The sequence below is a fragment of the Ruegeria sp. CDSC068 genome, assembly GCF_059610545.1.
In genome coordinates this window covers 1-57,671 of sequence record NZ_JBXWNV010000003.1, presented here as the reverse complement: position 1 = coordinate 57,671, position 57,671 = coordinate 1, and the positions used below count along the sequence as shown (strand labels likewise).

The window sequence follows — 57,671 nt, the reverse complement described above, 5'->3', positions numbered from 1 at the left end:
GATCGCCAGGCCTTGTGTGCCCGTCGTCGCAAATGGCCCGGATAGCGGATCAATGAAGGCGATCCGTACTTTTTCCTGTGCCGCAGCGGCCCCTGCAACAAGACCAGCAGCAAGTGCGGTCGCCATCATCAAATTGAACTTGTTCATTTCTTCCTCCCTATTGACACCAGGCGGTAGGTTTCAGCCCGTTGTAAGATCCACATCTGGGTGAGTGATCGATCACTATATTCATGACTGTTTGTTAGTGTGTCAACGAATTACTGACCGAATTTGGAACTTCTGGACATTCGTGAAACAAAATCGGCATTGCGCCGTCACATCGCCCAATTTTATCGCGACTAGAGTGACTGCTCCTCAATTAGCTTTGAAAATAAGGGGAATGATCAATCGACTGAATATCCGTGATCCAATCTTCTGCCCGCGCTCATGATAAACAAAATTGGCCCAAACAAATCGTTGACATTTTTTTTGTTCGCGTAATATCATTTGTGTACTAACGAGAAATTTCTCATCAGGATAGACACTTTGCGGTATCTCTCTCCCAACACGCTCGATGATGCATTTGACTTGCTGACCAGCAATGATCTGACGGTTGTCGCTGGCGGCACTGACTTTTTCCCATCCCGGCAGCGTCATGAGCTGCACACCGACATATTGGACGTCACACGCATCAATGGTCTTTCGGGCATCCAACTTGTGGATGACCGTTGGAGAATCGGAGCCACAACAAGCTGGACAGACATTGCCGGGGCCAATTTGCCCGTAGCATTTAGGGGCCTGCAAATGGCAGCGCGGGAAGTCGGTAGCCTGCAGATCCAGAACAGCGGCACGATTGCAGGGAACCTGTGCAATGCCTCGCCTGCCGCTGACGGCGTGCCACCGCTGCTGACGCTGGAGGCTAGCGTTGAGCTTGGCTCGGCCCGTGGCTTTCGCGAGGTTCCGCTGTCAAAGTTCATCACTGGCGTGCGCAAAACGGCGCTGTCCGGCGATGAGATTGTGACGGCGATCTACCTGCCCGATCCGCCCAAAGGGACTGTTGGACATTTCGAAAAACTCGGCGCGCGACGATACCTTGTGATCTCGATCACGATGACTTCTGTCATCATCGGCCTCGATGAAAACCGCCGGATCAACTATGCGCGCGTCGCCGTGGGGGCTGCGTCAGCCGTGGCACAAAGGCTGGTACAGCTCGAAGCCGATTTGATCGGGAAATCCCCTGAAACGGTTGAAGTTTCATCAGAGCATTTGGCACCGCTTAGCCCCATTGATGACGTCCGCGGGGACGCCGCATTCCGACTGGACTCTGTGACAGAACAATGTGTCCGGGCAATCGCAGAGGCGGGACAACATCATGGATAAACGCGCTGATGAAATCACGACCGAATTCACCCTGAATGGCCACCCCGTCAGCGCGGTGCCGCGCGTGGGTGAGCGCCTGTCGGAAATGCTGCGCGAGCGGCTGTCAGCACGCGACGTCAAGATCGGATGCAATGCCGGCGACTGCGGTGCTTGCACCGTTCTGGTCGATGGTGATCCGGTCTGTGCCTGCCTGGTTCCGGCGCAACAGGCTGCTGGGCGGTCTGTGGAAACGGTGTCCGGGCTGACGCAAGATGACCAGACTGCCAAACGTCTGGCAGAAAGCTTTCAAAACCACGGTGCGGCGCAGTGCGGTATCTGCACGCCGGGCATGATGACTGCTGCCGTCGCATTGCTGCGCGAGACACCTGAGCCAAACAATGAGCAGGTCCAGGATGCCCTAGGCGGCGTTTTGTGCCGCTGCACCGGGTATCGCAAGATTATCGATGCCGTTGTTGCCGCCGGTGCGCCTGCTTTGCCAGAAGCAACACTGGGACATGCGGGCGACGCCATCTGGCGCGTAGATGGGCACGACAAGGTTACAGGCACAGAACTTTTTGGCGATGATGTTGCCCCGGCAGGTACGTTAGAAATCTGTGTCATCCGTTCCCCCTATCACCGTGCCGGATTTACACTTGGCGATCTGGACACTTGGGCCAATAAGACCCCTGGGATCGAAGCAGTCCTGACTGCGGCCGACATTCCCGGGCGCAACAACTTTGGCGTTATTCCCGACTTTGCCGACCAACCTGTATTCGCGGAATCCGAGGCTCGGTTCCGTGGTGAGGCTGTCGCCGCCATCATTGGCCTGCCCGAGGTTCTGGCAACCTTCGACCCAGCGGATTTTCCGGTAACGTGGGAAGAAAGACCCCCCGCGTTGGATTCACTGGACGCCATGACGCCCCAAGCCGCGCAGCTGCACCCAGATCGCGACGGAAACGTTATGTGCGCCGGTTTCGTGAAATGCGGAACCCCAGAAACCGCGTTGGCCAACGCAGATGTTGTGGTCGAAGGCCATTTCCGCTCGGGCTTTGTCGAACATGGTTATATTGAGCCTGAGGCCGGGTTCGCCGAGATCGTGAACGGGCGGGTCGAAGTCCATGCCTGCACGCAAGCTCCGGTGATGGACCTAGACGCGCTGGAGATCATCCTGGGGATGCCGCGCGGTCAGATCCGTATTGCCCCGACCGGGGTCGGCGGCGGGTTCGGTTCAAAACTCGATATCTCGGTGCAGCCTTATCTGGCTCTTGCCGCGCTCAAAACCGGCAAACCGGTGCGACTGACGTACTCGCGGACCGAGTCCATGCAGTCCACCACCAAACGCCACCCTTCCGACCTGCGGGTCAAGATCGGGGCAACTAAAGACGGTCGTATCAGTGGGATGACTTTTGATGGGCTGTTCAACACAGGCGCCTATGCCAGCTGGGGTCCGACCGTGGCCAATCGGGTTCCTGTTCATGCCTCGGGGCCGTACAAAATCACCGACTACTGCGCCGAAGCCAAAGGCATCCATACGCATTGCCCGCCATCGGGCGCATTCCGCGGCTTTGGCGTTCCACAATCAGCCATCGCGCAGGAATGCCTGTTCGACGAGTTGGCGGACAAGCTAGGCATCGACGCGCTTGATTTCCGCATCAACAATGCGCTGGAAAATGGGGTCCCCACCGTTTGCGGGCAGGTCTTCGATCAGGGTGTTGGCATTCGCGCCTGCCTCGAAGCGCTGCGTCCCGCGTGGGCTGAAGAAAACAAAGCAGCTCAGGCACACAACGAACAAAACAATACCTTGATGCGCGGCGTTGGGCTGGCGGCAGGCTGGTACGGGTGCGGCAACACTTCGTTGCCCAACCCGTCGACGATCAAATCGGGTATCCGGTCAGATGGCAGTGTGGTCCTGCACCAAGGAGCGATGGATATCGGCCAAGGGGCAAACACCGTCATCACGCAGATCTTTGCCACGGCGCTTGGTGTCCCGGTTGCGCAGATCGAAATCATCGGGGCCGATACGGATGTCACGCCAGACGCGGGCAAAACTTCGGCCTCACGTCAGACCTATGTCTCTGGCAGCGCTTCACGTCTGTCGGGCGAAGCGATGCGGGCGCAGATTCTGTCCCGCGTGAACGCCGGGCCTGATGCTGTGATCACCCTGAACGCAGGCGCAATTGCTGTGGATGATAACGGACAGCAGCACACGATCGACCTGACCACGCTGGAACCGGACGCCGAAGGGTATGTTCTGCGTTCCGAAGAAACCTATGACCCGCCCACAAAACCGTTGGACGAAAACGGTCAAGGGATACCTTATGCTCAGTTTGGTTATGCTGCGCATCTGGCTGTTGTCGAGGTGGACACAAAACTTGGCACGGTGAAACCGATCAAATTCGTGGCCGCCCATGACGTCGGCAAAGCGATTAACCCGATGCTGGTCGAGGGTCAGGTGCAGGGCGGTATCGCGCAGGGTCTTGGCATGGCGCTGATGGAAGAATACCTGCCCGGCCTTACCGAGAACCTGCACGACTATCTGATCCCGACCATTGGAGACATCCCCCCGATCGAAACCCTCATCATCGAGGAAGAGGATGCCCACGGCCCCTACGGTGCCAAGGGACTGGGAGAGCACGTTCTGATCCCGACGGCCCCGGCCCTTTTCAATGCAATCAATCGCGCCTGCGGCGTTCGGCTGACGCAAGGTCCTGCCACGCCTGCAAAGATGCGCGCAGCAATCAAGGAACTGAAAGATGGCAACTGAACGCGCCACACCAGAGAAAATCCGCTGCGATGCCTGCCCGGTGATGTGCTACATCGCGGACGGTAAAATCGGGGCCTGCGACCGCTATGCCAATCATGGTGGCGACCTAGTCCGTTTGGATGCATTGACGATCATCGAAAGCACTGAGGACACGCGCCTTGTCCCGTTCCTGAAAGACGGTAAAGACCCCGAAGACTGGGACGGCGACATCGTGCAAGGCAAGCGGCCCTTTGTGACCGCCGTCGGTGCGGGCACGACCTACCCCGACTACAAACCTGCGCCCTTTATCGTCAGCCAGGACGTGGAAGGCGTGGATATGGTTACTGTCGTGACCGAGGGGATTTTCTCGTATTGCGGTGTCAAAGTGAAGATCGACACCGATCGCCATATTGGTCACGAGCGCGATGTCGTCCGCGTGGACGGTGAGCCCGTCGGGCATGTGATGACCTCGGAATACGGGTCCAAGATGTTGTCGCTGGGCGGTGTGGAGCACCTGACCGGTGGCACCAAGAAAGAAGGTCGGATTACCTGCGATGCCCTGCTTCGGCTGTGCAATCGCGAAGCTGTCGAGATGGTGATCGGTGATGAAGGACATGAGACCACGGTTGTTGTTCAGGCCGGCAAAGCGCCCATCATCAACGGGGTTGAGGAAAAACTGATGCGGGTGGGCTGCGGCTCGGCCACAATCGGGATGTTCGCCAAGCAGTGGATTGAACATGTGGATGACGTGGTGGTGGTCGACGACCACATTACCGGCGTTCTGTCCGAGCATCAGGCAGGCAAACTGCTGGATGTCGAACCAACGGGCATCAAGATCAATGGTCGTCGTTCCACCCCGGGTCGCTATTTTCAGGTCGCAGAGCCCGGCACCGGCTGGGGCGGTACGGATATCGAGGATCCGCTAAAAATTCTGGGCGACTTCAATCCAAAATTCGCGCGTAAAGGTATGAGCCTGTTGATGGTATCCACCACTGGTGAGCAATATGGCTATTTTGAACTGGATGCCGAGCTGAAACCTCAGCCCGTCGAGATTCCCCCGGCGCTGAAGGCGTCTGCTGAGCTGATTGCCGAAAACTGCGAACCTTCGGTCTGCTCGGTTCTGTTCATGGGCGGCGCAGGCGGCAGCCTGCGGGCAGGTGTCACGGAAAACCCGGTGCGGCTGACAAAATCGGTCAAGGACTCGCTGACCTTTGTATCCTGCGGCGGGGCCGAGGCTTACGTTTGGCCTGGCGGCGGCATCACCGTGATGGTCGACGTTCTGGACATGCCCACCGGATCGTTCGGGTACGTGCCAACACCAGCGCTGGTCGCCCCCATCGAGTTCACGATGCGTGTCAGCGACTATGGCACGCTGGGCGGACACATGGATGAGATCAAGCCGGTTTCCGAGGTTGTCTCGGACGAAACCCGCAAGGTGGATCAGTTCGAAAACCAACCCGACCCGATGTCTTCGAAAAATTATCGCTGGGCGAAAGGAGCATAAGGCCGGATGCACCCCACCTCTGCCATATTGCCCTGCGGCCGCAGATTGCATCTGCAACACGGACCGATCGACCTGATCGTCGAGGCAGATGGCGCGCAAGATATCGCATTCGAAGCTGCCCAGTTACGGTTCCAATCCTTGCTGCAGGGCTTGGTGGATGAACTGGGGTTGCTGAAAATGCCCATGACCGCTGAATGCGCCCGCCCTCAAGGACGGGTAGCGCGCCGCATGGATGAGGCTGCGCGCCCTCATTCCAACGTGTTTGTTACACGCATGGCCGCCGTTGCCGGAGCTGTCGCGGACGAAGTACTGGCGGCCATGCTTCACGCCACACCTCTGGATCGCGCGTTGGTCAACAATGGCGGAGATATTGCTGTTTATCTGGGCTCGGGTCAGGACTATCGCATCGCAATGAGCGGGCTTAACGGATGCGATCTGGGCCGCATTGCTATCCGTGCAAGCGACAAGATTGGCGGCATTGCCACGTCGGGTCGCGGCGGGCGCAGCTTGAGCCTTGGCATCGCCGACAGCGTTACAGTGTTGGCCAGCAACGCAGCAATGGCCGATGTGGCAGCGACGCTGATCGCCAATGCGGTTGATCTGCCCGGGCATCCGGCCATCCGGCGCCTTCCGGCCAATCAACTGCGCGATGACAGCGATTTGGGCGACCTGCCCGTTCCGGTTTCTGTCGGCCAACTCTCAGCCCAAGATATTCAAGATGCCCTGTCACACGGCCTGAATACTGCCGAGACCTTGCTTGGACGCGGTTTGATCTCTGCCGCCCATCTGTCTCTTGGCTCCCACTCCCGCCAGACGGGCGCGTCTCGACTGGTGATCTCAACCACTCAAAAGGTTCCACAATATGCCTGACGTTCAACTGCGAAAGAAGCTGTTTTCGCTTGAAGAAATCTATCACGAAGGCGGACCGCTGTCCGACACACCGCTGGTGCGGGTGGCCGCAATGGCCGTGATCGCCAACCCGTTTGCAGGGCGGTACGAACCCAAAATTCAGGGCTTTATGGAAGACCTCAAACCTCTGGGTCTGGAAATGGCACAAGCCCTGATCGACATGCTGGGCGGTCCGGAAAACGTACAAGGCTATGGCAAAGGTTCTTTGGTTGGTGAAGGCGGCGAGCTGGAACACGGCGCTCTGTGGCACGCCCCCGGCGGCTATGCGATGCGCCAGTTGCTAGGCACGGCAAACGCGATTGTGCCCTCATCCAAAAAAGTCGGTGGCGTGGGTGCGCGACTGGATGTGCCGATCACGCATATCAACGCCTCATATGTGCGCAGCCATTTCGACAGCATGGAGGTGGGTTGCAATGACGCCCCGCGCGCAGGCGAGCTGGCTTTCTCGCTGGTCATGACAACCGGGCCGCGGGTGCATTCGCGCTCGGGTGGGCTTGAGGCCTGGGACATCAAAGGAGAGGACGGCCTAAGATGACAAAGATCCGCAAAATCGCAGTCAACGTTGAAGAAACCCATATCGAGGCAGGGCGACCGATCTCGCCCGCCACGCGCAAGGCGGTGGCCGTGGCCGTGATCGAAAACCCCTTTGCCGGGCAATATGTCGAGGATCTGACACCCCTGATGGAAACTGGGGCTGAGTTGGGCGCTTTGCTGGGTCGCCGCTGCGTCGAGGCCCTTGGCATCACACCGGAACAGGCCGAAAGCTACGGCAAATCGGCGATGGTCGGTGAGAATGGCGAGCTGGAACATGCCGCCGCCATCCTGCACCCCAAACTGGGCGCGCCACTGCGCAAAGAGGTCGAAAAGGGCGCTGCCTTGGTTCCTTCTTCGAAGAAGATGGGCAGCCCTGGGCAGGTACTGGACGTACCGCTTGGTCACAAGGACGCGGCCTATGTGCGCAGCCATTTTGACGGCATCGAAGTGCAGTTGAACGACGCGCCCCGTGCGAATGAGATCATGGTGGCAGTTGCGGTCACCGACAGCGGACGACCGCTGCCGCGTGTAGGCGGACTGACGAATGAGGAGGCAGAAGGCAAAGACGGGCTGCGCTGAATGTAGCAGCTGCGCTCTTTAGGGCTGACAACACATTAAGAAGCCGGGATAACTGGCCGTGAACAATGATCATTGGGAGGAATTCGAAATGAATCTGATCAGACGCACGGTACTGGGCGCGCTTGCGGCGCTACCCTTCACCAGTTTGACGGTTGGGGTCAGTCTGGCCCAGGACTCAATCGTTTTGGGTGAGGTGAACAGCTATACCCGTCTGCCCGCCTTTACTGAGCCCTACAAGAAAGGTTGGCAACTGGCGGTCGAACAGATCAACGCCGCAGGCGGGATCGACGGCAAGCAACTGGAAGTGATCAGCCGGGATGATACCGGTGATCCAGCCACCGCAATCCGGATCGCCGAGGAACTGGTCTCAAAAGACGGTGCAGTTCTGATCTTTGGCACCTTCCTGTCCAATATCGGTCTGGCCGTTTCCGATTTTGCCAAGCAGAAAGAAGTCCTGTTCATCGCGTCAGAGCCCCTGTCCGACGCGATCGTCTGGTCCAAAGGCAACAAATACACCTATCGTCTTCGCCCCTCGACCCATATGCAGGCCGCGATGCTGGCCGAACAGGCCGCCAAGCTCGACGCCGTGAAATGGGCGACTGTCGCGCCGAACTACGCCTATGGGCAGGATGCGGTGAAGGCCTTCAAATCCGAACTGACCAAATTGCGCCCCGATGTAGAATTTGTCGAAGAACAATGGCCACCGCTGTTCAAAATCGACGCGGGTTCCACCGTCCGCGCGCTTGAGGCCTCGAAACCGGATGCGATTTACAACGTGACCTTCGGCGGCGATCTGGCCAAATTTGTTCGCGAAGGTTCGCTGCGGTTCCTGTTCGAGGATCGCGACGTTGCATCATTGCTGACCGGAGAACCGGAATACCTCGACCCGCTGGGGGCTGAGGCTCCTGAGGGTTGGATCGTCACTGGATACCCCTCGACCGACATCGCAACGGACGAGCATAAGGCGTTTGCTGAAGCCTATATCGAAAAGTTCGGCGAAGCGCCCAAAACCGGATCTATCGTTGGATATAACTCGATCCTCGCCATCGCCGCAGCACTAGAAAAGGCCGATTCCACAGACACTGACGCCTTGCTAGCCGCGATGGAGGGCCTGACCGTCGACAGCAGCCCAACCGGCCCCTTCACCTTCCGCGCGGCTGACCATCAGTCCACGATGGGCGCCTATGTCGGAAAGACTGGGACAGTCGACGGCAAACCATCGATGGTCGACTGGTCCTATGCCGACGGGGCAGATTATTTGCCCAGCGAAGACGACGCAGCAGCCTTGCGTCCGGCGGAATAAGCCGAATTAGGCGGGGCAATAGCTGCCCCGCCCCACAAAAAGAACACGAACAAGGGACGGTGGCCCGATGGGGTTCTATTTTGCACAGCTACTGACTGGATTGGCGAACGCTTCCTCGCTTTTCCTGATCGCATCCGGGCTTTCGATCATCTTCGGCGTCACGCGGATCGTGAACTTTGCGCATGGCTCGTTCTACATGGTCGGCGCTTATCTCGCTTACACACTGGTCACACTCTGGAGCGGCAGCATCCTTGGCTTTTGGGTCAGCGTCATTTTGGCGGCAATGATCGTCGGGGTGATCGGCCTGATCATCGAACTCACTATCCTGCGCCGCATTTACCACGCACCTGAGCTGTTCCAACTAGTCGCAACGTTTGGCGTCGTATTGATCTTTCAGGATGGCACGCTGGCGATCTGGGGCGCGGAGGACCTTTTGGGCCCGCGCGCGCCGGGATTGGATAGCGCGGTTCGCATCATGGGTGAACCAATTCCCGAATATGACCTCGCCTTGATCGCTATCGGGCCGGTCGTATTGCTGGCCATCTGGCTGCTGTTCCACAAAACCCGCTGGGGTGTTCTGGTGCGTGCCGCGACCCAAGACCGCGAGATGGTCGGGGCGCTAGGCGTCAACCAAGCCTGGTTGTTTTCGGCAGCATTCGTATTGGGCTCGTTCTTGGCTGGATTGGGTGGCGCACTGCAAATCCCGCGCGAGGCGGTATCGCTGCAGATGGATCTGTCCATCATCGGTGAGGCTTTCGTCGTGGTTGTCATTGGCGGTATGGGCAGCGTGTCCGGCGCGTTTGTAGCGGCGGTTCTGATCTCGGTCCTGAACGCTTTTGCAATCCTGATCTTCCCGCAAATCTCAATCGTTTTACCCTTCGTCATTATGGCGATTGTCCTGATCTTCCGGCCCCATGGCTTGTTCGGCAAACCCGGCAGCGAAAAGGGCGCGCCGGAAGAACCGGACCAACCACTGGCGCTGATGGATCAGAAATCAGCAATGGTGCTGATGGCCGCGCTGCTGGTGCTGGCGCTTAGCCCCTTGTTCACTGCTGATTTCACTTCGGTCCTGATGGTCGATGTGATGGTCGCGACGTTATTTGCCGTATCGCTGCATTTTATGATGGGTGTTGGCGGCATGGTCAGCTTTGGGCACGCCGCTTATTTCGGCGTTGGCGCCTATGGCGCGGCGATGGCGGTCAAATTCCTTGGCCTCGGCATGATCTCGGCTATGCTTTTCGGCCCGGTTTGCGCGGCCATAGCAGCGCTGTTCTTCGGCTGGTTCTGTGTCCGGCTGTCGGGCGTTTACCTCGCCATGTTGACCTTGGCCGCAGCCCAGATCCTATGGGGTGTCACGTTCCAATGGCAGGAATTCACCGGCGGGGATGATGGCATCCTTGGCGTATGGCCTGCCAAATGGGCCAGCTCCGACAAGGTTTATTTCTACATCGCCTTCGTCCTATGTATCGGCGGAATATGGGCTTTGCGTCGTGTGGCCTTCTCTCCATTCGGCTATATCCTGCGCGGCATACGCGACAGCCAGACCCGGGCTGAATCGATCGGCATCGATACCCGGTTTCATCAATGGATGGGCTTTGTGCTGGCGGGTGGCTTTGCCGGTTTGGCCGGGGTCGTCTTTGCATTTTCAAAGGGCAGCGTCTTTCCTGACAGCCTCGGCATCGCGCTGAGCATCGACGGTCTGATCATGGTTCTTCTGGGCGGCATTCACGCGCTGGCGGGTCCGATCCTTGGGGCCGGTGCCTTTGTCCTGATCGAAGATTGGGTCACGCGGTTAGACTACTGGCGCTTTATCTTCGGGGCCATCATTCTAATCGTTGTCCTAGTGGCACCTGACGGGATTGCGGGCGGTGTCCAGCGCCTGCTGCGCGGCCTGAAAGGAGGCCGGGCATGACCAACGTTCTCGAAGTCCGTAACCTGTCCAAATCCTTTGGCGGCGTGCAGGCCGTGAAGGATGTGAATTTCGATCTGAAGGAAGGGGAATTCCTTGCCCTGATCGGTCCCAACGGCGCGGGCAAAACCACATGTTTCAACATGCTGAATGGCTACCTAAAACCGAATACAGGCTCCGTATCCTTGCGCGGCCAGGCCCTGATCGGCCACCCGCCGCGCAAGATATGGCGTATGGGTGTCGGTCGAACGTTCCAGATTACGGCAACCTTCCTGTCGATGACCGTTGTGGAAAATGTCCAGATGGCGCTGATCTCGTATCACCGCCGGGTGTTTGACCTGTTTTCACGCGCAACGCGGATGTATGTGGACGAGGCAATGGCGCTGCTGGAACTGGTCTCGATGCAGGACCAGGCCGGACGGGCATGTTCGGAATTGGCTTATGGCGATCTAAAAAGGCTGGAACTGGCGATTGCCCTGGCGCATGAGCCCGCCCTACTGCTGATGGACGAACCGACGGCGGGCATGGCACCGTCCGAACGGCTAGCCCTGATGGCGTTGACCGCGGAAATCGTGGCCAAAGGCGGCGTGAGTGTGGTGTTCACCGAACATGACATGGACGTCATTTTTGCCCACGCCCATCGTATTCTGGTCCTGAACCGGGGTGAGTTGATCGCCGAAGGCACAGGGTCTGAAATCCGCACCAACCCATTGGTCCAAGAGGTATATCTGGGCGGTGGCTCAGTCTTTGAAGCGGAGAGCGCCCATGCTTGATGTCAAAAACCTTGGGGCCTGGTACGGCCGTGCGCAAATCCTCAACGGTGTTTCGCTGAGCGTCGGCGAAAACGAGGTGGTTGCGCTGATGGGCCGGAACGGCGCGGGCAAATCGACCACCATGAAGTCCATCATGGGATTGGTGCGCCACATTGATGGCACCATCCGCTATGCAGAACGCGAGGTTCAGGGGAATTCCCCTCATGCGATCTGTCGCCTTGGCATGGGTTATGTTCCCGAAGACCGTCGGATTTTCGGAGATCTGACCATCGAAGAAAACCTCGAAGTCGGACGCCGCGAACCACGTCCAGATGCACCCGAATGGACACAGGAACACTTGTTCGAGCTGTTCCCAAATCTGGCTGAGCGTCGCAAGAACCTGGGCAAACAGCTTTCGGGTGGGGAACAACAGATGCTGACCATTGCCCGTACATTGATGGGCAATCCCAAGCTGGTCCTGTTGGACGAACCATCAGAAGGGATTGCGCCGGTCATTGTTGAACAGATGGCCCGCGTGATTGCGGAACTGAAACGAGAGGGGCTGTCGGTGCTGATCAGTGAACAGAACCTACATTTTGCGCGTATCGTGTCGGACCGGGCTTATATCATCGAAAAAGGCGAAATGCGGTTCGAAGGCAGCTTTATTGACCTCGACGAAAACCCAGAAATTTCAAATACCTATCTTGCCGTCTAATACCTTGGCCTTGTGGGAAGGACATGGCTTTGATTATTATAGTACGAACAATTGAATCAGGCAGGAGCCGTCATGACGGAATCGATTGAAAGCTATGCGCTTGACGACCAGGTCGGCTATCTTTTGCGGCTGGCCAATCAGCGCCACGCGTCGATTTTCCAGTCACACACATTGGACGGCCTGACGCCAACTCAGTTTGCTGCGCTGATCCGTATTGCAGATTTGGGCAAGTGCTCTCAAAACCGGTTGGGGCGGCTAGCGGCAATGGATGTTGCGACAATCAAAGGGGTCGTTGATCGCCTGCGTCAAAAGGGATTTGCGGTTGTCGAACCCGACCCGGACGACAAGCGACGCACACTGATTTCGCTATCCCCCGAAGGCGAGGCCATGGTCGCGCGGATGAAAGATGTCGGTCAGCAGATCACCAACGAAACACTCAAGCCGCTGACGGCCGCTGAACAGCGCAACCTGATCCGGATTTTGCGCAAAATCTCATGATTTGACGGGCCGTTTGGCAGACGCCTTGTCCAACTGCAATTCAGACCGCGAAAACCGGATCGGAGTGCGCAGACCGGGCACGCCTTCCGGGTTGATCTGCATCTCGCGATGCTGAATCTGCGGGTCGCTCAGCGCCTCTTGCACTGAATTGATCGGACCACCGGGCACGCCATGTTGTTCAAGGGCCGCCAACAGATCGACCTTGGTCCATTTCAGACAGGAACTCGTCAGCAATTCAGTCAACGCAGCGCGATTTTCCACACGGTCAGCGTTGGACATGAACCGTGTATCGTCGATCAACCCCGGCAAGCCCAGTATTTGGCACAGCCTTGCATATTGCCGGTCGTTGCCGCAGGCGATGATGATGTGTCCATCCGCCACCGGAAACACCTGATAAGGCACGATATTGGGATGGGCGTTACCCAGTCGCGTTGGGCACGTACCCGAGGCCAGATAATTCATCGCCTGATTGGCCAAAACGCCTGTCATGCAATCCAGCAGGCTCAGATCCACGTGTTGTCCCTGCCCCGAGCGCTCTCGTTCAGCAAGTGCAGCCTGAATGCCGATCACCCCGTAGAGGCCCGTGAAGATATCTGCAAAGGCGACGCCGATCTTTTGCGGCTCTCCCTCGGGGTCGCCTGTCAGGTCCATGATCCCGCTCATACCCTGGATAAGAAAATCATACCCCGCCCGATGGGCATAGGGCCCATCCTGACCGAACCCAGTGACGGATGCGTAAACAAGTCCGGGGTTGATCTGTTTGACGCTATCATAATCCAGGCCGAATTTCTTCAACCCGCCGACCTTGAAGTTTTCGATCAGCACATCCGCATCGCGGATCAGATCCAGCAACTTGGCCCGATCACCCGTATCCCGGAAATCCAATGCGATACTGTCCTTGCCCCGATTGGCCGCGTGGAAATAAGCGGCTGTCTTATCGCCATCGCGTTCGATAAACGGAGGGCCCCATTTTCGGGTATCATCCCCCTCGGGGCTTTCGACTTTGAGCACATCCGCCCCCAGATCGGCCAATGTCTGCCCGATCCAGGGTCCGGCCAGAATGCGGGCAAGTTCGATCACTTTCAGTCCGTGCAAGGGGGTGCTCATGGGTTGAACCTTTCAAAACTCTGCTGCGATCGGCCAACTTGTGTCCGGGATCGAATCCTGCATCTCCCCAACAGCATAAGTCCGATGTTTCGACAACCCGCTTGTCAGTCATGCCACCCTGCCGAAGCGCAGTATTTTCGTTAGTACACTAACTTTTTTCACATTTGGGTCAAGAGTCCGACTCAGGAAAATTTCATTCGTACAGAAACGTATTGACAGGCACGCACTTCTCACAATACTCATTCGTACACTAACGAATAGGCACTCCATGACTTACGTCGTCACCGAAAACTGCATCAACTGCAAATTCACCGATTGCGTGGAGGTTTGCCCAGTGGATTGCTTCTACGAAGGGGAAAATACACTGGTCATCCATCCCGACGAATGTATCGACTGCGGTGTGTGTGAACCGGAATGCCCCGCCGACGCAATCCGCCCGGACACTGAGGACGGGATGGAGACGTGGGTCGAACTAAACGGGAAATACGCAGAGGCGTGGCCCGTCATCACCGAAAAGAAAAACCCGATGCCTGACGCAGACGATTGGAACGGCAAGGACGGCAAACTGGAGCTTCTGTCCGAAGCCCCGGCAGAATAGGAGATCAAGATGTCGCTGGATTCCATGACCAAAACCGAATTCCCCATTCCGGCGGGCGTGTTCGCCGAAACCGTGACCGAGGTGAAACACTACACTGATCGCTTGTTCAAATTCCGCATCACCCGCCCGGCTTCCTTCCGGTTTCGGTCAGGTGAATTTGTGATGATCGGCCTGCCGAATGCGGAAAAACCCGTGTTCCGCGCCTATTCCATTGCCTCGCCCAGTTGGGACGAAGAGATCGAGTTCTATTCGATCAAGGTTCCCGGCGGCCCACTTACCGAACACCTGCAAAAAATCCGCGAAGGTGATACGGTTTTGATGCGCAAAAAGCCCACAGGCACGCTGGTCAATGACGCGCTGTTGCCGGGTAAACGGCTTTGGATGTTTTCGACCGGAACCGGCGTTGCGCCCTTTGCGTCGCTGATCCGCGACCCTGAAACCTATGAGAAGTTCGACGAAGTAGTCCTGACCCATACCTGTCGGGAAAAAGGCGAGCTGGACTATGGCAAGGAACTGGTTGCGGCGCTCAAATCCGATCCGCTGGTTGGCGAGATGGCACAGAATTTGCGGCACTATTGCACCCTCACGCGTGAGGACTATCCGTTCAAAGGTCGGATCACCGATCTTATGGCATCGGGCAAAGTGTTCGATGATTTGGACCTGCCGCTAATCTCACCAGAAACAGATCGCGGAATGATCTGCGGCTCGATGGCGATGCTGCAGGATACCAAGGCCGCGCTGGAAGGGTTCGGCCTGGAAGAGGGCGCGAACAACAAACCTGCAACTTTTGTGGTCGAACGCGCCTTTGTCGATTGACCAACCGGGGCTCTGCCCCGCCCTACACCGGGATCTGGTGAAACGCTCTCACACCAGATCCCGCGTGTCTCGGGACTTACTGATTGTCCCGCTTTCCTGTCTTGTTCAGAAACGCCTCCATCCCGGCCCGCGCTTCGGGTGAGGATTGGGCAATCGCCGCAGCCAGGCTTTCGGTAAAGAAGCCATCACTGGCCGACATGTCATTGATGCGCGTGATCGCCTGCATCATCATGTAATTTGACAGTGGCGCATTCTCGGTCACACGCCAGGCCAGCTCCATCGCTTTGTCAAACACGGATCCGTCCGGCTCAACATAATGCGCCAGCCCCAGTTGCAACCCTTTGTCCGAGCCATAGCGGCGACCGGTCAGCATCATCTCCATCATCCGGCTGGCCCCGATGATCCGGCCAACGCGAACGGTTGCGCCGCCGCCGACAAAGATTGCGCGGCGTCCTTCGGGCAGTTCATAAAACGTATCTTGCTGCGAGACCCGTATGTGGGCGGTCATAGCCAGCTCCATCCCACCGCCCAGAACACCACCGTTCATTGCGGCGACGACCGGAACCCGTCCGTATTCGATTTTGTCGAAAATCCGGTGCCACAGGCGACATTCATGCATCGCCCCTGCGGCGTCGCGCATCGAATGTTCCAACAGGTCCAGCCCGGCACAGAAATGCTGACTGGAACTGCGGATCACAACGGCGCCGATCTCATCGGGAAGGGTGTCGAAATAGTGCTCGATCTCGAACAGCAGCCCGTGATTGATCGCATTGAACTTGGCAGGTCGGTCCAGCGTCAGGATACCGACCGGGCCGTCTGTCTCTGGGGTGATATGTGTGTATTCCATTGCAAAGCCTTACTTGGGTTCCAAACGGATCGCGCCGTCCAGACGCACGCATTCACCGTTCAGCATGGTGTTTTCGATCATGTGCCCTGCCAAGCGCGCGTACTCAGCCGGCTGTCCAAGACGCGACGGGAAGGGAACCTTGGCCCCCAGACTGTCCTGAATCTCTTGCGGCAGCAAATCCATCATCGGGGTCGAGAAGATACCCGGTGCAATCGCCATGACCCGAACGCCCGAGCGCGCAAATTCCCGCGCCGCAGGCAAGGTCAAGCTGGCGACCCCACCTTTCGAGGCAGAATAGGCCGCTTGTCCGATCTGCCCCTCAAAAGCCGCCGCCGACGCAGTGTTGATGATAATCCCGCGCTCGTTATCCTCAAGCGGGTCGTTTTGCATGATCCGCTCAGCCGCCAGGCGCATGACATTAAAGGTGCCTATCAGGTTGATCTGGACCGTTCTGGCGAACGCGTCCAGCGCCGCCGGGCCGTTGCGCCCTACGATCCGCTCGCCATGTGTGACGCCGGCGCAATTGACGACAACACGGGGTAAACCATTGGCGGCAATTGCCGTGTCCAGCGCCGCAGAAACCTGGGCTTCATTGGTGACGTCGCAAGGCGCGGCAATTGCCCCCAGTCGCATTGCGGCCTCGTCCAGCTTGTCGCCGGGCAGGTCGAACAGGGTCACTTTCGCCCCGCATGATGCAAGATACTCGGCCGTCGCAAACCCCAACCCCGAGGCACCGCCAGTCACGATTGCGGATGCGTTTTCGATTTTCATTACATGTCTCCCTGTGCGCCCCGAACGCCATAACGCAACGAAATCAGGCTTCGGTCTTGCGCGATTTCCTAATGCGTCATACCCGTTGAATTGTTATTTAGTGAACGATCAATATTACATTTGCATACTAACAATTTATTGGATAGCCTGATTTTCAAAATATGCATCATGTCGCGCCCAGTGCGACCCGATGACAGGGAGAGGAAAAATGAGCATTTCAGCCCGGCAAAAAGAACACGACTTGGGGCATCTCAAAAAATTCGCCCCTTCACAGGTGTTACGAGAAGATCTGGGCGATGGCGCTTTTGTTTTACGCAGCCCCTACCTGCTGGATATGGACGTAAAATGTGTTTCCGAATATTTGGAACGCTGGGCCGAAGAAGCACCTGATCGCCTTTTTCTGGCAGAACGTGGGCCAGACGGTGAATGGATCAGCGTCACCTATTCCGAGGCTTTGGCGCAAACCCGCTCACTGGCTGCGTTTCTTCTGAGCATGGGGCTGGCTCAAGACCGCCCACTTTTGATTCTGTCAGGCAATTCGGTCCGGCACGGTCTGCTGATGCTGGCTGCTATGCATGTGGGCATTCCGGTGGTGCCGGTTTCTGTTCCTTACTCTCTGGTCGACGAGTCGCTGGCCAAACTGCGCCATATCGTCAGGACCACAAATCCCGGTATGGCCTTTGCCGATGATGCCAAGGGCTTTGCCCATGCTTTTGAGTTTCTCGCCTCGGAAGGCATCGAACAGCTGTCGGACAATGGCGCACTGACCTTTGAGCACGCCCTAGAAGCCACAGCTGGCGAACCGGTTGCCCAAGCGCGTGCCACGATTGACCATGACACGCCGGCCAAGATCCTGTTCACTTCTGGCTCAACCGGGTTGCCCAAGGGTGTCATCGTTACGCAGCGCATGATGTTGGCCACTCAAGAAGCCGTGGTGCAGATTTGGCCGTTTCTGGAAAGCGCCCCACCTGTCGTGGTTGATTGGCTGCCCTGGAACCATACGTTCGGCGGCAATTTCAACTTCAACATGATGCTGCGCAACGGCGGCAGCTTTTATATCGATGATGGCAAACCCGTGCCGGGCGAGATTGAAAAGACAATTCGCAACGTGCGCGACGTTTCACCCACCCTATTCTTCAACGTCCCGCGCGGTTTTGACATGCTTTTACCGGTCCTGCGCGAGGACGCAGCCTTTCGCAACGCTTTTTTCAAGCGGCTTGATCTGATCTTTTTCTCTGGTGCGGGGCTACCCGACCATCTTTGGGAAGGTCTGGAACAATTGGGCGTGCAGGAACAGGGCGAGAAAATCCCGTTTGTAAGCGCCTGGGGCCTGACTGAGGCGATGATGGCCACCTGTGTGCACTTCCCCATCGACAAGGCAGGCGTCATCGGGGTGCCGGGTCCGGGATCCGAGCTGAAGTTTCTGCCCAATGGTGGCAAGCTGGAAATGCGGGTCCGCGGACCGCATGTGACAACAGGTTATCTGAACAACGCCGAAAAAACCGCCGAGGCGTTTGATGACGAAGGGTACTTCCTGACTGGCGACGCGGGACGTTTGCAAGATCCAGATGACCCGTCGAAGGGCATCGTATTCGATGGCCGCATCTCTGAGAACTTCAAACTGATGACCGGCACTTGGGTCGCCGTCGGCAGCTTACGTGTTGCGTTACTGCAGGCGCTTAGCCCGATTGCCTCGGATGCGGTCATTACCGGCCATAACCGGACCGAAATTGGTGCGCTTCTGTTCCTAAACATAGATGAATGCAAAACCCTGACCGGACGGGGCGACACATTGGCAGGTTACGCTGATGATCCGACTGTGCGCGCCTTCATTGCCGAACGTTTGGCTGCATACAATGCCGACCAAACCGGCAGCGCCACACGCGTGAAACGCGTTCGCATCGAACACGACGCCCCGTCGGTTGAAAAGAATGAAGTCACGGATAAAGGCTATATAAATCAACGCTTTGCGCTAGAACTTCGGGCCGACGCGGTCACTGGATTGTATGAAGGGTCCGAGGATGTGATCGTATCAGGAAAGGCTACCACATGATCGACTACACCGCCTCTGAAGCCGAGATTGCATTCGTCCTCAAGCATATCGGTCGGCCCGAGCGGCTGCCCGGTTGGAGCGACGATCTGGCCGAGGCTGTAATCCCAGCCTTAGGCCGCTTCATCAACACCGAAATTGCCCCTTTGGACATGATCGGCGAGGCACACGGCACGCGTCTGGAAAATGGCCGTGTACGGATGCCACCGGGCATGGTTGCCGCCTATAAGCGCTATGCCGATGCCGGTTGGCCGGGCTTGTGCGCACCTGAAGAATATGGCGGGCAGGAATTGCCACACATTCTGGGTGCGGTTCTGGCGGACATGCTGGCTGGCGCGTGTATTTCCTATGAGATGGTGCTGAGTCTGGCGCAAGGCTGCATTCGAACTCTGAATGCCTCAGGCAATGACGATCAAAAGGCGCGACTGCTGCCGTCGCTGGTGTCCGGCGAATGGATGGCATCGATGTGCCTGACCGAGCCGGATGCGGGGTCAGATCTGGGTCGGATCAAAACGACCGCTACGCCGGATGGTGATAGCTATGTGCTCAGCGGTACCAAAATCTTCATCTCGGGCGGTGATCACGACTATACCGACAACGTATTGCATCTGGTGCTCGCGCGCACCCCGGACACGGCACCGGGGGTCAGGGGTCTCAGCCTGTTCGCCTGCCCTGCCGTGTTACCCGATGGGACACGTAACCGGGTTCAGACCGTACGGATCGAAGAAAAGATGGGGCTGCATGCCTCACCCACCTGTCAGATGGCGTTCGACGGCGCAAAGGCCGAATTGTTGGGCCAGTTAGGCCAGGGGCTGGCCGCCATGTTCACTATGATGAATGCCGAGCGTCTGGATGTGGCCCTGCAGGCCGTGGGCCAAATGGACGTGGCTTTTCAGCGGTCGCGTTTGCATGCCGCAGGTCGGCGCCAGGGCACAACATCAGAAGGCTCGGCGCTGATCATCAAACACGGTGACGTTCAGCGGATGTTGCTGGATATCTACGCCTACACGCTGGGATGCCGGGCGATGGTCTATCGCACTTTTGTGGATATGGATTTGGGCATTGATCAGGGGTTGCTGGATATCCTTACTCCGACCTGCAAGGCATTCGCGACCGACGCAGTCAACGCGGCCTCAAGCCAGGCAGTGCAAATCCACGGCGGCTATGGATTCTGCAAGGAATACCGCGTTGAACAGATCATGCGCGACAGCCGCATCATGGCGATTTACGAAGGTACCAACGGCGTTCTGGCGACCGGAGTTGCCCGCCGCGCGATCCGCGCAAATGGCGGTGCGGCGGCGCAGGCTTTTGCCGATTTGGCCTCAACGGGCCCCAGCTCGGTCGAGCTGGCCGATGCGATCGACGCCTGGAAATCCGCAACCCAAGCCATGCAAAGCTATATGGATATCGGTCCGTCAGTCTCGGACTATATGCGGCTGACCGGGCTGGTATATTTTGGTCGCGTCTGGGCGGATCTCGAGGCCGCCGCGGACAACGCCCCGGAACCCGAATTGTTGCGCGCCACTGCGGCCCATGTCCGGGCGCGCATCCTGCCCGAAGCCGGTTTGTTGCGGCACCGCATCCTCAATCCAGAACCCACGCATTCTGCGGCGATCTTTGCCGCGTGAACATCAAGGACGACACATGACTGACTTTACTCTTCCCGAAGCCAGCCCACAGGCCGACGCGGCATTCCGATCCGGTCTGGCCGCTGGAAAATTTCTGATCCAGCGCTCAAAAACCACCGGTGAATACAACTTCTACCCACGCGCTCTGTCCCCTACTACCGGAGCAGACGATCTGGAATGGGTCGAAGCCTCGGGCCGCGGCACTGTCTTTGCCTCGACCATCATCCGACGTCCAGCAAAATACGGCGGTGACATCAACAACGTGCTGATTGATCTGGACGAAGGTCCGCGCATGTTCAGCCGCATTGTGGACGTGGACAACGAAGCGATCACCATCGGTATGAAAGTGCAGGCCGTTGTCATGACCCCCGACTTCGGGCCCAACGCGAAATCCGGCGAAGCCGCCGTGTTCTTCAAGCCCGCGGAATAAGGAATTCAATCATGGCACACGCACTTCGCGGCAAATCTGCAATCGTTGGCAAAGGCTATTGGGGTTTGGGCAAAACGCCCAACACCTCACCAATGGAACTGATCGCCAAAGCCACGCAGAACGCGCTGACCGATGCAGGCATGGACCTGTCCGAGATCGACGGCGTCTGTGGCGGCACCTTCTACCACTTCTTCCCCACCCTCTCGATCGCCGAGTATCTGGGCATCAAGCCAACCTGGGCGAACTCGGACATGGTGGGCGGATCGTCCTTCATGTCCTATTTAGTCGAAGCGACCATGGCGATTCAGGCCGGTCTTTGCAAGAACGTGCTGATCTGCTACGGCTCGAACGCGAAATCCGCGCGCGATCTCAACGGGTTGATCGAAACCCCGCAATGGGAACGCGCCTATGAACCAATGGTGCCGGTGCCGGGATATGCCTTCACCGCGCAGCGCTATATGCACGAGTTCAACGTACCCAAAGAGCATTTCGGCCATGTCGCCATCTCGGCCCGGAAATGGGCTCAGCTGAACCCCGATGCGCCAATGCAGGATGACCTGACGATGGAGGAGTATCTGAACTCGCCCATGGTTGCCGATCCACTGGCGGTTCTGGATTGCTGCCTGATGTCGGATGGCGGTGCCGCGATCATCGTGACCTCAGCCGACCGAGCAAAGGACTATCAGGAAAAGCCCGCCTATTTCCTGGGCGGCGGCAACGCGATTTCCCACCGTGAGATCAGTCAGGCGGCAACGCTGACCACAACTTGTGCCGCCGAAAGTTCGAAACGTGCGTTCGAGATGGCCAGCGTCACTACCAAAGATGTTGATGTGGTCGAGCTTTATGACGCCTTCACGATTAACACGCTGCTGTTTCTCGAGGACATGGGCTTTGTCAAGAAAGGCGAGGCTGGGGCTTTTGTGGCCGATGGCAACATCGCACCGGGAGGCTCGCTGCCGGTAAACACCAATGGCGGCGGGCTAAGTTGTGTGCACCCCGGCATGTACGGCCTGTTCTGCCTGATCGAGGCGGCCACCCAGATACGGGGCGACGGCGGCAATCGTCAGATCGATGATGTGAATATTGCGATTGCCCATGGCAACGGCGGCACGTTCTCGAACGAGTTCACGACCGTTCTGGGCAGCGAAGCGGCGCTTTGAGCGATCAAAATAGGGGCAAATTCGCCCCCCCGCTCCCAAAGTTTGAGGTTTTGCCAGTGCGATAGAACGCAACCTACCGAAGACGAACCCTCGGAAACGGTCAGTTAGCGTCAGAAGCAGACAATCCTATTTCGTATTTTTGGGAAAGCCCTAAGCCCGACTGCTCATCTGGCGGTCGGGCTTAGGCATCAAACCTACGTTTCCCGTGTCTTTAAAGTACGGGTACGCGCGCTGCAGGAGGGGTCGAACGTGACCGTCCGGTTCGCATTTTGCCATCAATCATAACGGCCCCAACTCCGGGGATGTTGCCGACCGCCATGCCCTCCAAAACGTTCTTACCGTCCGATCCTTCTGGGCGGTCCATGAACACCAGATCGGCTGGGCGGCCTGGTGCGACGATGCCTTGTGCAAGATCCCGTCTCTTTGCCACGTTTCCGGTACCACAGCACCAAGCTTGTTCGGCAGGCAATCCGCCAATACTGGCCAGCAGAGTTGCCATTCGCAGCATTCCATTCGGCTGTACACCAGACCCCGCTGGGGCATCTGTTCCAATCAAGAAATCGACAAGGCGACCTTCGGCCAACGCGCCTTCCAGCGTCACAATTACCGACTTCTCGTTGCCATTGTGTACCGCTTCAAGCGCCCCTTTCGCGTGGCGGCAAAGCTCTCGGATTTCATCCTGGGAAATTGAGGTTGGTCCACCATTGATATGGCTGACTACGTCCGGTTGCGCCTCTAGCACATCTGCTGCTCGAACATCGTGAGAGCCCGCAATCGAAGGGCCGCCAGTATGCATAATGGTTTCTATTCCCAATTCCCGACACCAGCCGGTGACGCGGGCCGCGTCGGGACCTTTGGCAACTGTCCCAAGGCCGATCTCTCCAATATGCCGGATACCGGCCGCCTTTATTGCCGCATAGAAATCGCGATCAAAATCAAGTTCGGGCACTGGCGCTCCTGCCAAAACCTTGGCACCGGACGGGCGGAAATTTGAATAGCAACGTTGTGCCACCATCGCCAAAGCCTTGACGCCTTCGGCATCCTTGGGCCGACCAGGCAGATGGACTTCGCCGGCGGAAATAAAGCTTGTGACGCCGCCGTTAACATTCATTTCGATCCAGCCAATCTGGCTTTGGCGCGGGGTCCAATCGCCGAAAACCGGGTGGCAATGGCCATCAATCAGGCCCGGTGCGACCGCACAACCAGAGGCGTCAATTACGCGATCCGCGTCGCCGGCCTCAAGGCCCACAATCACTCCGCCTTCGATGAGAAGGCAATCACTGTCGGCAATAGGCGATTCCAGATCACCGGTCAGAAGCAGACCGATGTTACGGATTAGTGTGCGACCCTGTTCCGGTGTGTCTTTTGGTGCGTCAGCCATCTGATCCCCCATTTAGCGTGTGATTTCCGGTTCATATTTGGATCAAAAAAGCACGCCAAGAAATCGTTCGGCCGTCGTGCTTTCTTCATCCATTTTCATTAGTATACAAGCGATATTAGAACGCCTGTGTCAAGACCTTCTAACTGGCACTACGCCGGGATTGGCTACCCTTGAGCGGCTGATAGACCAGAGCCGACCAATCCTCGCCTGTTAGTAAGAAACCTGCATTCGGCAAGCCACCGACTAGTACCGCGGCTTGGGCGCTGTTGCCCCTATTGCCGCGGGTCAGGAAAACGCCGTGATGACTTTGGCGTAGTTGTTCATGATCTCAAGATCTTCATCCTGCGTGAAGTAACCGACGTGATGCCAGACGACGAATTCCTTGGTCCCGTGTTTCTCTTTCAACGCACCAACCTGATCGATCACCTGGTACACGGCGCCTTTCCAGACCCGCCACATCGGCACATAATATGGCGGGGCGTTAGGGGCGAAATTGAACAATTCCTCAAAAACGCGGTAGTGCTGCCCGGCCTGCGCTTCGGTCGATCCGATGGTCAGATTGGATTGTGATGATATAAAGATGCCACGCCAGTGTATTCAGCCAGCGCGGCGTGTTGTCCCAACCAAAACCACAGAACAGTCGGCCACCGGGCACGTGATCGATCGTTGCCAGATCCTCGGCCAGACGCATCGGGTGATGCGCCGTCAGCGCCATACCCACCTGCCCCACCATCGGGTTTTTGGTGTTTGCAGCGATGTGCATATTCCACAAAGGCGGATTGGTCGTGGTTTCGATCCCTTCCATCTGAAAATGATGCTCGGTCATGCAAAACCCGGCATACCCGTTTTCGTCGGCAAATCTCATCTACTCGGTTGTCCGTTCTAACAGCGTTTCATACCGATCCGGGTCCGAGCCGGGCAGAACGACATTTTCGCCCTTTGAATGCATATAAAGTTGTACAAGGTTGTGGGTTTTCAAGACTATACCTGCCTTTAGTGCCCGTTCCCGAAATTCTACTGCTGACCGCTCAACGGAACTCGATTTGGGTCAAGAAACGCAACAAGGGCGCCCTGTTTCCAGAACGCCCTTTAGCACCACTGTCTGTGAAGAAGGAGGAGTTACAGACAGCGATCAGCCCGACATACAACGCTGGGTTCACCGGCCTGCATGATCAATTCGTGGCTGACAGCACGGGGCAATGCCCGCGCCATAAAGGCGCGCGCTGCATCCACCCGATCCGCATAGTACTCTGGCGATTGAGCGCCCGCTGCAGCCTTGGCCACCCGTGCAATACGGGCGGACATCCAGGCCGATACGCTGAGGGCTACAATTTCAAGATAGTCACAGGCCCCGGACAGCACGTCACCTTGCGCTGTGCCCAGCACCCAATCCGTCGAACGTCCAAGCCGGGATGCCGCATCGCGCAAGCTTTTCTCTAAGTCAGAGAGGTCGTTGCCCAATTTGCCCGCCTCGTCCAGCATATCGGCCACTAGACCCTTGATGACGACACCATTGTCGCCGCGCACCTTGCGCATAACCAGATCGCGGGCCTGAACGGCATTGGTACCTTCGTAGATTTCGGTGATCCGCACATCACGCACCAACTGTTCGACGCCATAATCTTTGATGAAGCCATGCCCGCCATGCATCTGCACAGCCTCATTCGCCATTCGCGATCCCATGTCCGAAAGGTAGGACTTGATGACCGGCGTCAGTAGCGAAAGGCGCGCGTCTGCAACTTTGCGCTGCTCGGGCGTTGCGGCACGATGAACTTCATCCAACAGGCCCGCTCCGAAATAAGCCAGCGCACGGGCAGCGTCCATTTCGCCTTGGGCGGTCAGCAGGCGGCGGCGTACGTCCGCATGGGCAATCAGCGGATCCGCAGGACCGTTCGGGTTCAAAGGTTCCCCGTCTGCGCGACCCTGACGGCGTTCGTGGGCATATGCCGACGCGGTTTGTACAGCGGCCTCAGCTACGCCCAACCCTTGCAGGCCGACCGACAGGCGCGCGGCGTTCATCATTACGAACATTGCGGCCAGACCTTTACCCTCGTCGCCGACGATCCAGGCCTTGGTGTCCTCAAACGAAATCGCGCAGGTGGGTGATCCGTGGATTCCCATCTTGTTCTCGATCCCGGCAATGGTGATCGTGTTCTGCTCGTCCGTTGTGTTGTTGTCCGCATCCAGCATGTATTTCGGCGCCAAAAACAGGGACAGTCCACGCGGTCCGGGCTGAGCGCCCTCGATCCGTGCGAGGATCAGATGGGCGACATTTTCCGACATGTCATGGTCGCCCCAGGTGATGAATATCTTGTTGCCGGTGATGGCATAAGATCCGTCATCATTGCGAACGGCCTTGGTGCGGATCAGGCCCAGATCAGTACCGCAATGCGGCTCGGTCAGGTTCATGGTCCCGGCCCAGTTGCCGGACGTCAGCTGAGGGCAGTAGACCGCCTTTTGTTCGTCCGAGCCATAGGCCATCAAAGCTTCGACAACGCCAAAGTTCAGTTCGTGGATCAGGGCAAAAGCCAGATTGGTTCCGGCCATCCCTTCACGCAGGGCAGCATGCAGGACGAAGGGCAGTTGTTGGCCGCCATATTCTTCTTCCAGCGCCAGCGCGTTCCAGCCGTCTTCGCAGAATACCTTGTAGGCATCGCCAAAACCGGGCGCGGCATAGACTTTACCATCTTCAAGCCGTGCGCCCGGGCTGTCGCCCGCCTCATTGCACGTTGCCAGATTGTCGCGCACAAAGCCGTTGATCGCGTCAACGACCGCAAAGAACGTATCTTTGTCGCAATGCTCATACCCAGGCAGCGCCAGCGTCTTGTCGAGGTCAAGAACCTCGTCCAACAGAAAAGTAATGTCCCGCTGCGGGAGTTGATAGTCCATACCTATGGTCCCTCAGTTTTTAAGCGGCTTGCCGGTCGTCATGGTGTGGCGCATCCGTTCGAGTGTCTTATCCTGTCGGATCAGGCGCATCATGCCTTCGGCTTCCAGCCTGTGCAGCGCTTCTTCATCCAGAACGCCGCCCTCACCCCCGGCCAGTACGTGCGCCGTTTCACACGCAATCTCGACCGTGTAGGGCGCGTCTGGCATAGCCTCGGCCAGTGCGGCCAGCTTTGGCTCCAACGCGGCGTTGATAGCTGCGGCATCCAGTGTGATCTCGGCCTTGGGCGCGGGTTTGTACCCGTCGACCAACGCCAGAGCCGCCACCTTGGCTTCGGCCAAAAGGCGGTCGCGGTTCATCACCACGCCATCGGTTTTCCGCAAGTAACCCGCATGCTGCGCCATAGGGGCAGAGCCGGTCATCAAAGCGACTGAAATCACGTCGAACGCAGCCTCGGCCCCTTGGACGGCATCACCAAGTTCCGCAGCCTTGAGCAGCAACAGCGCGGTTGTTCCGCCCCATGCGGGCAGCAGACCAACATTGGCCTCGACCAATCCGATATTGCTTTCCAAAGCGGCCATAACCCGATCCGAATGCATTAGGATTTCGCAGCCGCCGCCAAGGGCAAGCCCACAGGCGGCCGAGACAACCGGGAACGGCGCGTACTTGATCTTGCGCATCGTGGCCTGACCGATGGCCAGTTGCCTTTCGACCAGATCCAATTCCCCTGCATCGGCACGATCCAGCGCTTTTTTCAAGTTGGCCCCGACCGAAAAGTGGTTGCCGTCCGACCCGATGACCATCGCTTTGAAGTCTCGGCCCACGACGTCCAGTGCTTCGCTCACACCTGTCATCACCAGATCGTCCAAAGCCGCATTAGGTGCCGTGATCGTCAGCAGAGCGACACCATCACCCATATTGCGCAGCACAACAGCCTCGGTCTGGAATACCGGAGCATCCGTCAGGTCAGATGCAAAGATCACCCCGGGCCCACGCGGCACGTCTGCCTGTTCGCCCGAAGGCAACAGCACCTTACGGTCACGGCCCTGACCTGAATAGATCCCGCCGCGTTCAGCGGCCAGCGCCAGCAAGGGCGGCACATCTTGACCCTCGGCCTTCAAGCGAGCCACAATCTTGTCCGCACCAATCTTGTCGATCAGCTTGAATGGGCCCATGCGCCAATTGTATCCCAGCTCCATCGCTGCATCGATATCCGCCGGGTTGGCGGTAATCTCGGGCACGCAGTAAGCTGCGTAAGACAAAGTCGGCCCCATTACAGCCCAGACATAATCAGCCAACCGATCACCGGCCTGATCAATGAAGTCGACACCAAAGCTTTTGGCCAACTCCGGACCCCTGGCCTGCGCACGATACTCTAGCGTTCCCAGATCAACGGCTTCGGCGACTGGTTTGCCATTTTCGTCCTTGGATCTGCGATAGAAACCCGCACCGACCTTGCGACCGGCCAAACCCTTGGCGGCCATCTGGTCAAACAGCTCCAGGCCTTCGGTATGGAATTGCTGCGGATCATCAGCGTCGAGCAGATTGCGCATAGACAGACGCGATTTCCCCATCAGGTCGATGCCGATCAGGTCCATCAACGCGAATACACCCGTTCCGGGCACGCCGAAGGGACGGGCCAGCACCGTATCAGCCTCCTCGACCGTGATGCCACGCGCCACGGCCTCGCGGGCAGCGGCGTTCATCCACAGCCCGCCCAGACGGTTGGCGATGAAACCGGGGCGGTCGTTGCAGGGCACGACGGTTTTGCCGAGGCGTTCATCGCTGAACGCACGCGCACGTTCCGCAGCAGCCGGATCTGTGTCCGGTCCGATCACAAGCTCAATCAGGCGCATATAGCGCGGCGGGTTAAAGAAATGCACGATCACGAAGCGCTTGCGCAGGCTTTCATCCATCTGGCTGACCAGGTCGGCCAGCGGAATGGTCGAGGTGTTCGAGCTCAGCAGTGCATCGTCGCGCAGGAAAGGCGCAATTTTCGCATAGAGCGCGTGTTTGATGGCGAGGTCTTCCAGAACGACCTCGACCACCCAATCACAGGTCGAAAGCTGATCCAGATCATCGTCCAGATTGCCCGCTGTCAGCCGGTCGGCATAGGCCGGGTCGGCCAGTTGCGGCGCGCGGCCCTTGGTCATCCGTGCAATGGCACCTTTGGCCAACATCGAGCGGTCTTCGGCATCCTTTGGTACGATGTCCAGCAAAACGACTTCGGCACCGGCATTGGCGAAATGGGCGGCAATGCCTGCCCCCATCACGCCCGAGCCGATGACAGCAACTTTGTTGATCGCAGTCATTTACAGAACCTCGAACAGACCAGCAGCACCCATGCCGCCGCCGATGCACATGGTGGCAACGATGTACTTCGCGCCGCGTTTCTTACCCTCGATCAGCGCGTGACCGACCATACGCGTGCCCGACATGCCATAGGGGTGGCCCACGGAAATCGCGCCGCCGTCGACATTCAGGATCTCATTCGGGATGCCCAGCTTGTCACGGCAATACAGAGCTTGCGATGCAAAGGCCTCATTCAATTCCCACAGGCCGATATCGTCCATCTTGAGGCCATTGCGTTCCAACAATTTCGGCACTGCAAACACCGGACCGATACCCATCTCATCGGGTTCGCAGCCCGCGACGACATAGCCCATGTAGCGACCCAGCGGCGCAAGCCCGCGCTTTTCAGCCAGTTTCTCTTCCACCACGACCTGCGCCGAGCCACCGTCGGACAATTGCGAGGCGTTGCCAGCCGTGATCCACTTGTCCTCGCCCATCACTGGGGTAAGACCCTGCAGGCTTTCCAGCGTGGTCGAAGGACGGTTGCACTCGTCCCGCGTCAGCGTGACCTCTTCATAGGTGATCTCGCCAGTTTCCTTGTTCTTGTTTGCCTTGGTGACCGTGATTGGCACGATCTCATCGTCAAATTTGCCCGCTGCCTGCGCGGCAGCCGTGCGCTGCTGCGATTGCAAGGCAAATGCATCCTGCGCCTCGCGGGTGATGCCATAGCGTTCGGCTACAGTATCGGCGGTCGCGATCATCGGATCGTAGAACCCACGAATGTTCTGCGCGATCCAGTCCTCTTTCAGGCGATAGGTGTTGTCGCGCCCCATCACCAGCGAGATGCTTTCGGCACCGCCACCGACAACCACATCGCAGCCATCGACCATGACCCGCGAGCAGGCGCGCGTCAGCGCCTCAAGACCCGAGGAGCAGAACCGGTTGATTGTCTGACCCGATGCGGTCACGGGCAGATCAGCGCGCATGGCGACCTGACGGCCAAGATTGCCGCCGTTTGCACCTTCGGGGACGGCATTGCCGATGATCACGTCCTCAATTTCAGACGGGTCGACACCGGCGCGTTTGACCGCCTCGGCGACAGCATGGCCACCATAAACGGCGGGGTGAGTGTCGTTGAAAGCACCACGAAAGGCTTTGCCAATTGCAGTACGGGCGGTCGAGACGATTACAGCAGAACGCATTAGATTGATCCTTGAAGGAAGTATTAGATGTCAGTGGGCAGCTTGTAGTCGGCGTATTGCTCGCGCAGATGCAGCTTTGAAACTTTGCCGGTCGCGGTGTGCGGAAGCTCGGCCTGGAACACCACGTCGTCAGGCGTCCACCACTTGGCGATCTGGCCGTCATACAGCGCCAGAATGTCCTCGCGGCTGACATCCGAGCCCTCACGGCTGACGGCAACGATCAACGGGCGTTCGTCCCATTTGCGGTGTTTGGCGGCGATACAGGCGGCCTCCAGAATATCCGGGTGGCTCATGGCGATGTTTTCCAGATCGATCGAGGAAATCCACTCACCGCCCGATTTGACGACATCCTTGGTTCGGTCGGTCAGGCGCAGATAGCCTTTCGGGTCGATCGCCGCGACATCTCCGGTGATGAACCAACCGTCCTCGGTAAAGGCATCAGCACCGGCCCCGCCCCAATAGCTTTCAGCAACCCAGTGACCGCGAACCTGCAACATGCCAGAGGCGACGCCGTCATGCGGCAACAACTCGCCTTCGTCATTAACGATGCGCATCTCGACCCCATAAAGCGCACGGCCCTGTTTGGTTTTCAGCGCAAGGCGGTCGTCGATTGGCAGTTTATCCTCGCCCCATTTGGGCACCGAAAGCGTCCCGACCGGGCTCAGCTCGGTCATGCCCCAGCCGTGCACCACGTCGATCCCGTGGCCTTTTTCGATCTGCTCGATCAGAGACAGTGGCGCAGCGGAACCTCCCATCATAGCGCGTTTGACCGTTTTTAGCGTGGCGCCCTGCTGATCCAGATATTCGAACAAACCTAGCCAGACAGTCGGCACACCCGAGATCATCGTGACCTCTTCGTCGTCCATAAGTTCGCGCAGCGGGGCCGGATCCATGCCCGGTCCAGGCATAACCAGTTTGGTGCCGTTCATCAGGGCCGCATACGGAATACCCCAGGCACAGGCGTGGAACATCGGCACCACGGGCAAAGTGGCGTCACGCGAGCTGAGCGCCAGCCAGTCGCCGCCGGACACGCCCATGGCGTGCAGCACGGTCCCACGATGGGAATACAAAACGCCTTTGGGATTGCCAGTTGTACCAGATGTGTAGCACAGCGCCATGGCCGCGCTCTCATCCAGTTCGGGCCAGTCATAAACCTCGGGCTTGCCAGCGATCAGAGATTCGTAGTCACTGACGGGAGTCTTCATTTGCGGCACCTGATCCGGGCCAGTCAGGCTGAACCAGGCCTGGACGCTGGGGCAGCGGGCCGAGACAGCATTGATCAGCGGCGCAAAAGTCGTGTCGAAGAACATATGCGTGTCTTCGGCGTCGTTGATAATGAACGCGATCTGATCGGGATGCAGGCGCGGATTGATCGTGTGGCAAATCGCACCGATGCAAGCCAATGCATAATAGAGTTCCAGATGCCGATTGTTGTTCCAGGCCAGCGTCGCGACGCGGTCACCCGGCCCCACACCCAGTTCGGTCAAAGCGTGGGCCAGTTGCTGGGTGCGTCGCCCCATATCCGCAAAGCTGTAGCGATCAATCGTCATGTCCGAGTTGCGCCAGACAATCTCCGCCTCGGGGTGCGCACGCATGCCATGACGGAAAATGCTAGTCACCGTCAGTGGCATCGTCATGATCTGACCGGGAATCGTCGTTTTTTCTGCGCTCATTTTTTGCCTCTCAATGTGTTTTTCTGCATCTGCGTCCGTCACAGAGGCGCAGGCGGCATTTCTCCGATGTCCCGTTCGATCCGCCACGACATTTGCAAAACGCCCAGATCGTCAAAGCGATGTCCGACCAGTTGAATACCGATCGGCAACCCGTTGCGGTCTAGTCCGACCGGAATGCTGGATGCCGGTTGCTCAGTGAGGTTGAACAGGAAGGTATTGGCCCAGCTTTCGAACGGCTTATCGGGGTCAGACCCCGGCAGGTCGGCAGCAAAGGCGGTGTCCGGTGTCGATGGCAGCAGGACAAAATCATGGCCGTCAATCAGCGCCAACGCACGTTCGCGCAACACCTGCGTGTGGTCGAAATTCCGCTGATGCTCAACAGCGGACAAAGCGCGTGCATCGTTGGTCCAGTCGCGAATATAGGGCGTTTTCGCCTGTTCGGCCTCGGGTTGGCGCATCAGCTCGGACAGGGTACGTATTTTGTAGAACGCCTCGGCGGGACCCCAGTCCGTTCGACTGAACGGTGCGGTTTCAAGATAGGTGACCTGAACGCCCATATCCCGCAAAACCTGTGCCGTCCGTTCCAGCGCTGCCTCAACATCTTCCGCCACCGGTTCGCCCAAGCCCAGCTCGGGGATGACCAGAACTGACATACCTTTGCGGTCGCCGCGCGTCAGGCGCGAAACATAGTTCACGCCGTCCCGTGCCAATGCCGCGAAATCGCGCGTATCCTCTCCGGTCAGAACATTCATATGCAGCGCGACGTCGCCAAAATTGCGGGCCAACGGCCCCGCCGTGATCGCCGGGCTGTTGCAGACGTAATAGGGCACTCGCCCCTGGCTGGGCTTCAGCCCGGCCAGGCCGCAATACGAGGCCGGCAGACGAATGGATCCCACGATGTCGGTGCCGATCGAAACCGGCTCGATCCCGGCGGCAACACTGGCCGACGCGCCCGAAGATGATGCGCCTGTCGTGCGCGATACATCCCATGGATTACGGGTAACCCCATGCTTTGAGCTCACTCCGCCTGCAAGAATGCCATAATCGCACATAGTATTTTTGCCCAGGATCACGGAACCGGCCTCGCGCATGCGTGCGACTGTGGGATGATCGGTTGTGCTGACCGATGCCTCACCCGCCGCCGAGCCGCGATAGGCGGGCATACCGATGCAATCCATTGCGTCCTTGACTGTTGTCGGCACGCCATCCAGCGGACCCATTGGTATGTTGTCGTGCCAACGTTTCTCGGACGCCCGGGCCGCTTCAAGCGCGCCCTCGGCATCCACGTGGTAAATCGCATTGATCCTAGGATTTACCGACTCAATACGGGCCAGCGCAGCCTGCGTGACCTCGACCGGAGACAGCTCTAGCCGGGCAAAGGCTTGCACCGTGGCACGCGCCGAAAGTTGGGAATTTGGGGCGGTCATTCGGGGACTCGATCAGATAAAGGGGATCAGTCTTGGTTGCGCTGGACGTAATAGACCTTGGCCGCAATCTTCCAGCCCTCGCCTGTGCGGACCAGCGACAGGTAGTCGATGAAGTATCGGGGTTGCACGGCGCAGTCGATCTTGACAAAGGCTGTATTCGGCCCTGATTGATCGATCGAGATTGTGTGCCCGTAGACAGGATAGCCTTTGGATTTCGGGCTTTCGCGACCGCCGATGACCTCTTTGTATTTCTCCAGCGTCATGTGGATATAGCTGCCATCCTCGTTGGCGCAGCAAAGATCACATTCAGGCAGAAACATCTGGTCGGTCTTGCTGATGTCTCCGTCATGCAGGTTTTCGATATACGCCTGCATCAGGGTTTCGATCTCGGCAAATGCGGTCATAGGATATCCTCGGTCATGAGTGTCTTGAAACGCAGGTGGTATTGGCTGTCAGGCGGCCTTGTTGGAAAGCAGGTCCTGGCGAAACCGTTTGAGGTCTTCGATCGTGCCGACCTTAAGGCCGTGCCGGGCCCCAAATTCCAGCAGATCCGGCAGGCGCGCCATTTCACCGTCATCATTCATGATTTCGCAGATCACGCCGGAATCCCCCCGCCCGGACAGGCGGGCCAGATCAACAGCGGCTTCGGTGTGACCTTCGCGTTCCAGCACGCCGTGCGGTTTCGCCACCAATGGGAACAGATGCCCGGGCGAAACCAGATCTGCCGAAGAGCCGCTGTCGGAAGCCAAAAGTGCGACGGTCCGCGCCCGGTCGCTGGCGGAAATGCCGGTGGTCGCGCCTTCTTTTGCGTCCACTGAAATGGTGAACGCCGTATGATGTGGATCCGTGTTCAACGCTGTCATGGGACCAAGGCTGAACTGCTCGGCCCGCTCGGGCGGAATGGCCATGCAGATCAAACCCCGACCAAAGCGCGCCATGAAATTTACCGCGGCCGCATCCGCGCAGGCGGCTGGAATCACCAGATCGCCCTCGTTCTCGCGGTTTTCATCGTCGACAAGAATTACCATACGGCCTTGTTCGCAATCCGTAATGATCTCTTCGATGGGCGACAGCTGATAAACTTCATGCAGATTGAACACGGTCTTCCCCTTATCCGTTCAGAGGCTTGATGACGCCTTCGGCAAATTCGATCAGAGCTTCCTGTTCGATCTCGTCGCCAAAGTAGTTTACGTGGTGCCAGACAAAGAATTCGTCGATCTGATAGCGCTCGGCCAGTTCACAGACCTGGTCCAGAACCTGTTGACGCGAGCCGTCCCAGACGCGGCCCAGTGGGACGTGATAGGGCGGCGCGTCGTAGGCCGAGAACCACAGGTTGTCGAACATTTCGCGGTACTGTTTGGTTTTGGCCGGCGTCTTGCCCATCATCAGATGCGCACCCAGAGCCAGAACGTCGTTGTTGGTGGTTTGAGGCAGCCCGTTTTCATGCGCGGCCTTCAGGCAGTTCTCAAGAATCACCGGCATGAATTCTTCTTTGTCGGCGGTCACGAAGGACACCATCTTGGCCCCTTCCGACGCCCAGAACTTGGCAGTTTCCATCGAATACGAGAACGGCGCATATACTTTTGGGTGCGGCTTTTGCAGCGGCCGGGGAACGATGCCCGATTTGCGCAGGATCTTGTTGCTATCAACCGGGCTGTTACCGCCCCAGAGTTTGGTCGGATTGAACTCCCACTCGACATTCGACGGGAAGTTCCAGAACTCGCCCTGATGTTCGGTCAGGTCGTCGGTCCACAGCGATTTGATCAGGCGCCAGTTTTCGTACAGCGCGCGACGGTTGCGCTGGTCGGCCTCGGACTTGTCAGATTCAGCCGAGGTGACGTCCAGGTGCTGCCCCATGGTCGCCGTCCAGCGCGGCGTGTTCCCGCGCGAGAACCCTGCGAAGACGCGGCCGCCGGTCATGTGGTCCAGCATGGCGATGTCTTCGGCAGTCTTGATCGGGTTCATCGCGGTCAGGTTCATCCCCAACTGACCAACTTTGAAGTTCTTGGTGTGCTGGGCGATGTACATGTTCCAGAACAGCGGGTTCGTGGTGCATTCAACGCCTTCGACCTGCATGTGGTGCTCAGTCAGGCAGAAGCCGTCATAGCCCAGCTCTTCGGCAAGGACCATCTGATCCCGCATCGTGTGCATCATCTTGTTGAACCGCGCAGGGTCACGTCCAGCGAGCTGAGTGTCCTCGCCATGCTGGCGTGCGAATGGAATGGCGAGAATCTTGAACTTCATGCAGGCGTCCCCTGGCGTGTGAATTAACGTTCACTAACATTCCCATACAGCCGGCAATTTCGTCAAGCCCCGAATTGTTTTTCCCTACGTCGCAACGACACTGCGACGATTTCCAACTGGACAAGAGATAGGGATTTCAACATGTTGCCCTCAGGTAGGGTCCTATGGAGGCAAGCCGCGTGTTTTTGTATTCCGCTGCGCAAGTTGATGAATTTATTAATAAATCGCAGCTAGATGGCGTGTGCGTTGCGCTGGCGATTGATGCTGCGCGCGAGGAACTCAGACGTCTCGGCGACACTTTGCAACCAACACTGGTCAACACGTCGGCCACGAATCTGGCAACTGCGGGACAGGGGCAAATCGAGGCCCAGGCCATACGCATGTCGCCAGAAGATTCGCCGCTGACCTCCTACCGTGTCTCGATCGTTCAGGCCGGGCACAATCCCGGTGAAGCTGCCACGCTGATGGAAGTGACCTGCACGTTCTCAGTCGAAGCACAACTGGCGGAAACGCCAAAATCCACTCAGGCTGAAAAGCCGCGCCGCGCCCTGTCCGACACCGCCGAGGAACGGCGGCGGCAGATCTTTGAGGGCGCGTGCAAGGTGATCGCCAAGCATGGGTTCGGCAATGCATCGATGCGCGAGATTGCCAAAACATCTGGGCTGTCGGTTCCGCTGATGTACAAGTACATCAAGGACAAAGATGACATACTGCACTTGATCACTACGATGTGCATGCAGGACATCATCGACTTTTTCGATACCGGAGAGCTGTTCACTGGCCCCGCCGATCAGAACCTTGAAAAAGCGGTTGACCGGTACATCGACTACATTGGTGAAAACCGCCGCTATATCAATCTGGTCTATTCGGAAACACGGTCCATGTCCGCCGAGAACCGCGCGCGTGTATTTGATATGGAGCGTGAATTCATGGGCCGCTGGAAAGGCATTCTGGACAAAGGGGTCGAACAGAAAGTGTTCCGCCCCATGAACACAGAGCTGATGGCCAATTATCTGTATTTCCTTTGTAATGTCTGGTCGCTCCGGCATTGGAGCATCGGAAAGTTCCCGGAAAGCGAGATCCGGACCAGCCTGAAGGCGCTTATCATGGATGGCGTTTTGGTCAGGGCTGCTCCCTCCAAGAAATCCTGAGCGAACCATCAACCACTCTGGGTGGTTGATGCACAAACGCTTAGGCAATCAAGTCGCACATCTCTGTCGCTTCCGGGCGATTTGGTCGCAAACCAACTTGCGACGCGTCTTGGGTGTGTCAAACTGCGTATATGACAACGCTCTGTAGTCCTAACCCTCTGGATCGCCGCGCAACCGGTTGTGACCTCGTCGTCAGTGGATGATGGCAGGCGCTCTGCGCCCTTTGCCATCTGCCCAGACAACGGACAATTCGGACACTCTCATGACATCTCAAACCTTACGCCTAGCCATTGATATCGGCGGCACCTTTACCGATACGGTACTCGTCTCGGACGATGAGACCATTTTGGCTTCGACCAAGACGCTCACGACGCACAAAAATCCCGCAGATGGCGCGATGGAGGGCGCAAGACGTGTCATGGCGGAGTCCGGCCGGTCGTTGAATGAGGTGACAGGTTTCATCCACGGAACGACACTGGCGACCAATGCATTGATCGAACGTCGAGGCGCCGTTGTGGCGACCGTGACGACCGAAGGTTTTCGCGACATTCTGGAAATCGCGTATGAGCGGCGATATGCGCAATATGACATCAACCTGGAAAAGCCGGACCTGCTGGTCCAACGCGAACGGGCGCTGACCATTCGCGAACGGATGGATGCCGGAGGGGATGTGCTGATCCCGCTGGACACTGGTTCGATAGACGCGCTGTTGGCCGAGCTGGATGCCACCGGCGCGGAAGCGGTCGCAATCTGTTTGATGCATGCCTACGCCAACCCGTCGCACGAACGCAGGTTGCGCGAAATTCTCGCGGAAAAACGCCCCAGCCTGACAGTTTCAATTTCCTCTGATGTCAGCCCCGAGGCGCGCGAGTTCGACCGGCTTTGTACCACGGTCGCCAATGCCTACATCCAGCCGCTAATGGAAAGCTATCTGGCGCGCTTTGCCTCACGGTTCCAGACAGAAGGCGTGACCTGTCCGATCCTGATGATGACGGCCAGTGGCGGAATGTGCACCGTTCAGACGGCCTCACGATTTCCGATCCGGCTGGTCGAAAGCGGGCCGGCGGGCGGAGCAATTTTGGCCGCACGGATCGCAGCGCGGGCCGGGATTGAAGAGGTTCTATCTTTCGACATGGGCGGGACGACTGCGAAGCTCTGCCTGATTGACAATGCGCGGCCTCAAACCTCGCGCCAATTCGAAATCGCGCGGGCCGCGCGGTTCATCAAGGGGTCGGGCATGCCTGTACGTATCCCTGTGGTCGAAATGATCGAGATCGGCGCAGGCGGCGGCTCAATCGCCGGGGTCGACCGTCTGGGACGGTTGACTGTGGGTCCAAAATCGGCCGGATCAGAACCCGGTCCGGCGGCCTTTGGGCGGGGCGGTACCGAGCCAACCGTGACTGACAGCGACATCACTCTGGGCTATATCGTGCCGGACACATTTGCCGAAGGGTTTATCAAGATCGACCCCGAAGCATCTGAAGCTGCGCTGAACCGGGTCATCGCCGCGTGTCTGAACACGAACGGCACAACGGCCGCCGACGGCGTCAGTCGCATCGTCGATGAAAGTATGGCCAGCGCGGGCCGGATGCATGCAGTGGAATCAGGCAAGGACCTTGGTTCCCGTACGATGATCGCCTTTGGCGGCAACGGCCCCCTGCACGCAAGCCGTGTGGCCCGATCCGCCGGGGTCCGTCGCGTTGTGATCCCGCCCAATCCGGGCGTCGGATCCGCGGTCGGTTTTCTGTTTGCTCCGGTCGGTTTTGAGATCGTCAGATCACGCTACTCTCTACTTGAATCCCTGGATCTGGAACGGGTCAACACCCTGTTCTCCGACATGATCGACGGGGCAAGCCGCGTGGTTGCCCAAGGCGCCGGTGACGCACCCACTCAAACACAACGCATGGCCTTCATGCGCTACAACGGTCAGGGCCACGAGATCGAGATTGCCCTGCCCGATCGCGACCTAACATTCGAAGACATAAAACCGCTGACCGATGCTTTCGAGGCGGAATACCGTAAACAATTCTCGCGTCCCGTGCCCGGAATGCAAATCGAGATCCTGAACTGGGCTGTCCGCGTCGCAACCCCAGATGCGGATGTTCCAGATTTGCCGGAAACGCCAGTTCTGACAACTATCACATCGGCCCAAACCCGCCCCATCACCTGCGATGTAGATGGTCAGATAAAGCAGGCTGGTTTTGTGCCACGTGACAGCCTGAACCCCGGCGACCGGGTTTGCGGCCCGGCGCTGATCACGGAACCGCAGACGACGACCTTGGTCTCTGCTGATTTCTCGGCGCATGTGGATGCCATTGGAAACCTCATCCTTATCCAAGATCAGAAAGGAGGTGTATGATGCCTACCGATCTTTCCCCCGCTCGCCTGCAAGTCATGTGGAACCGCCTGCTTGCGGTGGTTGAAGAACAAGGTCAGACCCTGATCCGGGCCGCATTCTCACCCATTGTACGCGAATGCGGCGACATTTCTGCCGGGATTTTTGACGCCGAGGGTCGGATGCTGGCACAGGCGGTCACCGGAACGCCCGGGCACATCAACACGATGGCCGAAGCCGTAATGCATCTTCGCGGTCATTTCCCTGTTCAGGACATGAGGCCCGGTGATATCTACATGACCAATGACCCGTGGCTGGCTTCGGGACACCTCAACGACTTTCTGCTGATGATGCCTGCCTTCAAAAACGGCAAAGTTGTCGGCTTTACTTCATGCACTTCGCATCTTGTGGATCTGGGCGGCCTTGGAATGGGCCCCGAAGGGTCAGATATCTATGATGAGGGCCTGCTGATCCCACCCTGCAAGCTGGTCGAACAAGGCGTCCCGAACGCTTTGCTTTTGGACATTGTCCGCGCCAACAGCCGCGAGCCTATTGCTAATGAGGGCGACATATATGCACTGGTCGCTTGCTGTGAAGCGGGCGTGAACCGCCTGCTCGATATGATGGATGAGTTCGGAATCGACGATCTGGATCAACTGGGCAGCTACATCATCGACACCTCGCGCCGAGGCACGCTTGAAGCCATCGCTGAAGTGCCCGCAGGCACCTATAGAAACTTTCTGAGGATGGACGGTTATGAAAAAGAACTGGAGCTGCACGCGACCTTGACGGTCAGCAAAACGGGCATGCATGTGGATTTCACCGGAACTTCGGGCTGTTCGGGCAAGGGTATCAATGTGCCGCTGAACTATGCGACCGCCTATACCGTCTTCGCCCTACGCTGCATCGTCGGGTCTGACATCCCCAACAACGCCGGATCACTGGAACCGTTTACAGTGGACGGGCCAAAAGGCTGCATCCTCAATGCACAACGCCCCGCCCCGGTAGCAATGCGGCACACGCTAGGACAGGTAACACCGGACCTGGTGCTAGGATGCCTGCATCAGGTCCTGCCAGATCAGGTCCCCGCCGAGGGCGCATCCTGCATGTTCGATCTGCCGATGCGGCACGCACCCGAAGTGGCGCGTGATGGAGGTCGGGAATTCGCGGTTGAACCTGTACATAATGGCGGCACCGGTGCCCGGCCACACGCGGATGGCTTGTCTGCCACAGCCTACCCGTCGGGTGTGTTCGGATCTCAGGTCGAGATCACGGAAAGCGTGGCCCCGGTCACAATCTGGAAACGCGAACTACGCCAGGATTCAGGAGGTGCAGGCAAGTATCGCGGCGGTCTCGGCCAACGGATCGAGATGACCTCGGCCAATGGCGCACCCTTCCTCGTTTTCCTGTCGGTTGAGCGCCTCAAATTCCCCGCCCTCGGACGCATGGGTGGAAAACCCGGCGCACCCGGTCGTATTCGCTTCCGCGATAGCGAAAATGATATCCCGGGCAAAGGAGAACTGCGCGTTGAAGCTGACGACTACCTGATCTTTGAGACACCCGGAGGCGGTGGTTTTGGTGACCCAGCCGAGCGAGACCCGCAGGCAGTCTCCCTAGACCTCAAGCGCGGTCTGATCAGCGCAGAAGGCGCAAAGTCCTATGGGAGCAAATCATGATCCGCCCGGTTCCCCACATAAGTGCAATGGCGGCCTATGCGCTGGCCGATCTCGGCGGCCAAAACACCATCTCGTTGGCCCAGAACGAAAGCGCCTTTCCCGCAAGCCCCGCTGCCATCAAGGCGGGTCGTGACGCAATGGCCGATCTGCAATTGTATCCTGATCCGGAATGGTTGGAACTGCGCACAGCAATTGCAGATGTGCATGGACTCGATCCGGCACGGGTGCTGTGCGGAGCAGGCTCGATGGAGCTGATCGGCTGTTTGATCCGCGCCTATGCCGGGCGCGGTGATCGGGTCCTTGGCACGGATTACGGATATGCGTTTGTCGCCTCAGCAGCCGCTCAGGTTCAGGCCGATTACGTCAAGGCGCGTGAAGTGGATCTGACCGTATCCGTCGACGATATCATCGCCGCGGTCACACATGAAACGCGGATCATCTTTGTCTGCAACCCTGGCAACCCGACCGGCACCCTAATCCCCAATTCCGAGATCCTTCGTCTGCGCGGGGAACTGCCCGCGGATGTTCTACTCGTCGTCGATCAGGCTTATGCAGAATTTTCCGATCACAAACATGATCCGGCCGATATCTTCGCGCTGAGCGATCGAGGGGACACCGTGATCATGCGCACCTTTTCCAAGGCCTATGGCCTGGCGGGAGCGCGTGCAGGATGGGGGTACTTCCCGCCCGAGATTGCGGCTGAACTGCGCAAATTGCTTAATCCAAACAATATTTCCATCGCTTCACAGGCGGCGGCAGTTGCAGCGATCCGCGATCAGGCGCATATGCAAAATGTGGTTGCCCGCACGACTGAAATCCGTGAACGATTTGCCGTGGAATGTCGTGCGTTGGGCCTAATCATTCCTCAAAGCCACACAAACTTTGTGCTATTGCGCTTTGCCTCAACGCAGGATGCGCAACGGGCAGACGCGGCGCTGCGGGCGGACGACCTACTAATGCGCGGCATGGGAGGATACGGCTTAACCCACTGCTTGCGCGCCACAATCTGCGAGACGCCGATCATGGATCGGTCCCTGACCGCCCTGAAGGGAGCATTGAAGTGACCGAAACACGAACCGCAGCCAAAATCGGTGTTCTGGTACCTTTCACCAACACCAACCTCGAACCGGATATGGAGTTGTTGAGGCCGCCCAACACCACAGTCCATTTTCAACGTATGGGCGGGTATGACGTGGATGAAATCCCCGGCTCGGATCAGATGGCGGGGTTGGGTGCATCGGATATCACTCACGACCTGCGGATGATCTCGGGCATACGCCCCGATGTGGTATTGTATGGCTGCACCTCGGCGACGCTGACCCACGGACCGTCCTTTGATGCAGAGCTGGCCCAGCAGATCAAGGCGGGCTCGGGTGCAGTTTCGCTGACCGCTGCAGGGGCGTTGATCGCTGGGATCAAAGCAGTCGGCGCAACAAAGGTCGGTTTTTCATCGCCCTATTTGGGCGAGATCAATGAACAGGCGATGGACTTCATGCTCCGCAATGGCATTAAGACTGTCAAATGTGTCGATGTCGGCCGCGAACTTGGCAACTATGGGCAAGGTGAACTGACCCCGGGCGAGGTGTTCGACTTGGCGTGCAGAGCTGATCACCCGGACGCGCAGGCAATCGTCCTAAGCTGCACAGACATGCGCTCGGTCGAGGCGATTGAACGGATTGAGGCTGCGCTGAACAAACCCGTCATTACCTCCAATCAAGCGATGGTCTATGGATTGCTGAAAGCGCTGAATCTACCGCGTCACGAAACGTTACTTGGGCGTCTGTTCGACACTCTTTGATCAACAGCGAAGGCAAGTGGCACTTCTACGCCCCGATTACATAAGCTGCAGTTCTTCGGCGACTGTCAGGAGTTGGTATGACGCTGCCAACCAAGCAAGCTGAAACAGGCAAACAAAATGGCGGCGACACAGACAATCGAGGGCCCGGCCGGCGTGTCGAAGACATAAGCCGCCCTCAACCCAGCCACAGCAGACGTCGCCCCAATTGCCGCTGCAATCAGGGCCATCGTTTCCGGTGACCGCGCCAGATTGCGCGCCGCAGCGGCTGGTATGATGAGCATCGCCGCTATCAACAGAACACCCACAACTTTGATGGCGACTGCCACCGTGATGGCCAGTGCAAGCGTCAAAACCAGTTGTTCGCGCTTGGGGTCGAACCCGCTGGCATAGGCCAGTTCCTCGTTCAACGTCGCCGTCAACAGCTGGGACCAACGCCAGGCAATCAAAATTACGACCAGTGCAGCGCCGCCCCAGATGACGGCCAGATCCGAACGGGAAACGGCCAGAATGTCGCCAAACAGATAGGCCATCAAATCAATCCGGACACCGGAGAGGAATGAAACCGCCACAAGACCAAATGCCAAAGCGGAATGTGCCATGACACCCAGCAACGTATCCATTGCGTACCCACGACCTGCCAACAGCGTCACGGTCAGCGCCATCAACAAGGCGACGGCCAGCGCACCTGTAAAAACCGACATCTGAAACGTTAGCGACAAGGCCACGCCAAGAATGGCTGCGTGCGCTGTGGCATCGCCGAAATAGGCCATACGGCGCCACACCACAAAACACCCCAACGGCGCCGCAGCAAAGGCCACGCCCACTCCGGCCAGTGTGGCCCGGGTCATGAAATCATCAAGCATTATTCTGCGGCTTCCTGTGAGTCTTTTCCATGATTATGATGATGATCGTGGTTGTGATCATGATCATGGCGGTAAAGGGCAAGCGCTCCACCTGTTCCGGTTCCGAACAACGCGCGGTATTCGGGGGCCGAGGCCACAACCGCAGGTGAGCCCTCGCAGCAGACATGGCCGTTCAGGCAGATCACCCGGTCCGAGGCGCTCATCACCACGTGGAGCTCGTGGCTTATCATGATGATAGCGCACCCTGTTTCCTGACGCACGTCTTCGATCTGGCGATAAAACGCAGCCGAACCAGGCTGGTCCAACCCTTGCGTGGCCTCATCCAGCAACAGGATTTCGGGTCGGTTGATCAAGGCCCGCGCCAGCAGCACGCGCTGGAATTGTCCGCCCGAAAGCTGTGACATCTGGCGCTTGAGCAGATCGGGCACACCGGCCGTTTCCAGCGCAGTCGCGCAATCCTTCTTTGACGCGCGATGGGTCAGCCGCATAAACCGTTCGACGGTGATCGGCAGGGTCGGATCGATATGCAGCTTTTGCGGGACGTAGCCAATTCTCAGCCCCAGCTTTCGCTTTACCTGCCCGGCAGACGGTTTGATTGCACCGATTATGGCGCGCAGCAGGCTTGTCTTACCCGAACCGTTAGGGCCGACGATGGTCACAATTTCACCAGGTTCGACCCCCATGTTGATGTGCCGTAACACGGTATTGGCCCCATAGCTAACGCTGAGGTCTTCTACGGTAATCAGGTTCATTTCTACGCCTTTTCGGTGCAGTCGGGGCAAACGCCTTCGGCTTCTACAACGGTCCGCTCGATCTCGAAACCCACTGCCCGCGCGGCTGCGCCCAGCTCTCCCTTCGCGGGTGTTGAATGTGTTTCGGCCACAGCATCACATTTCCTGCAAATCATGAAGGCCGGAGAATGCGTTGCCCCGGGATGTGCGCAGGCGACAAATGCGTTCAACCGTTCGATTTTGTGGACAAACCCGTTCTCGACAAGAAAATCGAGGGCGCGGTAAGCCACTGGTGGCTGCGATCCGAAGCCTTCGTCGCGCAATCGATCAAGAATTGTATAAGCACCCAAGGCCCGATGTTCCTGCAGCAGCATCTCCAAAACCTTGCGCCGCACGGGAGTCAGCCGCAGACCTTCTTCTTTGCACCGGGTCTCGGCAACGGTCAGGCTACTTTCGACGCAGTGCGCGTGGTCGTGCTTTTGGAATCCGACAAGGGCGGAGTCTTCAGCAGGTGCAGGTCTCATCTCACTTGTCATGTTATTCCATATCATATATGCCACTCGCAACGTTATAAAATCACATAGAGGGTTTGATGTCCAGAAAGCTTCTTCCTGTTTCGGTCACGGCTGCGTTGATGGGGGGCACAGCGATGGCCGATGTCCCAAATGTTGCCGTTGATATTGCTCCGGTGCACTCATTGGTGGCGCGCGTGATGGAAGGTGTTGGCGCACCGAACCTGATCGTACAAGTCGGCGCGTCCCCGCATGAATACAACCTCCGCCCTTCCGAGGCGGCTGCCCTGCAGAATGCGGATTTGGTATTCTGGATGGGCGAGGACCTGACCCCATGGATGGAAGGCGCAGTCGAGAACCTGACCAACGGAGCGACAGTCACCCCCCTGCTCGAAACGGATGGCACCGTCCTACTGGATTTCCGCGAGAACGCGCTGTTTGAAGCGCATGATCATGGCGATGAAGATCACGCTGAAGAGGAGGACCATGACGATCATGGTCACGAGGATCATGCCGACGACAAAGACCATGACGATCATGACCACGAAGAGCATGCCGCGGATGAAGACCACGATCACGAGGATCATGCTGAACACGACGACCACCATGACCACGCGCATGGCGATCATGATCCGCATGCCTGGCTTTCGCCCAAAAACGCCGACACTTGGCTGAACGTGATTGCCGCGCAGCTTTCCGCAGCGGACCCGGACAATGCGGGTGCATATTTCGCAAACGCGGCGGCTGCCCGCGAAGAGATGGCATCCCTCTCCGCTGAAGTGAGTGCAACTCTGGAACCTGTACGCGGCAGTAACTTCATCGTTTTCCACGATGCTTATCAGTATTTCGAGAACGCCTTCGACTTCCCCGCGTCGGGTGCGATTTCGCTTAGTGACGCGTCAGATCCAAGCCCGGCGCGGATTTCTGAGATTCAGGGGCGCATTCGCGAAGAAGGGATCAATTGTGTTCTGTCAGAGCCGCAATTCAACCCAGGCATCGTCGCCACTGTCTTGGACGGAACCGAAGCGAATACCGGTGTGATAGATCCACTAGGTTCTGATCTTGAACCCGGGGCTAAGCTGTACCCGCAAATGATCCGGAACATCGCAAAAACATTGGCGGAATGCCTATGACCTGACAGGGCAGCCCGTTTTGGCATGGAAATCCAGAGCGGGCTGAACATCGCCGGGGGCACAAAGGTTTCTCGGAAACTTGGTTTTTTCGTTTCGGTGCTCGCGGCATTCGCCCTTTTGGAAACTCAGCCAGATTTCTTCTAGAATTACCAACAGAACGACGCAGTCAGAGGCTGTAGCGGTGTCGGGATCAACGATCCGGACACTAGTTACGGGTCAGGCATGCGCAATCCCGGCTCACGACGCGCGCCCGTAAAACCCGATGCGTTCTTCGTGTGTGAACTGAACGTTTGGCCGATCATAAAAGGAAAACACGGCAATCATACGGTCGCGGTCGCCTTGAACAGGCGAGACGCGGTGCGCCGTGTTTTTGCCTTTGAAGATGTTCAAAGTCCCCGGCTGCAGTTTCATGAGCGTGGGCTTGCGCCGGCCTTCCAGCAATTCAGCCACCCCATCGTAATTCGGGTTGTCATCACTACGCAGGTCTTTTTCGTACTCAAATTCACCCCCCGCAGACGGCGCCTGCAACAGCAGCGTTGTGGTGAATTCGGACCTGTCGAAATGCCAGTTCAGGGCCTGCCCGGCTGAGTAAGCCATGACGTTCACGCGGGCCAGCGGATCATCCATCACAAAAAGCTTTGGCTTTTCCATGACCGCAGCCAGAAACTGCGCAAATGGCGGCCAATCGTAGAGGCGGATCACAATGGCCTGCCCCAACTGATCGGCACAAATCGTTCTGTTAGACGTCTCAAATTGGGTCAGGGCCGGATGGTCGCTGCCGAGGCCCTCGATAGACGTCCTGAAATAGATGTTGTGCCGCCGCGCGTGGACAAAAGCCTCTTCGGCAAAAAACGGTTGCAGCTCAGACACCGCCGATTCCAGCGAACTGTCGCGAACAAAGCCAGGCAGGTTAAATAATCCATTCTCAGAAAGATCGGCTTTGCAGCGTTCGATCAGGCTGTGCCAGGCCATGCTGCCCGGCTGGTCCAATGGATACAAATCCAAGTTTAAGACTTCACGCACCTTCGACCCTCCTTTCCTGTTATCCTGAGCAGGGCTTGAAACAGGGCTTTATCAATGGATAGCCTTTTTGGGGAGCATAAGAATTTCAAAAGCACTGACCGAAAAACGGATTGCCCGGCGGAAAGCGCCTATTCCTGAGGGCGCTTGTTCAGTAGAAATGACGGCGATGGATTAAAAGTCGGAGACCCTCATCAGGATGAGCATGTCGCCGATCCCTTTGCGGCAGGATTACCGGATAGCTTACGCAAAAAGACGTAGATCTCCTCCAGATGTAAAAAAGTCGTAGCTGCGCTGCAAAGTTAAGGCACCACTGAATTCAGCAGTGGGGATCAATCTGGCACACTCGCCCGGCGACGTGAGGTAACCGCCCTGATTTGTTGACGCAGGCTATTTGCCCGCATACGAACTTGCCCACATGCAGGAAACCCACAGCCGACGCGGCACAAATTCCGCCGGACATCCAAGGAATAACGCCATGAGCGAACATATCATCGTCAGCACTCAGGATCGCGTCACCACAGTCACGATTTCTCGCACAGACAAGAAAAACGCGATCACTTTTGCCATGTATACCGCGATAGCTGAAGCCATCGAAGAATACGGTCAAACCGATCAAGCCCGGGCGCTGGTCATCACTGGTGAAGGCGATATGTTCACGGCCGGGAATGACCTGCAGGACTTTATGACAGGCGGTCTTCCGGCGGGTGACGCTGAAAATCCGATTATTCGGTTCCTGAATGCGATCCGGGATTGTCCGAAACCCCTGATCGCCGCAGTCAACGGTTCTGCAATTGGTGTTGGCCTGACCATGCTGCTGCACTGCGATCTGGTCTATTCCGCGAACAGCGCTACATTCAGCGCTCCATTTGTCCAACTGGGTCTGGTGCCCGAGGCCGGTTCTTCGATGTTGCTGCCTGCGTCTCTCGGTATGGCTGTCGCCAATGACGTCTTGCTGGCCGGGCGGGTTCTGACGGCATCCGAGGCCCTGAACCACGGGTTGGTCGCGCGCGTCTTTGCCGACGGTGAGTTGATGAACGAAGTCCAGGAGATCGCAAAAGCCATTGCAGCCTCATCCCCGGTAGCGCTCAAACAGTCAAAGACCCTGATCCGCAATCAGCGTGACGAAGTGGCCGGACACATGGCCGCGGAAATCAAGATTTTTGCCGCGCAGCTACAATCCCCGGATTTCGCCGAAAGCGTTGCGGCCAAACTGCAAAAACGCGCACCGAATTACGGCTGACCCGCGCCTTTGAGGGACTACGGCTTTCCTCGCCTCGAAGGCAGCCCCAGTTATTTCGGAAACGAAAGCTGAGGCACAAAACGCCACTGACGCAAACCCAAGCTGAAACCAACCTTCCGTAATTGGCCTACGTCGCCAATAACGAAAGGATATCAACTTAATTTCATTACCGGGCTGGTCAATTCCGCCCGGCAATGGAATCAGTGCGCATCAACAAATTTTGATTCGCCCTGACACGCTTTAACAAGCCGAAATAGGGCGTGCCCTGTGGCTGTTGGATGGCGTTTCACCCGATAGCCGCGTGAAGTCAGAGGAAAAGCATGGGCCTAACCTGCTATGACGTGATGGTGCCGCCTGAGGTACAAAAGACCATTCTGCCGGATGAAAGCATCGCCACGGCTTTCAACATCATCAGGGGCAGCCGGGCACGGTTTCTGCCTGTCGTGGCTGAAGACGGGACTTATGTTGGCGTCTTTACCGCCCCGACGCTGCTGAAACTGATTCTGCCGAAGGCGGCTACAATCGGTCTAAATGATGATGCGTCGCGCGTCGCGATCGACTCGCTCAGCTTCATGAATCTGACGCGGGATGATTTCGAACAACAGATGGAGCGGCTGAAGACCGAAAAGGTTCGCGACAACATGTCGAGGCCCTCGAACATCCCTGTCGCTGCACCTGATACGCCGGTGATGGAAGGCATCTTCCTGATCTACAAATTCAAACGGCACGTGATCCTTGTTGAGCCCGAAACCAACCGTTTCGTTGGCACCGTAAGCGCCAACTCGCTTTTGGATCGCGCACTCAGCTAACCCTATACAAACCGGACTAAAACCTTGGCTACGCATTCGACGTCACACGGAGAGGCCGCTCTCTCTGTTCCACAACTATTGGGCATTGATCCGCTTTGGATCGCGACCGGAATTCTGATTTTGGTGTATGCGGTCCTGATCACCGAAAAGGTTAACCGCGCCATTCTGACGATGCTGGGCGCGTCCCTGATGGTCCTGTTTGGCATCATCAATCAGGAACAGGCCGTGGCGGGTGTGGACGCCAACACTCTGGCACTGCTTATCGGCATGATGGTCATCGTGGGGATCACCAGCAAATGCGGATTGTTCCAATACGTAGCGATCAAGGCCGCAAAAACGGTGAAAGCCAATCCAACCGGCATCCTGATCATGCTGACGCTGATTACGGCGGTGTTCTCGGCCCTGCTGGACAACGTGACGACCGTTTTGCTGATCGCCCCGATTACGCTGCTGATCACTGAAGCCCTGGAAACGCGTGTGTTCCCGTTCTTTGTTGCCGAGATTCTAGCCTCGAACGTGGGGGGAACAGCGACGCTGATCGGTGACCCGCCCAACATCATCATTGGCTCGGCCGCAGGGTTGAGCTTCAACGATTTCGTGGTGAACCTGGCGCCTATCTCGGCCATATGTCTGGTTGTCCTGACCGGCATTATTTACCTTATGAACCGCAAGGAACTGGCCCGCATTCCGAAATCGGCCAGCGATCGGATTATGGGGTTCAACGAATCCGAAGCGGTTACTGATGTTGTCTTGATGATCAAGTCTCTGGCCGTATTGGCTCTGGTTTTGCTGGGGTTCACGCTGGGGCACAGCTACGGCATTCAGCCCGGTACGTCAGCGTTGGCCGGTGCTGGCCTGTTGATGCTGCTGGCCTATGGCCACCAAAGCGGTGAAGAACAATCCGAGTCGGTTCACCACATTTTTGGTGAAGTTGAATGGGTCACAATCTTTTTCTTCGGTGGGCTGTTCGTCATTGTTGCCGGTGTTGAACATGTTGGCCTCTTGGCATTCTTTGGTGAGAAAGTGCTGGAGCTGACCCAAGGCGACATGATGTGGACCGCGTTCTTCATCTTTTGGGCCTCCGGCATTTTGTCCGCAATCCTCGACAACATTCCTTTCGTGGCAACGATGATCCCTCTGATCGAGTCCACCGCAGACACGTTCGGCGGCAAGGACGCGATTGAACCCCTTTGGTGGTCGCTGGCGCTTGGGGCCTGTCTGGGCGGCAACGGTACACTGTTGGGGGCAAGCGCCAACCTTACGGTGGCTGCTTTTGCGGAAAAGGCCAAGCAGCCCATCGGCTTCATCGCCTTCGCCAAAATTGCATTCCCGATCATGATCCTGACCCTGATGATCGCGAACGTCTATATTTGGCTGCGTTACTTCTGACCTATGGCCCTTTGAACCAAACGTATTACAGGTTCAAAGGGCGTCCGACTCCGGACAGGTTTACTTGCCCGCATGCGACACGCACCGCGCTGAGGCACCGAATTTGGTTGTCTTTCTAGCCAATCCCCCCTAGTGACGGCCTCACCTCGGGGAGCACGGCCTGCCGCGCTGAGATGCTTATCAAGCGAACCCGTAGAACCTGAACCGGCTAGAACCGGCGGAGGGAAGGGTTTCGGTTTCATCCATCCTTGCCCTCTCGCCGCAATGGAGGATGACATGAAACATCTGCTAATTGCTGCGGGACTTCTGAGTGCAACTTCGGCTATCGCCGCCGACAAGCCTCAGCTAACCGTTTACACCTATGACAGCTTTGTATCCGATTGGGGCCCCGGCCCGCAGGTCAAAGAAGCCTTTGAGGCAACCTGCGACTGCGAGCTGAACCTCGTGGGCGTCGAAGATGGTGCCGCACTTTTGTCGCGTGTCCGGCTTGAGGGTGAAAACTCTGACGCCGACGTCGTGCTTGGTCTGGATACCAACCTGATTGCAGCGGCCCGGGAAACCGGCCTGTTTGCGCCCAATTCCGTTTCTGCCGACTTCGCGCTGCCGATCGAATGGACCGATGACACGTTCACCCCGTATGATTGGGGCTACTTCGCCTTTGTTCACAAAGCGGATGCGACCGCGCCTGCGAACTTCCGGGAGCTGGCGGATAGCGACACCAAGATCATCATCCAGGACCCTCGCTCGTCCACGCCCGGTCTGGGTCTGCTGATGTGGGTCAAAGCGGCTTATGGTGACGAAGCACCCGAAATCTGGGCTGGTCTATCCGACAACATCGTGACTGTCACCAAAGGTTGGTCCGAGGCATACGGTCTGTTCCTTGAGGGCGAGTCGGACATGGTTCTCAGCTACACGACATCTCCGGCCTATCACCTGATTGCCGAGGACGATGGCAGCAAGGCTGCGTCTGCTTTTGACGAGGGCAACTATCTGCAGGTCGAGGTCGCCGCAAAACTGGCCGCGACGGATCAGGCCGAACTGGCGGATCAGTTTTTGCAGTTCATGGTCTCGGACGCGTTCCAGCAGATCATTCCAACAACCAACTGGATGTACCCGGCCGTAACGCCGGCAGAAGGTTTGCCGAAAGGGTTCGACACCCTGACAGTGCCGGCAAAGTCGCTGCTGTTCTCCCCCGATGAAGCCGCCGCCGTGCGGGATCAGGCCCTGGCAGAATGGCAGAACGCGCTCAGCCAGTAAGCCCATGGCCCGGTATCGGTGCAGCGGCCCTGGTCGCCGCGCTGATCCTGGGCACTCTTGCGGCGGTTGCACTGCGTGCTGAAACCAGCGGCGGGTTCAGTCCCGCCGACTGGGCTGCGCTGCGCTTCACGCTGACCCAGGCCACGCTGTCCGCATTGTTCAGCGTGGTGTTGGCCGTGCCGGTTGCGCGGGCTTTGGCACGTCGGAGGTTCCCCGGCCGACGGGCTTTAATTGCGCTTTTGGGCGCGCCCTTCATCCTGCCGGTCATCGTTGCCATTCTGGGTCTGCTGCAAGTCTTTGGCCGGTCGGGATGGATGTCGGACTTCCTTGGCGTTTTCGGCCTGCCGCCCATACGCGTCTACGGCTTGCATGGGGTCGTACTGGCGCATGTGTTTTTTAACCTGCCCCTGGCCACGCGCCTTGTGTTGCAAGCCTGGCAGGAAATTCCTGCCGAACGGTTTCGCTTGGCTGCACAACTGGGCTGCAATGGCAGGGCCATGTTTCGACTGATCGAGATGCCCATGCTCAAACGGACCCTGCCCGGGGTTCTGGCGGTAATCTTCGCCATCTGCCTGACCAGCTTCGCCGTCGCCCTGACCTTGGGCGGAGGGCCACGGGCTACAACAATCGAACTGGCAATCTATCAGGCTTTTACCTACGATTTCGACTTGGGTCGCGCCGCCCTGTTATCCGCCCTGCAACTTGCCCTGACAGCTGTGACCGCTTTGGTGGCGCTGAAGTTTTCGCGCGGGGACGGTTTTGGAACAGGTCTCGACCGCGCCTTGCGCCGCTGGGACGGGGGTGCGCCGACGATAGATGTATTCTGGATCGTCGCAGCGGCCGTCTTTTTGCTGCTTCCTTTGGCATCGGTCGTAATTTCGGGAGCTGCCGGGTTGTTTGACATGCCCGCAATCGTTTTTCGGGCTGCGCTGATCTCGGTCCTTGTTGCCGCTGCAAGCACCGCAGTCCTGCTTTTGCTTGCTTTGCCTATGGCCACCGCCGTCGCGAGCGGCCGGTACGGGCTTGTGGAACTCAGTGGCATTTTGGGTTTGGCCGCATCACCACTGGTGATCGGTACGGGCCTGTTCATCTTAATCCGGCCTTTGGCAAACCCGACGACATTGGCTCTGCCTGTCACTGCTTTGGTAAATGCTGCGATGGCCCTGCCCTTTGCTTTACGCATTCTGGTCCCCGCCGCGCGCGACATAACCGCCAGGCACGGACGTCTCGCGCTTTCATTGGATATGACAAAATGGACGTTTTTCACGCGCGTCTTGCTACCGCGCATGCGTCCGCAGATTGGGTTCGCCGCTGGTCTTGGGGCGGCTCTGTCAATGGGTGATCTGGGTGTGATCGCTCTGTTCGCCGATCCGCAGATCGCGACCCTGCCCTTGCAAATCTACCGCTTGATGGGTGCCTATCAGATGCAGGCTGCTGCCGGCGGGGCATTACTGCTGTTGCTGCTGTCCATGGGCGCATTCTGGTTATTGGACCGAGGAGGGCGCTGGCATGCTGAAGCTTGACGACTGCGTGATTGAAAACGGGAATTTCACCCTAAACGCCGATATTCAGATAGAGGTTGGCAACAGCATTGCCATTGTCGGCCCGTCCGGGGCGGGCAAGTCCACATTGCTGGAGACTATCGCTGGATTTCGGGATCTGAAAAAGGGTCAGATTTTTTGGAGTGGACAACAGATTTCTAACTTGCATCCCGGCAAGCGCCCTATGGCGATGCTGTTTCAAGACGGAAACCTGTTTCCGCACCTGACGGCTGAACAAAACATCGCCCTGGGCCTGCGCCCAAACGGTCGGTTGTCCGCAGACGAGGATGCTCAAGTTCAGTCCGCTCTGGGCCGGGTTTCTTTGCATGGTATGGGCGCGCGCAAACCCTCGGAACTGTCCGGAGGACAGCAAAGCCGGGTTGCCCTGGCCCGCGTACTTGTGCAGCGGCGCGAACTGTTGCTTTTGGACGAACCGTTTGCAGCCCTTGGACCAGCCTTGAAAGCCGAAATGCTGGATTTGGTGGCCGATCTGGTGGCCGAAACCCAAACGACCCTGTTGATGGTCAGCCACGATCCGCAGGATGCACGCCGTATTGCCGACCAAACCGTACTTGTTGCAGACGAAACGGTGCATGCCCCCGTTCAGACAGCGGAACTCTTTGACAACCCGCCGCCAAGCCTGCGTGCCTATCTTGGCTAGCGGTGATCCCGCCTCAGAAGTCAACGAGACGTTGTAACGGGTCGCCAAGCTAAATATCGTTCAAAGATGGTCAACGAAGACAAGCATACGCAGCACACTGGCGTGATCGACAAAAGCGCCCGGTCGCAAAGCAACCGCCAGACAAGGTTGAAAATCCGAATTTCCACTCTGCTGGCGCTGACCATTGGCGGACTGGTGGCATTATCGGCCGGCGCGGTTCTGTTGGTTTCGACTTATGCCAATTTTCAGAACACGACGGAACTGTTGAATACGTCTGCCGCGATGATCGTCGAATCCATCGAAGACGATATCTTCAGCCTGACGACACCGATCGAGGAACTGGCACAATCCCTACAAGAAGACGCAAGCACGGGTGAAGTCGATCTGCACGACACCGATTTTCTGAGAGCCTACTTCAAAGGCGTGGTGGCTTCGGTCCCGTATCTGACAGATCTTGCCATCGTGTATCCTGACGGCAGTCTGTTCATTTCAACACATATCACCGATGTTGAGGGGCCACGTTTAATAACGTCATACGAGCCTCCGGCTGCAGGCACGCTTCAGTATCTTAAAGATGTTAAAGGCTATGATGGTTTGTTCTGGAACGAACCCTTCTTTGACCAGGGCCGGACACATATCTCAGCGACTGTACCTGCCTATAAAGACGGTATTTTCCTCGGGGCCGTGCTCGTTTCTTCTACCGTTCACCATTTCTCGGGCCTGGTCGACGAGTTAAGCGGGAAATACGGGGCAACCGGTTTTGTTCTGTACGGTGACAACCGCGTTCTGGCCCATCCCAAATTGCTGAACCTGTCTGCAAACACGTTAAGCTCAAACGCCCCCTTGCATTCGGTCGCAGCACTTGATGACGCGGTCATCTCACAAATGCTGATGCAGCCACCCGAGTTTCAGGGCAACGATGGAACATTTGTCGGATATGTGGTCGAGGCGCTGGACGGAGAACACCTGGTTTTGACAAGCATCGTCAGCGGCTTCGGATCTGAGCCGTGGGTGATCGGGCAGTATTCTCCACTGAGCGATTGGAGCAACCAGTGGTCCCGGCTGAGTGATGCCGCCCTGGTCAGTCTTGGTTTACTGATCGCTTCGGTCATTGCGGCGCTTGTGTTGGCCAGACGATTGGCGGCACCCATTCACAGGTCAACCGAAGAAGCCATCAAAATCAGCGAACTGAATCTGAACCAAATCGACCACCTGCCCCCCTCTCGGGTCTCAGAACTGAACCTTCAGGCTGTGGCCTTCAACAAGATGCTCGACGGGCTGCGCTGGTTTCAAACTTATTTGCCCCGAACCCTTGTACGGCAAATGCTAAAGACCGGAGACCCTAACCTTGTGTTGCCGCGCGAAGTCGAACTTACCGTCATGTTCGCCGACATCGTGGGGTTCACACCCGCATCCGAGGCCATGACGCCACAAGCCACGGCAGCAATGCTGAACCGGCATTTCGAAATCCTGAACCGCTGTATAGAAGCCGAGGGCGGAACGCTCGACAAATACATCGGCGACGCGGCGATGGCGTTCTGGGGCGCGCCCCAGGACCAGACGGACCACGCCGAACGCGCCTGCCGGGCTGCAATGGCAATCAAGCGATCACTAGCTGAGGCTGGCGTCGAGTACGGCGTCAAAATCGCGGTGCACACCGGACCGCTGATTGTCGGCAATATCGGGGCCGTCGACAGGATGAATTACACGGTGATCGGCGACACAGTGAACACCTGTGCCCGGATCGAGACCCTGGTAGGCGAGCTGCCAAGTGACGAGCAAACCACGATTTTGATCAGCGATGCCACAGCCCGACTGATCAGCCCGGCTTTTCATCTGATCGACTGTGGCGAATTCACTGTCAAAGGACGTTCAAGGAAAGTAAATGTCTACCGCCTTTGCGATGCAGATAAGACCCTTGACCCCTCAGCATAACCTGCCAGAAATTCCAGAGGCCGAAAAATGGTCACTCCGTGCGCCGCAGTTGTTTTGGTGTTTTGCCGTATTCGGCCTTGAATGTCTGGGCAAGCGTAGAGGTTGACGCAAAACCGCAGGCTATGGCGATGTCAATAATCGGCATTTGCGAGTTCGAGACCAGGGTAAACGCTTTTTTCAACCTGATCTTTCTATAAAATTTTCCGGGCGATGTGCTCAGGTGCAGCATGAACTGACGCTCTAACTGCCGGGTAGATACGCCCACGCGGCGGGCAAGGCTGGCCGTTGGCAACGGGTGTTCGGTGTTTTCTTCCATGATGCGGATCGCGTTTTGCAGCCGCTTTTCCAGGAAATTCGGGTTCGCGCTCAGACCTTTGGGTTGCTCTTGCGCGTGGCCCCGAACGTCGTTCAGCATCAATTGACAGGCCAGTTCCGCCCTGTCTTGAGGCTCAAGAACCTCGGCCAGAATGCCGATGATCGCCTCGGCGGTATGACCGTGCCCGGCGCAAGTCAGCACTGTTCCATTTCGGGCAACAAGACATTCAGAAAGCATGGGGTAATCCCCTATCTCACGCAGCAACCCAATGTCGCGCCAATGTGCCGTGACCGGCCCGGATTGTTGCACTGTCGCCTTGATGTATTCGCGTGCCGCGTCCGAAAACAAGGCAACCGGTCGTTTGTGTTTTTGCATTGCCCGGACGCGTCGCAGCCATGTGCTGACATCTCCCAACTGACCGCCCACAACACACAGGCAATCGCTCAGATACTGGTCAGAGATGGCAGGCGTTGCCCGCACAATCAGGTCTGAACTGCTGGACACCAGACCGGGCGTGTCCGACGAAATCTGCCACCGAAAAAGATCGCGGTTGAGAACATCATTTGCCGTCTGCAAAACTGCAATGATGGATGACAGCTCAAGATACGCAAACTCGGCCTGCACGAAGATCTCGAATGTTATTCGCTGTTCAGTCTTTGATCTGTCTGTAGGTGCTAACATTCGATGAGTTCTTGTTGTTCTTTGCCAGCACGTTAGCCCTTTTTTGCAAGACCCGGTCAGTCTTTGGGGCAGCTGTAAATAACTGGCGAGGGCTTAGTTTGAACCGATCATCAGATTGAAAGCAAGGTGCAAGTCCGCGCGCAAATCCAAGGTGCCGGTCGCGGAGATAATATGTAGACCACGAGACGTTAAGACCCAATCGCGGGACCCAAAAGACCCCGCGCCAAGGAATGCTTGTAATACAGATGCTTATGCCGCAGAAATCTGACTAGCCTTTTCGACCAGTACTTCGGCCTGACGGATCGAGGCATAGTCGATCAGGCGACCATCCAGAGACACAGCGCCTTTGCCAGCCGATTCAGCCTCGGACATGGCAACGAGTATGCGCTGTGCTTTGGTGACTTCGGCATCTGATGGCGACATGACCTCATTGGCCAGGACAATCTGGCTGGGGTGGATAGCCCATTTTCCTTCACATCCCAGTACGGCCGCGCGTTTCGCTGCCGCGCGATACCCGTCTGGATCCTGAAAGTCACCGAAGGGCCCGTCGATCGGGCGCAGGCCGTTGGCTCGGGCGGCGACAACCATGCGGGCTAGCGCATAGTGCCACATATCGCCCCAATGCGTCATGCGTCCGCCATCTGCATCCGCATCGGTCAGAACGGAATAGTCGGGGTTTACACCGCCGATGATGGTGGTCCGGGCACGGGTTGAAGCCGCATAATCGGCGACCCCGAAATGCAGGCTTTCGTTGCGTTTGGATGCGGCCGCAATCTCGCTGACGTTCTGCATGCCAAGCGCGGTTTCGATGATGTGTTCGAATCCGATCCGTTTCTTGTAACCTTTGGCGTCCTCGATCTGCGTCACCAGCATGTCGACTGCATATACGTCAGCTGCGGTTCCAACCTTGGGGACCATGATCAGGTCCAGGCGATCACCGGCCTGTTCGACCACATCCACCACATCGCGGTACATGTAGTGCGTGTCCAGCCCGTTGATCCGCACCGACATGGTCTTGTTGCCCCAGTCGATATCGTTCAGCGCTTCGATGATGTTCTTGCGCGCCTGTTCCTTTTCGTCCGGTGCAACAGCGTCTTCCAGATCAAGGAAGATAACGTCCACATCCGATTTCGCTGCCTTTTCGAACATTCCGGGCTGGCTGCCCGGAACGGCCAGCTCGCTGCGGTTCAGGCGTGCGGGGGCTTGGTCGATGTTGTGAAAGCTCATGGTTTTGGGATCCTTCGTCTTACAGGTTTGGATAGATCGGGAATTTAGCGCAAAGCTCTGCAACCTCGGCTTTGACCTTGGCTTCAACCGCGCCAT

General features: G+C 57.6%; 50 protein-coding genes, 1 pseudogene and 1 riboswitch (1 of these 52 running past the window's edge). Of the genes and pseudogenes, 30 read left to right on the top strand and 21 right to left on the bottom strand.

The annotated features are described in order from the left end of the window. Positions 1-147, bottom strand: the beginning of a protein-coding gene (locus AC2FID_RS07755; protein WP_496836192.1) for a branched-chain amino acid ABC transporter substrate-binding protein. The gene continues 1,098 nt to the left of window position 1, outside the view; only the first 147 of its 1,245 coding nucleotides appear in the window; it begins with the start codon at positions 145-147; its stop codon lies off the left edge, out of view. Between the two features lie 378 nt (positions 148-525). Between AC2FID_RS07755 and AC2FID_RS07750 the strand changes: the two genes are divergently transcribed. The 11 genes from AC2FID_RS07750 to AC2FID_RS07700 all read left to right on the top strand — a co-directional run bounded on the left by AC2FID_RS07750 (position 526) and on the right by AC2FID_RS07700 (position 12,784). After that, the gene (locus tag AC2FID_RS07750; protein ID WP_282119312.1) at positions 526-1,359 is read left to right on the top strand and encodes an FAD binding domain-containing protein; all 834 of its coding nucleotides are present in this window, start codon (positions 526-528) and stop codon (positions 1,357-1,359) included. Further along, entirely contained in the window at positions 1,352-4,102 is a 2,751-nt protein-coding gene (locus AC2FID_RS07745) for a molybdopterin-dependent oxidoreductase (protein ID WP_496836191.1), read from the top strand. The genes AC2FID_RS07750 and AC2FID_RS07745 overlap by 8 nt, the downstream gene beginning before the upstream one ends. Next, on the top strand, positions 4,092-5,585 hold the full coding sequence (locus AC2FID_RS07740) for a 6-hydroxynicotinate reductase (RefSeq protein ID WP_496836190.1): 1,494 nt from the start codon (positions 4,092-4,094) through the stop codon (positions 5,583-5,585). The genes AC2FID_RS07745 and AC2FID_RS07740 overlap by 11 nt, the downstream gene beginning before the upstream one ends. A 6-nt stretch (positions 5,586-5,591) precedes the next feature. Further along, positions 5,592-6,455: a UPF0280 family protein gene (locus AC2FID_RS07735; RefSeq protein ID WP_496755771.1), complete on the top strand. Its 864-nt coding sequence runs from the start codon at positions 5,592-5,594 to the stop codon at positions 6,453-6,455. After that, positions 6,448-7,029, top strand: a complete 582-nt coding sequence (locus tag AC2FID_RS07730) for an amino acid synthesis family protein (protein ID WP_282119308.1) — start codon at positions 6,448-6,450, stop codon at positions 7,027-7,029. Before AC2FID_RS07735 ends, AC2FID_RS07730 begins: the two co-directional genes overlap by 8 nt. Further along, positions 7,026-7,607 carry an amino acid synthesis family protein gene (locus AC2FID_RS07725; RefSeq protein ID WP_282119307.1) on the top strand — a complete coding sequence of 194 codons (582 nt, stop codon included), beginning with the start codon at positions 7,026-7,028 and terminating at the stop codon, positions 7,605-7,607. The genes AC2FID_RS07730 and AC2FID_RS07725 overlap by 4 nt, the downstream gene beginning before the upstream one ends. Positions 7,608-7,695: 88 nt before the next feature. Beyond that, entirely contained in the window at positions 7,696-8,910 is a 1,215-nt protein-coding gene (locus AC2FID_RS07720; RefSeq protein ID WP_496755768.1) for an ABC transporter substrate-binding protein, read from the top strand. 67 nt (positions 8,911-8,977) lie between these two features. Further along, the gene (locus tag AC2FID_RS07715) at positions 8,978-10,822 is read left to right on the top strand and encodes an ABC transporter permease (protein ID WP_282119305.1); all 1,845 of its coding nucleotides are present in this window, start codon (positions 8,978-8,980) and stop codon (positions 10,820-10,822) included. Further along, a complete protein-coding gene (locus AC2FID_RS07710) occupies positions 10,819-11,592 on the top strand; it encodes an ABC transporter ATP-binding protein (protein WP_496836187.1) in 774 nt (257 codons plus the stop codon). Before AC2FID_RS07715 ends, AC2FID_RS07710 begins: the two co-directional genes overlap by 4 nt. Further along, entirely contained in the window at positions 11,585-12,286 is a 702-nt protein-coding gene (locus AC2FID_RS07705; RefSeq protein WP_282169611.1) for an ABC transporter ATP-binding protein, read from the top strand. Before AC2FID_RS07710 ends, AC2FID_RS07705 begins: the two co-directional genes overlap by 8 nt. 72 nt (positions 12,287-12,358) lie before the next feature. Beyond that, the gene (locus AC2FID_RS07700; RefSeq protein ID WP_109311142.1) at positions 12,359-12,784 is read left to right on the top strand and encodes a MarR family winged helix-turn-helix transcriptional regulator; all 426 of its coding nucleotides are present in this window, start codon (positions 12,359-12,361) and stop codon (positions 12,782-12,784) included. Here the strand turns inward: AC2FID_RS07700 and AC2FID_RS07695 are convergent. Then, entirely contained in the window at positions 12,779-13,891 is a 1,113-nt protein-coding gene (locus tag AC2FID_RS07695) for a CaiB/BaiF CoA transferase family protein (protein WP_496836186.1), read from the bottom strand. The genes AC2FID_RS07700 and AC2FID_RS07695 overlap by 6 nt on opposite strands. Before the next feature lie 268 nt (positions 13,892-14,159). Here AC2FID_RS07695 and fdxA point away from each other — a divergent pair, with 268 nt between their 5' ends. Then, positions 14,160-14,489: a ferredoxin FdxA gene (fdxA, locus tag AC2FID_RS07690; RefSeq protein ID WP_282119302.1), complete on the top strand. Its 330-nt coding sequence runs from the start codon at positions 14,160-14,162 to the stop codon at positions 14,487-14,489. A 9-nt stretch (positions 14,490-14,498) separates the two neighbouring features. Then, the gene (locus AC2FID_RS07685) at positions 14,499-15,305 is read left to right on the top strand and encodes a ferredoxin--NADP reductase (protein WP_282119301.1); all 807 of its coding nucleotides are present in this window, start codon (positions 14,499-14,501) and stop codon (positions 15,303-15,305) included. 76 nt (positions 15,306-15,381) lie between these two features. On the opposite strand, the gene AC2FID_RS07680 is transcribed toward AC2FID_RS07685, so the two are convergent. Further along, a complete protein-coding gene (locus tag AC2FID_RS07680; protein WP_496836183.1) occupies positions 15,382-16,152 on the bottom strand; it encodes a crotonase/enoyl-CoA hydratase family protein in 771 nt (256 codons plus the stop codon). A gap of 9 nt (positions 16,153-16,161) precedes the next feature. Then, entirely contained in the window at positions 16,162-16,923 is a 762-nt protein-coding gene (locus AC2FID_RS07675; protein WP_496836181.1) for an SDR family NAD(P)-dependent oxidoreductase, read from the bottom strand. A 208-nt stretch (positions 16,924-17,131) separates the two neighbouring features. On the opposite strand from AC2FID_RS07675, the gene AC2FID_RS07670 reads away from it, so the two are divergent. The 4 genes from AC2FID_RS07670 to AC2FID_RS07655 are packed head-to-tail and all read left to right on the top strand — an operon-like array spanning position 17,132 to position 22,191. Then, positions 17,132-18,976: a feruloyl-CoA synthase gene (locus tag AC2FID_RS07670; protein WP_496836179.1), complete on the top strand. Its 1,845-nt coding sequence runs from the start codon at positions 17,132-17,134 to the stop codon at positions 18,974-18,976. Continuing rightward, entirely contained in the window at positions 18,973-20,601 is a 1,629-nt protein-coding gene (locus tag AC2FID_RS07665; RefSeq protein WP_496836177.1) for an acyl-CoA dehydrogenase family protein, read from the top strand. The genes AC2FID_RS07670 and AC2FID_RS07665 overlap by 4 nt, the downstream gene beginning before the upstream one ends. A 16-nt stretch (positions 20,602-20,617) precedes the next feature. Further along, the gene (locus AC2FID_RS07660) at positions 20,618-21,031 is read left to right on the top strand and encodes a Zn-ribbon domain-containing OB-fold protein (RefSeq protein WP_282119296.1); all 414 of its coding nucleotides are present in this window, start codon (positions 20,618-20,620) and stop codon (positions 21,029-21,031) included. A gap of 11 nt (positions 21,032-21,042) precedes the next feature. Then, positions 21,043-22,191, top strand: coding sequence for an acetyl-CoA acetyltransferase (locus AC2FID_RS07655; RefSeq protein WP_496836174.1), 1,149 nt, complete (start codon positions 21,043-21,045; stop codon positions 22,189-22,191). A 211-nt stretch (positions 22,192-22,402) separates the two neighbouring features. Here AC2FID_RS07655 and AC2FID_RS07650 read toward each other — a convergent pair whose 3' ends face one another. The 11 genes and pseudogenes from AC2FID_RS07650 to AC2FID_RS07600 all read right to left on the bottom strand — a co-directional run bounded on the left by AC2FID_RS07650 (position 22,403) and on the right by AC2FID_RS07600 (position 35,297). Beyond that, complete coding sequence (locus tag AC2FID_RS07650) at positions 22,403-23,572, bottom strand: amidohydrolase family protein (protein ID WP_496760972.1); 1,170 nt, start codon at positions 23,570-23,572, stop codon at positions 22,403-22,405. Between the two features lie 285 nt (positions 23,573-23,857). Next, positions 23,858-24,007 carry a hypothetical protein gene (locus AC2FID_RS07645; protein ID WP_282119293.1) on the bottom strand — a complete coding sequence of 50 codons (150 nt, stop codon included), beginning with the start codon at positions 24,005-24,007 and terminating at the stop codon, positions 23,858-23,860. A 70-nt stretch (positions 24,008-24,077) separates the two neighbouring features. Further along, on the bottom strand, positions 24,078-24,437 hold the full coding sequence (locus AC2FID_RS07640) for an LLM class flavin-dependent oxidoreductase (RefSeq protein ID WP_496706158.1): 360 nt from the start codon (positions 24,435-24,437) through the stop codon (positions 24,078-24,080). Positions 24,438-24,691: 254 nt separating this feature from the next. Continuing rightward, entirely contained in the window at positions 24,692-26,461 is a 1,770-nt protein-coding gene (locus AC2FID_RS07635) for an acyl-CoA dehydrogenase family protein (RefSeq protein WP_496836172.1), read from the bottom strand. A gap of 12 nt (positions 26,462-26,473) precedes the next feature. Further along, positions 26,474-28,771 carry a 3-hydroxyacyl-CoA dehydrogenase/enoyl-CoA hydratase family protein gene (locus tag AC2FID_RS07630; protein ID WP_496836170.1) on the bottom strand — a complete coding sequence of 766 codons (2,298 nt, stop codon included), beginning with the start codon at positions 28,769-28,771 and terminating at the stop codon, positions 26,474-26,476. Further along, on the bottom strand, positions 28,772-29,953 hold the full coding sequence (locus tag AC2FID_RS07625; RefSeq protein WP_496836168.1) for an acetyl-CoA C-acyltransferase: 1,182 nt from the start codon (positions 29,951-29,953) through the stop codon (positions 28,772-28,774). A 23-nt stretch (positions 29,954-29,976) separates the two neighbouring features. Continuing rightward, positions 29,977-31,626, bottom strand: coding sequence for a long-chain-fatty-acid--CoA ligase (locus AC2FID_RS07620; RefSeq protein WP_496836166.1), 1,650 nt, complete (start codon positions 31,624-31,626; stop codon positions 29,977-29,979). A 38-nt stretch (positions 31,627-31,664) separates the two neighbouring features. Beyond that, on the bottom strand, positions 31,665-33,053 hold the full coding sequence (locus AC2FID_RS07615) for an amidase family protein (protein WP_496836164.1): 1,389 nt from the start codon (positions 33,051-33,053) through the stop codon (positions 31,665-31,667). A gap of 26 nt (positions 33,054-33,079) precedes the next feature. Beyond that, on the bottom strand, positions 33,080-33,457 hold the full coding sequence (locus AC2FID_RS07610) for a nuclear transport factor 2 family protein (RefSeq protein ID WP_496698077.1): 378 nt from the start codon (positions 33,455-33,457) through the stop codon (positions 33,080-33,082). A 54-nt stretch (positions 33,458-33,511) separates the two neighbouring features. Further along, a pseudogene (ribB, locus tag AC2FID_RS07605) lies at positions 33,512-34,153 on the bottom strand (3,4-dihydroxy-2-butanone-4-phosphate synthase); the annotation flags it as partial. A gap of 10 nt (positions 34,154-34,163) precedes the next feature. Continuing rightward, positions 34,164-35,297, bottom strand: a complete 1,134-nt coding sequence (locus AC2FID_RS07600; RefSeq protein WP_496836162.1) for an LLM class flavin-dependent oxidoreductase — start codon at positions 35,295-35,297, stop codon at positions 34,164-34,166. 179 nt (positions 35,298-35,476) lie between these two features. On the opposite strand from AC2FID_RS07600, the gene AC2FID_RS07595 reads away from it, so the two are divergent. The 5 genes from AC2FID_RS07595 to AC2FID_RS07575 all read left to right on the top strand — a co-directional run bounded on the left by AC2FID_RS07595 (position 35,477) and on the right by AC2FID_RS07575 (position 42,257). Continuing rightward, positions 35,477-36,448, top strand: coding sequence for a TetR/AcrR family transcriptional regulator (locus AC2FID_RS07595; protein WP_496836160.1), 972 nt, complete (start codon positions 35,477-35,479; stop codon positions 36,446-36,448). Between the two features lie 262 nt (positions 36,449-36,710). Further along, complete coding sequence (locus AC2FID_RS07590) at positions 36,711-38,807, top strand: hydantoinase/oxoprolinase family protein (protein WP_496836158.1); 2,097 nt, start codon at positions 36,711-36,713, stop codon at positions 38,805-38,807. After that, a complete protein-coding gene (locus tag AC2FID_RS07585) occupies positions 38,807-40,459 on the top strand; it encodes a hydantoinase B/oxoprolinase family protein (RefSeq protein WP_496836156.1) in 1,653 nt (550 codons plus the stop codon). Before AC2FID_RS07590 ends, AC2FID_RS07585 begins: the two co-directional genes overlap by 1 nt. Continuing rightward, positions 40,456-41,523: a pyridoxal phosphate-dependent aminotransferase gene (locus AC2FID_RS07580; protein ID WP_496836155.1), complete on the top strand. Its 1,068-nt coding sequence runs from the start codon at positions 40,456-40,458 to the stop codon at positions 41,521-41,523. Before AC2FID_RS07585 ends, AC2FID_RS07580 begins: the two co-directional genes overlap by 4 nt. After that, positions 41,520-42,257: a maleate cis-trans isomerase family protein gene (locus tag AC2FID_RS07575; protein ID WP_496836153.1), complete on the top strand. Its 738-nt coding sequence runs from the start codon at positions 41,520-41,522 to the stop codon at positions 42,255-42,257. Before AC2FID_RS07580 ends, AC2FID_RS07575 begins: the two co-directional genes overlap by 4 nt. A gap of 65 nt (positions 42,258-42,322) precedes the next feature. Here AC2FID_RS07575 and AC2FID_RS07570 read toward each other — a convergent pair whose 3' ends face one another. Genes AC2FID_RS07570 through AC2FID_RS07560 form a run of 3 tightly spaced genes read right to left on the bottom strand, consistent with a single transcriptional unit; the run spans position 42,323 to position 44,387 of the window. Then, complete coding sequence (locus AC2FID_RS07570) at positions 42,323-43,120, bottom strand: iron chelate uptake ABC transporter family permease subunit (RefSeq protein ID WP_282119277.1); 798 nt, start codon at positions 43,118-43,120, stop codon at positions 42,323-42,325. Next, positions 43,120-43,872, bottom strand: coding sequence for a metal ABC transporter ATP-binding protein (locus tag AC2FID_RS07565; RefSeq protein ID WP_496836152.1), 753 nt, complete (start codon positions 43,870-43,872; stop codon positions 43,120-43,122). Before AC2FID_RS07565 ends, AC2FID_RS07570 begins: the two co-directional genes overlap by 1 nt. Before the next feature lie 2 nt (positions 43,873-43,874). Continuing rightward, positions 43,875-44,387, bottom strand: coding sequence for a Fur family transcriptional regulator (locus AC2FID_RS07560; protein ID WP_108859557.1), 513 nt, complete (start codon positions 44,385-44,387; stop codon positions 43,875-43,877). 56 nt (positions 44,388-44,443) lie between these two features. Between AC2FID_RS07560 and AC2FID_RS07555 the strand changes: the two genes are divergently transcribed. Continuing rightward, positions 44,444-45,496 (top strand): zinc ABC transporter substrate-binding protein, encoded by a 1,053-nt coding sequence (locus tag AC2FID_RS07555; protein ID WP_496755706.1) that lies wholly within the window; start codon positions 44,444-44,446, stop codon positions 45,494-45,496. 237 nt (positions 45,497-45,733) lie between these two features. Here AC2FID_RS07555 and AC2FID_RS07550 read toward each other — a convergent pair whose 3' ends face one another. After that, the gene (locus AC2FID_RS07550) at positions 45,734-46,519 is read right to left on the bottom strand and encodes a HalD/BesD family halogenase (RefSeq protein ID WP_496755705.1); all 786 of its coding nucleotides are present in this window, start codon (positions 46,517-46,519) and stop codon (positions 45,734-45,736) included. A gap of 475 nt (positions 46,520-46,994) precedes the next feature. Here AC2FID_RS07550 and AC2FID_RS07545 point away from each other — a divergent pair, with 475 nt between their 5' ends. From AC2FID_RS07545 to AC2FID_RS07515, 7 genes are all read left to right on the top strand, one after another. Then, the gene (locus tag AC2FID_RS07545; RefSeq protein ID WP_282169643.1) at positions 46,995-47,759 is read left to right on the top strand and encodes an enoyl-CoA hydratase; all 765 of its coding nucleotides are present in this window, start codon (positions 46,995-46,997) and stop codon (positions 47,757-47,759) included. A gap of 320 nt (positions 47,760-48,079) precedes the next feature. Continuing rightward, complete coding sequence (locus AC2FID_RS07540; RefSeq protein ID WP_058272048.1) at positions 48,080-48,568, top strand: CBS domain-containing protein; 489 nt, start codon at positions 48,080-48,082, stop codon at positions 48,566-48,568. Positions 48,569-48,592: 24 nt separating this feature from the next. Continuing rightward, complete coding sequence (locus AC2FID_RS07535) at positions 48,593-49,957, top strand: ArsB/NhaD family transporter (RefSeq protein ID WP_282119271.1); 1,365 nt, start codon at positions 48,593-48,595, stop codon at positions 49,955-49,957. A gap of 137 nt (positions 49,958-50,094) precedes the next feature. Continuing rightward, a riboswitch (TPP riboswitch) is annotated at positions 50,095-50,200 on the top strand. 33 nt (positions 50,201-50,233) lie between these two features. Then, positions 50,234-51,214, top strand: coding sequence for a thiamine ABC transporter substrate binding subunit (gene thiB, locus AC2FID_RS07530; RefSeq protein ID WP_496836148.1), 981 nt, complete (start codon positions 50,234-50,236; stop codon positions 51,212-51,214). Continuing rightward, a complete protein-coding gene (locus AC2FID_RS07525) occupies positions 51,190-52,737 on the top strand; it encodes a thiamine/thiamine pyrophosphate ABC transporter permease ThiP (protein ID WP_496836146.1) in 1,548 nt (515 codons plus the stop codon). The genes thiB and AC2FID_RS07525 overlap by 25 nt, the downstream gene beginning before the upstream one ends. Next, positions 52,724-53,416 carry a thiamine ABC transporter ATP-binding protein gene (locus AC2FID_RS07520; protein ID WP_058272051.1) on the top strand — a complete coding sequence of 231 codons (693 nt, stop codon included), beginning with the start codon at positions 52,724-52,726 and terminating at the stop codon, positions 53,414-53,416. Before AC2FID_RS07525 ends, AC2FID_RS07520 begins: the two co-directional genes overlap by 14 nt. A gap of 66 nt (positions 53,417-53,482) precedes the next feature. Next, positions 53,483-55,351, top strand: a complete 1,869-nt coding sequence (locus tag AC2FID_RS07515; protein ID WP_496836144.1) for an adenylate/guanylate cyclase domain-containing protein — start codon at positions 53,483-53,485, stop codon at positions 55,349-55,351. Positions 55,352-55,382: 31 nt separating this feature from the next. Here AC2FID_RS07515 and AC2FID_RS07510 read toward each other — a convergent pair whose 3' ends face one another. Together AC2FID_RS07510 and AC2FID_RS07505 are read right to left on the bottom strand one after the other, a co-directional pair. After that, positions 55,383-56,348, bottom strand: coding sequence for a GlxA family transcriptional regulator (locus tag AC2FID_RS07510; RefSeq protein WP_496755701.1), 966 nt, complete (start codon positions 56,346-56,348; stop codon positions 55,383-55,385). Positions 56,349-56,597: 249 nt separating this feature from the next. Continuing rightward, on the bottom strand, positions 56,598-57,575 hold the full coding sequence (locus AC2FID_RS07505) for an HpcH/HpaI aldolase/citrate lyase family protein (RefSeq protein ID WP_496836142.1): 978 nt from the start codon (positions 57,573-57,575) through the stop codon (positions 56,598-56,600). Positions 57,576-57,671 lie beyond the last annotated feature (96 nt).

Bases quoted from the DNA above. Each gene is read 5' to 3' on its own strand.
- AC2FID_RS07745 (WP_496836191.1), top strand. From the start codon at position 1,352: ATGGATAAACGCGCTGATGAAATCACGACCGAATTCACCCTGAATGGC.
- AC2FID_RS07740 (WP_496836190.1), top strand. From the start codon at position 4,092: ATGGCAACTGAACGCGCCACACCAGAGAAAATCCGCTGCGATGCCTGC.
- AC2FID_RS07735 (WP_496755771.1), top strand. From the start codon at position 5,592: ATGCACCCCACCTCTGCCATATTGCCCTGCGGCCGCAGATTGCATCTG.
- AC2FID_RS07730 (WP_282119308.1), top strand. From the start codon at position 6,448: ATGCCTGACGTTCAACTGCGAAAGAAGCTGTTTTCGCTTGAAGAAATC.
- AC2FID_RS07725 (WP_282119307.1), top strand. From the start codon at position 7,026: ATGACAAAGATCCGCAAAATCGCAGTCAACGTTGAAGAAACCCATATC.
- AC2FID_RS07720 (WP_496755768.1), top strand. From the start codon at position 7,696: ATGAATCTGATCAGACGCACGGTACTGGGCGCGCTTGCGGCGCTACCC.
- AC2FID_RS07715 (WP_282119305.1), top strand. From the start codon at position 8,978: ATGGGGTTCTATTTTGCACAGCTACTGACTGGATTGGCGAACGCTTCC.
- AC2FID_RS07710 (WP_496836187.1), top strand. From the start codon at position 10,819: ATGACCAACGTTCTCGAAGTCCGTAACCTGTCCAAATCCTTTGGCGGC.
- AC2FID_RS07705 (WP_282169611.1), top strand. From the start codon at position 11,585: ATGCTTGATGTCAAAAACCTTGGGGCCTGGTACGGCCGTGCGCAAATC.
- AC2FID_RS07700 (WP_109311142.1), top strand. From the start codon at position 12,359: ATGACGGAATCGATTGAAAGCTATGCGCTTGACGACCAGGTCGGCTAT.
- AC2FID_RS07695 (WP_496836186.1), bottom strand. From the start codon at position 13,891: ATGAGCACCCCCTTGCACGGACTGAAAGTGATCGAACTTGCCCGCATT.
- fdxA (WP_282119302.1), top strand. From the start codon at position 14,160: ATGACTTACGTCGTCACCGAAAACTGCATCAACTGCAAATTCACCGAT.
- AC2FID_RS07685 (WP_282119301.1), top strand. From the start codon at position 14,499: ATGTCGCTGGATTCCATGACCAAAACCGAATTCCCCATTCCGGCGGGC.
- AC2FID_RS07680 (WP_496836183.1), bottom strand. From the start codon at position 16,152: ATGGAATACACACATATCACCCCAGAGACAGACGGCCCGGTCGGTATC.
- AC2FID_RS07675 (WP_496836181.1), bottom strand. From the start codon at position 16,923: ATGAAAATCGAAAACGCATCCGCAATCGTGACTGGCGGTGCCTCGGGG.
- AC2FID_RS07670 (WP_496836179.1), top strand. From the start codon at position 17,132: ATGAGCATTTCAGCCCGGCAAAAAGAACACGACTTGGGGCATCTCAAA.
- AC2FID_RS07665 (WP_496836177.1), top strand. From the start codon at position 18,973: ATGATCGACTACACCGCCTCTGAAGCCGAGATTGCATTCGTCCTCAAG.
- AC2FID_RS07660 (WP_282119296.1), top strand. From the start codon at position 20,618: ATGACTGACTTTACTCTTCCCGAAGCCAGCCCACAGGCCGACGCGGCA.
- AC2FID_RS07655 (WP_496836174.1), top strand. From the start codon at position 21,043: ATGGCACACGCACTTCGCGGCAAATCTGCAATCGTTGGCAAAGGCTAT.
- AC2FID_RS07650 (WP_496760972.1), bottom strand. From the start codon at position 23,572: ATGGCTGACGCACCAAAAGACACACCGGAACAGGGTCGCACACTAATC.
- AC2FID_RS07640 (WP_496706158.1), bottom strand. From the start codon at position 24,437: ATGAGATTTGCCGACGAAAACGGGTATGCCGGGTTTTGCATGACCGAG.
- AC2FID_RS07635 (WP_496836172.1), bottom strand. From the start codon at position 26,461: ATGGACTATCAACTCCCGCAGCGGGACATTACTTTTCTGTTGGACGAG.
- AC2FID_RS07630 (WP_496836170.1), bottom strand. From the start codon at position 28,771: ATGACTGCGATCAACAAAGTTGCTGTCATCGGCTCGGGCGTGATGGGG.
- AC2FID_RS07625 (WP_496836168.1), bottom strand. From the start codon at position 29,953: ATGCGTTCTGCTGTAATCGTCTCGACCGCCCGTACTGCAATTGGCAAA.
- AC2FID_RS07620 (WP_496836166.1), bottom strand. From the start codon at position 31,626: ATGAGCGCAGAAAAAACGACGATTCCCGGTCAGATCATGACGATGCCA.
- AC2FID_RS07615 (WP_496836164.1), bottom strand. From the start codon at position 33,053: ATGACCGCCCCAAATTCCCAACTTTCGGCGCGTGCCACGGTGCAAGCC.
- AC2FID_RS07610 (WP_496698077.1), bottom strand. From the start codon at position 33,457: ATGACCGCATTTGCCGAGATCGAAACCCTGATGCAGGCGTATATCGAA.
- AC2FID_RS07600 (WP_496836162.1), bottom strand. From the start codon at position 35,297: ATGAAGTTCAAGATTCTCGCCATTCCATTCGCACGCCAGCATGGCGAG.
- AC2FID_RS07590 (WP_496836158.1), top strand. From the start codon at position 36,711: ATGACATCTCAAACCTTACGCCTAGCCATTGATATCGGCGGCACCTTT.
- AC2FID_RS07585 (WP_496836156.1), top strand. From the start codon at position 38,807: ATGCCTACCGATCTTTCCCCCGCTCGCCTGCAAGTCATGTGGAACCGC.
- AC2FID_RS07580 (WP_496836155.1), top strand. From the start codon at position 40,456: ATGATCCGCCCGGTTCCCCACATAAGTGCAATGGCGGCCTATGCGCTG.
- AC2FID_RS07570 (WP_282119277.1), bottom strand. From the start codon at position 43,120: ATGCTTGATGATTTCATGACCCGGGCCACACTGGCCGGAGTGGGCGTG.
- AC2FID_RS07565 (WP_496836152.1), bottom strand. From the start codon at position 43,872: ATGAACCTGATTACCGTAGAAGACCTCAGCGTTAGCTATGGGGCCAAT.
- AC2FID_RS07560 (WP_108859557.1), bottom strand. From the start codon at position 44,387: ATGACAAGTGAGATGAGACCTGCACCTGCTGAAGACTCCGCCCTTGTC.
- AC2FID_RS07555 (WP_496755706.1), top strand. From the start codon at position 44,444: ATGTCCAGAAAGCTTCTTCCTGTTTCGGTCACGGCTGCGTTGATGGGG.
- AC2FID_RS07545 (WP_282169643.1), top strand. From the start codon at position 46,995: ATGAGCGAACATATCATCGTCAGCACTCAGGATCGCGTCACCACAGTC.
- AC2FID_RS07540 (WP_058272048.1), top strand. From the start codon at position 48,080: ATGGGCCTAACCTGCTATGACGTGATGGTGCCGCCTGAGGTACAAAAG.
- thiB (WP_496836148.1), top strand. From the start codon at position 50,234: ATGAAACATCTGCTAATTGCTGCGGGACTTCTGAGTGCAACTTCGGCT.
- AC2FID_RS07525 (WP_496836146.1), top strand. From the start codon at position 51,190: ATGGCAGAACGCGCTCAGCCAGTAAGCCCATGGCCCGGTATCGGTGCA.
- AC2FID_RS07520 (WP_058272051.1), top strand. From the start codon at position 52,724: ATGCTGAAGCTTGACGACTGCGTGATTGAAAACGGGAATTTCACCCTA.
- AC2FID_RS07515 (WP_496836144.1), top strand. From the start codon at position 53,483: ATGGTCAACGAAGACAAGCATACGCAGCACACTGGCGTGATCGACAAA.
- AC2FID_RS07510 (WP_496755701.1), bottom strand. From the start codon at position 56,348: ATGTTAGCACCTACAGACAGATCAAAGACTGAACAGCGAATAACATTC.
- AC2FID_RS07505 (WP_496836142.1), bottom strand. From the start codon at position 57,575: ATGAGCTTTCACAACATCGACCAAGCCCCCGCACGCCTGAACCGCAGC.